This is a genomic window from Kitasatospora sp. NPDC087861 (genome assembly GCF_044742585.1).
Lineage (GTDB): Bacteria > Actinomycetota > Actinomycetes > Streptomycetales > Streptomycetaceae > Kitasatospora.
Genome location: NZ_JBIUUS010000044.1, coordinates 1 through 50,507 on the forward strand (window position 1 = coordinate 1; position 50,507 = coordinate 50,507).

The window sequence follows — 50,507 nt, forward strand, 5'->3', positions numbered from 1 at the left end:
GTCGCCCTGATCACCGACGCCATGGGCGCCGCCGGCATGGGCGACGGCCTCTACCCCCTCGGCCCCCTCCAGGTCGAGGTCAAGGACGGCGTCGCGATGCTCCCCGACGGCAGCTCCATCGCGGGCTCCACCCTCACCCTCGACCGGGTCTTCCGACGCGCCGTGCGAATCAACGGCCTGACGCTCCATCAGGCCGTCGAATCGCTGTCCACCACCCCGGCCCGCCTGCTGGGCCTCGCCGACTCGATCGGCTCGCTGGAGACCGGCAAGCACGCCGACCTCGCTGTCCTCGACTCCGAGAGCCACGACCTGGTCGCCGTCATGCGCCGCGGCCGGTGGGTCCTCGGCGGCGAGCGGTTCGACGTGGTTCCGACGCCGTGAAGCCGACCTGAGCGGCGGGGCGGGTTCTCCGACCGGAACACCGGTGCCCTGCGCGTCATGACGCGCAGGGCACCGGGCCGCCGACGGCCGAACCGAGGATCCAACCTCACGGGACAGAACACCTATGCGGCGGTCAGGGTCCGCAGCAGCCGTGACACCTCCTGCGCCACGGCCTGGCGGCCGTCGCCCAGGTAGGCGCGGGTGTCGACCAGGGCGGTGTCGGCGGCCAGGCGGCGGCGGACCGCCTCGGTGAAGGCCTTGTTGAGGTGGGTGGCGATGTTGATCTTCGTCATGCCGTGGGCGACCGCCGCCGCCAGCGCGTCGTCCGCCGCCCCCGAGGAGCCGTGCAACACCAGCGGTACCGGTATGGCGGCCCGCAGGGCGGCGATCAGTTCGAGGTCCAGGACCGCCGTGCGGGTGAGCATGGCGTGCGAGGTGCCGACGGCCACCGCCAGCGCGTCGACGCCGGTGCGCTCGGTGAACTCGGCGCCCTCCCCCGGGTCGGTCCGGGCGCCGGGGGCGTGGACGCCGTCCTTCCCGCCGACCTCGCCGAGTTCGGCCTCCACCCAGACGCCCGCGGCGTGGCACAACTCGACCACCTCGGCCGTGGCCCGCACGTTCTGCTCGTACGGCAGCACCGACGCGTCGAACATCACCGAGCCGAAGCCCAGCCCGACCGCCTCCGCCACCAGCGACCGCTCGGTCGCGTGGTCGAGGTGGACGGCCACCGGCACGGCCGCGGCCCGGGCCACCGCCAGCGTCGCGGTGCCGATGGGCGCCAGGCCGCCGTGGTAGCGCACGGCGTTCTCGCTGATCTGGAGGATGACCGGGGCCCCGACGGCCTCGGCCCCGGCGACGATGGCCTCGGCGTGTTCCAGCTGGATGACGTTGAACGCTCCGACGCCGGATCCGCTCCGCCGCGCGGGCGCGATGATCTCTCCGGTTCCGGCCAGGGTCACGGTTCTCCTTGAGGGTGTGCCGGGCCGACTTCCTCGACCCGGACGAGGCTGAGCATGCGGTGGTAGGCGTCGGCGTCGTAGCGCCCGGCCAGCGGGGCCAGGACGGTGGCGGCGGACAGCGCCACGGCCTGCCGGAGCCGGTCGGGCCAGGGCGCGCCGGTGTGCAGGCCGAGCGCGAGGGCGGCGACGACCGAATCGCCCGCACCCGTCGGATTGCCGCGCAGCGCGTCCGGCGGGCGGGCCCGCCAGTTGCCCTCGGCCGTGCAGGCCAGCAGACCGTCCGGCCCCAGTGAGGCGACCACCGCGCCGGCGCCGGCCGCCCGGAGCAGTTCCGCGCCCCCGGCCGGGTCCGCGGTACCGGTGGCCTCGGCGAGTTCGTGGGCGTTGGGTTTGACCACGGCCGGGCCCGCGGGCAGCGCCCGCAGCAGCGCCGGACCGTCCGCGTCCAGGACGGCCGGGACGCCGTGGCAGCGGGCCCGCTCGATCAGGATCCGGTAGGCGTCCGCGGGCGGCCCGGGCGGCACGCTCCCGGAGAGCACGACGACCGACGCGCCGGGCAGCAGCCGCTCGTAGTGGGCCAGGAAGCGCCGCCACTCCTGCGGCGACACCTCGGGCCCGGGCTCCAGGAAGACGGTGGTGTCCTGGTCGTCCGCGACGGCCACGGTCCGGCGGGTCTCCCCCGCCACCTCGACCAGTTCGTCGGGCAGGGCGGCCTCGGCGAGATCGGCCCGGACCGCCTGACCGGCCGGCCCCCCGGCCAGGCCCGTGACGATCGCGGTGTGGCCGAGCGCGGCGAGCACGCGCGCGACGTTGACGCCCTTCCCGCCGGCCTGCTGACGGACGCTCGGCACCCGGTGGCTGGCGTGCAGCCGGACCTCGGGCAGCCGGTAGGTGATGTCCAGGGCCGCGTTGAGCGTGACGGTGAGGATCACGCCGCACCGCCGTCCAGGAGGTCCTGCGCGAGCAGCGCCGCCCCCAGGCTGCCCGCCCGGTGGCCCAGTTCGGCGGCCACCAGCAGCGGAGCCGGACGGAAGGTGAGACGCTCGGCGAGCGCGGTCCGCAGCGGCGGCAGGAACGCTTCACCGGCCTCCGCCAAACCGCCGCCGATGACCAGGCGCCCCGGATCGAGCAGCGCGGTCAGGGCGGCCAGGCCGTCGGCCAGTGCCTCGACCGCCTCGGTCCAGATCCGCCCGGCCGATCGCTCGCCCGCCTCGGCCCGGGCCCGGACGTCCTTGGCGCTCACGGCGGGACCGCCGGAGGCCAGCGCGTAGCGGCGGGCGATCGCCGAGGCGGAGGCGAGCGTCTCCAGGCAGCCCCGGTTGCCGCAGGCGCACCGGTCGCCGCCGGGGCGGACCACCAGGTGGCCGAGCTCCCCCGCGAACCCCCGGTCGCCGGCGAACGGCCGGCCGCCGAGCATCAGCGCGGCGGCGATGCCCGTCCCGACCGGGACGAAGGCGAAGTCGGCGCAGCCGCGCCCGGCCCCGAGGCGGGCCTCCGCGACGCCGCCGGCCCGGACGTCGTGCCCGAAGGCCACCGGGAGGTCCAGGTGCTCGGCGACCCGGCGCCGCACGGGCAGCTCGCGCCAGCCGAGGTTGGCGGCGAGGACGGCGGTGCCGCTCGCCTCGTCCACCAGCCCCGGCACCACGACCCCGGCGGCGGCCGGCTTCGCCCCGCGGCGAACGGCCCGGGTCACGAGCTCGTCCGCGCACCGCAGCACCGTGTCCAGGACGGCGTCCGGCCCGCGCTCGGCCCGGGTGTGCCACTGCTCGGTCTCGACGGGCTCGCCGTTCTCGACCGCCGCGCCCTTGATGTGCGTGCCGCCGACGTCCAGGGCGATGACGCTCACGGCGCCGGCTCCGCCCTGCCGCACGCGGTCCGCAGGCGGGTCATGCCTGGTCCAGCACGATGGAGCGGGTGAGGTTGCGCGGGTGGTCGGGGTCCAGGCCCTGCCGGACGGCGAGGCCGACCGCCAGGCGCTGCGCGCGGATCAGGTCGGCCAGCGGGTCGAGCGCCGACACACTGACCCGGGCACCGGTCGACTCGACCTGCCGGACCAGGCCGGTCGGCGGTTCGCCGAGGAACCACACCACGCTCCCGGGGCGGCTGACGCTGATCGGTCCGTGCCGGAACTCCATGGCCGGGTAGGACTCGGTCCACGAGGACGAGGCCTCCCGGACCTTGAGCGCGGCCTCGTGCGCCACGCCGCAGGTCCAGCCCGTCCCCAGGAAGGTGAACTGCCGGGCGTCGAGCGCCCCTTCGGGCAGCGGCGCGACCAGTGCCCGCCGGGCCTGCTCCGGCAGGTCCGCCGGCGCGGCGCCCAGGTGGGCGCGGAGCAGCACGAGGGCGGTGGTGGCGAACCTGGTCTGCACGACCGACTTCTCGTCCGCGAACTCCAGCGCCACCACGTGGCGCGCGGCCCCGCCGATCGGGGTCTCCGGGGCGGCGGTGACCGCCACCGTCTCGGTGTCCTTGGTCCGGGCCAGCGCGTCCAGCACCTCGGTGGTGGTGCCGGAGCGGGTCAGGGCGACGACCCGGTCGTACCGCCGGGCGGCCGGGAACTCGGACGCCGCGAACGCGTCGGTCTCCCCCAGCCCGAGCGACTCGCGCAGCACCGCGTAGGCCTGCGCGATGTACAGCGAGGTGCCGCACCCGATGACCGCCACCCGCTCACCGGGCTCGGGCAGGTGCCCCGGAGCCAGATCAAGGGCGCGCTGCCAGCACTCGGGCTGGCTGGCGATCTCTTCGTCGACGTGAGTCATGACGTCCTCCTGCGTAGGACTGCAAGATGGTGCGTGAAGATGCTTGATTTATAGTGCAAATCTTCATCTCTGCGCAATAACGAGCAGGAGTGTTCATCTTTGAACAGCCGTCCCCCACCGCCACCACAGACCACCCCCGACCGCCCCCGGACAGCACGAAGCCATCGCACAACTCTCCTCAACGAGCTTGGGTGCTCAGGGAGTTGTGCGATGGCTGTCACGCCCGTCCGGGGGCCGACCTCGGGACCGAACGTCGCAACGTCGACGTCGGCGACCCCCGCGACCGGTCAGGCGGCGGTGGCGGGCTCGCGGAAGTAGTGGCCCCGGTCGAGGTCGTCGAGGAGGCCGGGGCGGGTCGGGCGCCAGTCCAGCAGTTCGCGGGTCAGGGCGCTCGACGTCGGCAGGTCCAGGGCGAGGACGGCGCCCAGCCAGGCGAAGTGCTCGGCCGCGGCCTCGGGGGCCACGGAGACCACCGGTACGTCGAGGTGGCGGCCGACCACCTCGGCGATGTCGCGGATCGGGACCCCCTCCCCCGCGACGCCGTGCAGGACCGATCCGGCCGGAGCCTTGTCGACCGCCAAGGCGAACAGCCGTGCGGCGTCGAGGCGGTGGACGGCCGGCCAGCGGTTGGCGCCGTCACCGATGTAGCCGGAGACGCCCTGGGCCCGGGCGATGGCGACCAGGGTCGCCAGGAACCCGTTGTCCCCCTCGCCGTAGCAGGTCGGCGACAGCCGGACGACGGACGAGCGCACACCGCGCGCAGCGAGCGCGAGCGTCGCCTCCGCGGTGGCCGCCCGGATCGAGAACGGCGAGCCGTCGACCGCGGGCATGTCCCGCTCGGTCACCAGCTGCCCCGGCTTGAAGCCGATCAGCCCGGAGGCGAGGACGAACGGGCGGTCGCTACCGGCCAGCACGTCGCCGAAGGTGTCGACGGCGAGGCGATCGGCCTCGGCGGCGCCCCGGAAGTCGCCGGTGAAGGCGATGTCGTGCTTGAACGCGAGATGGATCACCCCGTCCGACGCCGCGGCCGCGTCCCGCAGGACGTCGAGGTCGTCGACGGTGCCACGGACGACCTCGGCCCCGCCCGCGGCGAGGGCGGCGGCGGAGGCTTCGGAGCGGGCGAGCCCGGTCACCCGGTGCCCCGCGTCGATGAGCTCGGGAACGACGGCGGATCCGATCCAGCCGGACGCGCCGGTCACGAAGATGCGCATGGGAAGAGCCCCTCACTGGTGATGTCAGTTGCTGTCATCGACGGTAGCACCCGACGTCAGTCACTGTCATCACGTAGGATCTGTCCATGGGTAGATGGGAGCCGAACGCGCGCGGACGCCTGGCGGAAGCGGCATTGGAGCTCTACAGCGAGCGGGGCTACGAGCAGACCACCGTGGCGGAGATCGCCAAACGGGCCGGCCTCACCGAGCGAACCTTCTTCCGGCACTACGCCGACAAGCGCGAGGTGCTGTTCGACGGCGCCAACGCGCTGCAGGAGCGGTTCGTGGACGCGGTCGCCGAGGCTCAGGAGTCGGCGGCGCCGATCGACGCGATGGCGGCGGGCCTGCAGGCGGTCACCGACGTCTTCGCCGGCCGCCGCGAGTACTCCCGGAGGCGGCAGGCCGTCATCCAGGCGAATGCGGAACTCCGGGAGCGGGAGCTGATCAAGCTCGCCTCGATGTCGACGGCGCTGGCCGGCGCCCTGCGCGGGCGCGGGGTCGCGGAACCGGTCGCGAGCCTGACCGCCGAGGCGGGCGTCGCCGTGTTCAAGGTCGGCTTCGAGCTCTGGATCGCGCCGGCCGAGCAGCGCGAGCTGTCGCAGGTGATGCGGGAATCGCTGGACGCGCTCAAGTCCGCGACCGCGGGCGGTCAGACCGTCTGAAGTGCGCTCCTTGCGTCCCCAGGGCCTGTCCGGCCGATCCTGCCGGGCAGGATCGGCCGGACAGGCCCTGGTTCCGTTCCGGTGCGGTGGTCAGCCGATTTCGGCGACCAGGTCGGCGATCGCGGCCGGCGCCCGGTGGCGGGCGAGTTCGGCGCACAGGGCCTCGGCGCGGCGGCGGTAGGAGGGGCGGCTGAGGGCTTCGTCCACCGCTGCCGCCAGGTCCTCCGTGGTGGGTCGGCCGGTGCGGAGGTCGATGCCCGTACCGCTCCACGCCACCCGGGCGGCGACCTCCGGCTTGTCCTCGCTCTCGGCGGCGATCACCAGCGGTACGCCGTGCCCGAGCGCGGTGTGCACGCCACCGTAGCCGCCGTTGCTGACCAGCAGGTCCGCGTGCGGCAGCAGTGCGTCGAACGGGACGTACCCGGCCGCTCGGGCGTTGGCCGGCAGCTGTGGGAGTTCGGCGGCCAGCAGCAGCTCGCCGTCGTGGCGGGCGGTGGCCGCGATCACCAGCAGGTCCTCCCGCCCGGCCAGGGCGCGCAGGGTCGGGACCACCAGCGCGGTCAGGTCCCCGTTGGCGACGGTCCCCTGGGTCACCACGACGACCTTGCGGCCCTGCGCCCTGGCCTGCTCCAACTCCGGCCACCAGGACGGGATTCGGTCGCCCTTCGAGGCGGGTATCGGCAGCGCGCCGATGAAGCGGACGTTGGCGGGTAGGTCGCTGCGCGGGTACTCGAAGCCGGGGACGGTGAGTTGCAGGAAGTGGTCGGCGGCCTCGGTGAGGACCCTGGGCCGCTCTCCGGCGGGCAGCTCCACCCCGGCGGCGGCGAAGCACTGGCGCACGTACTCGGTCACCAGGCGGCCCCGCTCCGCGAACTGCCCGGCGAGTGCGGCGTACTGGGCGCGCTCGGTCTCGTCCACCGGGGGCGGCAGGCCCGGGCCGAACGGGGCGGTGTCCCGGCTCCCGACCATCACCGGGAAGGTGCCGATCGCCACCACCGCGGGCCGGTCGCCCGCCTTCCGGCCCAGTGCCAGGGCGGCCCCGCCCAGGAACAGACTGTCATGGATCGCCACGGTCGCCGGGAAGGACGCCAACAGCTCGTGGAGGGCGGCGAGTTGGGCCGGAACCGGGTCGCCGAAGATGTGCCTGGCGTCCCAGCTGAGCCGGGCCGGACCGGCCGGTACCAGCTCCCGCTCGGGGAAGCTCGCCGCGACGTCGCGGTCGTCGAAGTCGGCCGCTGCCGGCAGCGCCTGGAAGCGGCAGCCCTCCGCCGCGACCTGGGCGGCGAACCGTGCCCCGCCGAGGAACACCACCTCGTGTCCCAGGCCGGACAGGTGGCCGGCGATCCGCAGCAGCGGGCCGGTGTGACCGGCCACGGGCGTGGCGGCAACGATGATCTTGGACATGGGGAGAATTCCTCTTCCGGGGTGGTGGTCTTCGGTGGGGTTCCTCGCCGGCGGCGGAGGCCGGAGAGACTGCTACCGCTCGCGCAGCAGGTCGTGCAGGGCGCCCGCGAGCGCCAGGTACTCGTCGGCGTCGCGCGCGGCGACGTGGAGGTCGATCAGCGGCTCGGCACCCAGCGCGTCGACCGCCGTGGCCAGGTAGTCGGCGATCTGATGGACCGTCCCGCGGCGTGGGACGAGGTCCTCGGGGGCCGGCTCGGCGGTGATCGCGGGGTTCACCCGGAGCACCAGGCGCAGCGCGTCCGGGTCACGCCCGGCGTCGGTGGCGTGCTGCCGGACGGCGCGCCACATCTGCGCCAGGGCCGGTACGGGCAGGCCCACGGCCAGCCAGCCGTCGGCGCGCCGACCGACCCGGGCGAGGGTGGCCTGGTCGAAGCCACCCAGCAGCAGCGGAGGACGGGGGCGCTGCACGGGCCTGGACCGGATGACCGCGGGCGGGACGGTCCACCGGGCCCCGGTGTGGCGGATCACGTCGTCCGCCGCCCACACCCGCTCCAGGACGTCCAGGCTCTCCTCCAGCCGGTCGCCCAGGCCCTGCCAGGCGACGCCGACGGCCTGGTACTCGTCCTTGGACCAGCCCGGCCCCAGCCCGACGTCCAGGCGTCCGGCGCTGACCAGGTCGAGGGAGGTCAGGGTGCGGGCGAGCAGTACGGGCGGGTACCAGAGGGCGTTCAGGGTGCTGGTGCCCAGCCGCGCGCGGCGGGTCGCACCGGCCGCCACCGTCAGCACGATCAGCGGGTCCAGGAAGGCCTCGCACTCGGGCGGGGGGACCGTCCCGTCACCGCCCGGGTAGCGGCTCTGCGGGGCGGTCGCGACCAGGAGCCGGTCACCGACCCAGAGGCCGGCGTAGCCGATTTCCTCGGCGGCGGTCGCGACCCGGGCGGACAGCGCGGGGTCGGCGAAGCGGCCGTACTGAGGAAGGGAGAGTCCGATGCGCATGGTGGGTGTGGGCCTTGCCTGGTGGGCGACGAGAGGGACGACGACGGCGAGCAGAGGTAGGGGCGCGGGTCGGCCCGTCACACGCTGCCGCAGGCGGTGGCGCCGAGGCCGACGGTGCGGGCCGGCGCGCTGAAGGTGATGCGGTGCTTCATGGTCTCCGCTTGCAGAGGTCGGGGTCGGTGGCGTCACGGGGCGAGGCTTCCGCGCTGCCGCCGCACCCCCCGGCAGTACTGTCACCGATCGAGATTGACATTCGATCAACGCCCGATCGCAGCCGTTCGAACCGCGTCCGCCCAGCTCACGGCCGTACCGCCGACCGGCACCGGACCGCCCGGACTCACCACGCCGCGATCGCTCCCCGACTCATCACTCGGGACCGGGCCTCAGGCCCCGATGGCCCGGACGATCCGGGCGGCCCAGTCGGCGGGGCTCTCCCGGCCGAGGAGGGCGGAGAGGCGGCGCAGGCGGGCGCGGCGCTCGGCGGGGGTGAGGGCCAGGGCGCGGGCCAGGGTCGCGGTGAGGTCGTCGGCGGAGTGCGGGTCGGTGAGCAGGGCCGCGCTGCCGAGTTCGGTGGCGGCGCCGGCGTGGTGGGAGAGGACGAGCACACCGGCGCGGGGCACCGCCGCCCCGGGGACGGCTGACCCGGCGGCTGCCTGGGCGGCTGCCTGGGCTGCGATGAACTCCTTCGCCGTGAGGTTCATCCCGTCCTGGAGGGACGTCACCCAGAGCACGTCGGCGGCCAGGTACTGGTCGATCACCTCGGCGGGCGGCAGGCTGCGCGGCAGGTACTCGATCGGCCGCCGACTCCCCTCGCACCACACGTCATTGATCTCGTCGATGCGCTGTTCGAGGAGTCGGCGGGTGGTGTCGTGGGCGGTGATGCCGGGCTCGGGCGGCGGGCAGACCAGGCGGAAGCGCAACCGCCCGCGCAGGTCGGGGCGTTCGGCGAGCAGCCGGGCGATCGCCTCGACCTTCTGGACGGGCGCCTTGGCGTAGTCGAGGCGTTCGACCGAGAGCACCAACCGGCCCTCGTCCGAGGGGCGGTAGGGCGCGCGGCGGCGGGCGAGCGCCTCGATGGCGGGGCGGTCGATGCCGAGCGGGTGGATGCCCAGGCGCGGCAGCCGGGACCGGTCGGCCAGGGTTCGCCGGAAGTGCTCGGCGAAGGTGGCGGTGTGGAACCCGGCCCAGTCCAGGCAGGCCAGCGAGGAACGGAGTTCGCACGCGGTGGGCAGCGCGGCGAAGACCTCCGGCGGCGGGAACGGGGTGTGGTGGAACAGCCCGATGCGCAGGTCCGGGCGGCGGGCGCGGAGCAGGCCCGGCACCAGCCACAGGTTGTAGTCGTGCAGCCAGACGGTGGCCCCGGGCGCGGCCTGCGCGCCGATGTGCTCGGCGAAGCGCGCGTTCACCGTCCGGTAGTCGGCCCAGTCGGCGGGGTCGAAGCCCAGCCGCTCCGGTTCCGACATCAGCACTGGCCAGAGCGTCTGCTTGCAGGCCCGGTGGAAGTAGCCCGCCCACTCGGCGCCGTCGAGCGGCAGCAGCGAGAGGGGTGGCCCCGGGCGGGGCTCGGGGGCGGGGCCGCCGACGGCGGCGGCGACCCAGACGCCCGGCAGCCCGCTGCCGAAGAGGCTGTTCAGGGTGGGCAGGATGCCGTTGGGGCTGGACGGTGGCTGCCAGCCCTCGGGGGTCCAGGTCCCCGGTGGACGGTGGTAGCCGACCACCAGCGGGTGGCCGCGCTCCGCGCGGTCGAAGTCCGGTGCCACCCAGCCGAGTTCCTGGAGTGCCGCGAGGATCCCGGCCGCGCCGGGGCGTCCGGGCCGGCACACCGACGGGCTCTCGGGAACCGCCGCCAGCAGGGCGGGCTCGGCCTCCCCGACGATGACGCCGTGCGCGCCGAGCCGGTAGAGCGACAGGTCGTTGAGCGAGTCTCCGGCGACCAGGACCGAGTCCATCGACCAGCCCAGCTTCTCGGCCAGGGCCCGCAGCGCACCACCCTTGTCGGCCCTCGACGGCAGGACGTCGAAGTAGCGGTCGGCCGAGTAGAGCCAGTCGCAGCCGAGGGAGCGGACGGCCTCGGCGAGCTCCTCTGTGAGCCCGTCCGGCGCCAGGTGGTACGAGCAACGGCCGTCCTGGGCAACGCCGTTCTGGTAGACGAGTGCCGGGAAGCCGCCCAGCGCCGCGCGGACCCGCTCCGGACCGGGCCAGCCGGCGCGCAACTGCTCCTGCAGCGGGGCCACCGGCGCGAAGTCCTCGCCGTCCACGACGGTGGCGCCGACATCGGCGATGATCCAGCGGGGTCTGGGCACGAGCGGATCCCGCAGGACCTCGCGGACCGACGGCACGCCCCGACCGGTGGCGAAGACCACGGTCACCTCGGGATGGCGGACCAGCGCGGTGTACAGCCGGCGCCGGTCGGCCACCTCGCCGCCCAGGAGCGTCCCGTCCAGATCGGTGACCAGAATCCTCGACATCTGCCGGACGTTAACACGGCCCGACAACGGAGTGAAGTGCCCCTGTCGCGCCGGGCGATGCCATCACCGCGGATCCGACGGTCCGTCACCTGCCGTCACCAGCTGGCGTTTTGATCGAGCGCGACCGGTCGGCGCCCGCTCGACCCCGTCGTCAGCAGCGGCCGGGCGGCGCCTGGCTCGCTCTGGACGGTCCGACGTGCGACTCGGCAGCAGCGGAGGCCATCGCGGCGGCGGAGGCGGCGGAAGCCGACAGGGCGTGCAGGGCCGCACGGGCCGCCGACTCGCCCTCCCCGTACTGGTGGGCCCGGGCGGTCCGGACGGCGGCGCCGAGGTGGAGCGCGGCTTCCTCCGGGCGGCCGATCGCGGCGAGGGCGCGGCCGTAGAGGGTCTCCAGGACCACCTGGCGGGCGACGGGGAACGGGGGCTGCGCGAGGGCCAGACCGCAGGCCGCGTGGTGGGCGGCCTCCTCGGGGTCGCCGGCCGCCAGGCAGTCGTCGGCCAGGTGCTGGCGGGCGAGGGCGGCGAGTTCGGCGCGGTCCGCCTGCGTGGCCAGCGCGAGGGCCGTGGTCAGCAGGTCGCGCACCCGCGCGCTCCGGCCGTACCGGGCGAGCGCGACGGCCAGGTTGACCAGCGCGACGGCCTGCGCGGTGCCGTCCCCGGCCAGGGCGGCCAGGCCCGGGGCCTGCTCCAGGTGGGCGAGGGCCTCCTCGTGCCGCCCCTCCTCCAGCAGGACCCACCCCAGGAGCGCCCGTGCGCGGGACTGCGCGCCGGGGTCCAGGTCGGCCTCGGCGGCGGCCAGGCCGTGTTCGAGCAGCGGCACCCATCCGTCCCGGGCCTGCCACACGATCAGGGGCCACTGGAGGAGGACCAGGCGCCAGGCCCGGTCGTGGAGCCCGGCCGCGACCGCCGCCGCGACCGCGCCGCGCAGGGTGTCCCGTTCGACGGCGTACCAGGCGAGCGCGCTCGCGCGGTCCGGGAAGGGCCGCACCTCGGCGGGGCGCCGGGTGCCGGGCGGGAGGGCGCAGCACGGCTCGCTGCCCGGCTCGGCGGCGGCGCTCGCGGCGAGGAGGGTGTTCAGCAGGTGGTCGAGGAGCCGTGGCAGCACGTCGGCGTCGTCGTCGCCCGGCATGCTCCGGGCGTAGAGCCGGACCAGGTCGTGCAGGGTGTAGGCGTCCTGGCCGATCTCGACGAGCAGGTGGGCGGTGGCCAGTTGGTCCAGGGCCCCGGCGGCCTGGTCGAGCCGGCAATCGGCGAGTGCGGCGGCCGTACGGCTGTCGAGGGTGGCGCCGGTGTGCGCGCCGAGCCGGTGGAACATCCGGCGGGCCGGCTCGGACAGGTGCTGCACGGTGAGGGCGAGGGCGGCGGCGAGGCTGGTGTCCTCCACCTCCAGGAGGCCCAGCCTGCGCTGTTCGTCCGCCAGTTCGTCGGCGAGGGCGGCCAGGCTGCGGGCCGGGCAGGTGGCGATCCGGGCCGCCGCGAGGCGCAGCGCGAGCGGCAGGCCGTCGCACAGGCCCACCAGGCGGGCGGCGGCCTCGGGTTCGGCCGACACCAGGTCCGTGCCCAGGGTGGCGGCGAGCAGGGTGACGGACTGCGGGGGCGACAGCTCGCTGAGCGAGACGGGGCGGGCGGCGTCCGAGGCGACCAGGCCGCCGAGCCGGTCGCGGCTGGTCACCACCGTGACGCAGCCCTCCCCGTCGGGCAGGAGTGGGCGGACCTGCTCGGAGCGGCGCGCGTTGTCCAGGACGATCAGCATCCTGCGGTCCGTGGTCAGTTCCCGGTAGCGGGCCGCCATGGCCTCGGCGGAACCGGGCATCTGCTCGGCCGGCAGGCCGAGGGCGAGCAGCAGTTCGCGCAGCACGGCGGCGGTGGAGCGCTCGGGCAGGGGGCTGTGGCCGCAGAGGTCGACGAACAGTCGGCCGTCGGGGAAGTCCGTCTGCCGGTGGTGGGCCCAGTACACGGCGAGGGTGGTCTTCCCGACCCCGGCGCCGCCGGTGACGACGGCGATCGCGCCGGGGGTGCCGGTGGCCCGGTCGAGCGCGGCCAGTTCGTCCTGCCGGCCGGAGAAGCCCCGGGGGCGCCGGGGGAAGGTCCAGGCGGCGGAGCGGGGCGGCGTCGGCCCGGGTGCGGGGGCGGGTGCGGGTGCGGGGGCTGGCGGGGGCGGACCGTCGACGGGCAGGTCCGGTGCCGGCGGGGCCCCGGTGTACGGGCCGGGGGCCGGCCGGTCGGCCGGGGCGGTGGCGCGCAGGAGCGCGTCGTAGGCGTCGACGAGTTCGACTCCCGGGTCGATTCCCAGCTGGTCGGCCAGGGCCCGGCGGGTGCGGTGGAACCAGCCCAGCGCCTCCGACCGCCTTCCCGCCCGGCCGAGCGCCAGCATCAGCGCCGCGACCAGCGACTCCCGGAGCGGGTTCATCGCGACCTCGGTGCGCAGCACGCCCGCCGCCGCGCCGTGGTCGCCGAGCCGGCCGTGGGCGCGCGCCAGTTCCTCCACGGCGACGAGCCGCAGCTCCTCCAGGCCCTGCGCGGCGCACTGCAGCGGCAGGCTGGCGGTCGTGCCGGCGAGCGCTGGGCCCCGCCACAGGGCGAGCGCCTCCTGAAGCGCGGCCACCGAGTCGCCGGCGGCGCGCAGTGACCGGGCGGACTGGAGGAGGTGCTCGAACCGGCCGGTGTCCACCGCCAGTTCGGGCACCCGCAGGAGGTAGGCGCCGCCGTCGGTGACGAGTTCGACGCCGACGGCGGGCGCACCGTGCGCGGCGAGCAGCGCGCGCAGTCCCGACACGTGGTTCTGGATGACGGTCCGCGCGTGCCGGGGCGGCTCCTCGTCCCACACGGCCTCGGTGAGCCGGTCGACGGTGACGGGTGCGCCGGGGTTCAGCAGCAGCATGGCCAGCAGGCTCCGGCGCTTGACCGACCCGACGGGGAGCTCCCGGCCGTCCGCGGCCACTGCGGCCACCGAGCCCAGCAGTCGGAAGTCCACGCGCACCCCCCACCGTGCACCACATCAGAGTGACAAGCATTTGACTTCCTCCCCCGGCTGGAGCCGGGGGATTCCCCTCAGCCTCGCGGCTGAGCCGCTGCGCGTGAGCGCTGCGGTCGGGATGTTTCCTGCTTCACCGACGACTGCCCGCCCGGAGTGCTCCGTTGAGGTCTGACACCGTCTCCACAGGCTGCAACCGCCAGTCCGGCGGCCAGGATGTTGCGTGCCGCGTTCACGTCCCGGTCATGCCGCGCGCCGCAGGCGCATTCCCACGCACGGACGTTCAGGGGCATCTTCGCGGCGATCACGCCGCAGGCCGAGCACAGTTTCGAGCTGGGGAACCACCGGTCGATGGCCACCAGGTCCCGGCCGTACCACTGGGCCTTGTACTCCAGCATGGACCGCATCTCGGTCCAGCTCGCGTCACCGATGGCGCGGGCGAGCGTCCGGCTCCCCAGCATGTTCCGGACCGTCAGATCCTCGATCACGACCGTTTGGTTCTCACGGACGAGTCGAGTGGTGAGCTTGTGCAGGAAGTCCCGGCGGCGGTCGGCGATCCGCGCGTGCACGCGGGCGACCTTGAGCCGGGCCTTGTCCCGGTTGGCGCTGCCCTCGGTCTTGCGGGACAGCTCCCGCTGGGCCCTGGCCAGGCGTTCCCGGTCCTTGCGCCCGTACCGGGGGTTGGTGATCTTCTCCCCGGTGGACAGCGTCACCAGACTGGTGATCCCCGCGTCGATCCCGACCGCCGTGTTCACGGGTGCGGGCATCGACGGGCGGTCCTCGCACAGCAGCGAGACGAACCAGCGCCCCGCGCTGTCCTGCGACACGGTCACCGTGGACGGCGCCGCGCCCCGCGGCAGCGGCCTGGACCACACAATGTCCAGCGGCCGATCCATCTTCGCCAGCGTCAGCCGGCCGTCCCGGAACCGGAACGCGGAGGACGTGTACTCGGCGGACCTGCGGGACTTCTTCCGGGACTTGAACGTCGGGTACTTCGCCCGCTTCTGCCAGAAGTTGGCGAACGCCCCCTGCAAGTGCCGCAGCGCCTGCTGCAACGGAACCGACGACACCTCGGACAGGTAGGACAGTTCCCCGGTCCTCTTCCACCCCGTCAGCATCGCCGACGTGGCGTTGTAGTTGACCCGCTCCCGACGCAGCGTCCACGCCTCCGAACGGGCCTGCAACGCCATGTTGTAGACCTTCCGCACACACCCGAAGGTGCGCGACAACTCAGCCGCCTGCGCATCCGTCGGATAGAAGCGGTACTTGAACGCCCGCTTCACGTGAGTCATGGCCATGACTCACAACCTAACGGGGAATCCGTGAGGATCCAATCCCGCCTGTCACAGCACCGCGGCCCGCCCAGGGGGCGAAACGCAGCCACCCGACCCGCCACGCGGGCAGTCCATTTCCTCCCCCGACCAAAGCCGGGGGCATCCATGGAGGTCCATGATGACGGCGGGCGACCTCCCAGTATCAGAGCGTCGGCCCCGACGGGGCCGCCGGTCGGCCCGTCTCCGGACGGGCGGTCAGCGGGCCTGCCAGCCGTGTTCGAGGAGGTCGAAGGCGGCGTCGACGGCCCGCCCCGGATCGTCGGCGTGGTCGACGAGGGCCGAGACTTCGAGCGCGAAGCGTGCGAGCGCGGCGCACCGCAGGTCATCGGCGCCGCTGTCCTCGGCGATGGCGCGTGCGAGAGCGCCCTGGTGGCGGATCCACATGCGGCGGGAGTACTCGCTCAGTGCGGGCGTGTTCCGCACGAGTTCAACCAAGGGCGCGAACCGGGGATCGGGGTTCCGCTCACCGATGCGCGTCCGCTTGACGTGCGCGCACAGGGCCTGCGGGACGGACTGCCCGGGTGCGCGGTCGCGTACGGCGGCGACGAGGCGGGCCTCCTGGTCGGCCTCCTCGTCGAAGACCAGGGCCTCCTTGCCGGGGAAGTGCTTGAGCAGGGTCGTGGTCGACACGTCGGCCGCTTCGGCGACGTCCCGGAGCGTCACCCGGTCGTAGCCGTGCGCCAGGAACAGGTTCAGGGCCGCGTCCGCCAGGGACTGGCGGGTGGCGGCCTTCTTCCGCTCACGGCGGCCGATGGGTGCAGTCATGCTTGGATCATACCTTGAATTGCACGGTCAAATAAGTTGTGTCGTTGCACTTTTTTACCGAGTGTGCTTTCGTCATCGTGGCGGCCGGTCCGGCGATGCCCCCGGTCGGCACCCGCCCCTGCCGCCGCCCACCCCGCCCCACCTCCGATCACCGGACCACCGAGACCACCGGAGCACCTCGTGAGCACCGACACCCCCCGCATCGCGATCATCGGCGCCGGACCCGGCGGCCTGACCTGCGCCCGCATCCTCCAGCGCCGCGGCATCGAGGTCACCGTCTACGACCTGGACGCCTCCCGCACCGCCCGCGACCAGGGCGGCACCCTCGACATGCACCCCGAATCGGGCCAACACGCCCTGCGCGAGGCCGACTTGTGGGAGGAATTCGAGCGGCTGGCCCGGCCCGAGGGCCAGCAGCTGCGCCTGGTCGGCCGCGACGGCCGCGTCGTCTTCGACGCCGTCCCGCCACCGGCCGCCGGCGCGGACGGCAATCCCGAGATCGACCGCGGCCACCTGCGCGGCATCCTGCTGGACTCCCTCGCCCCCGACACCGTCCGGTGGGGCCACAAGCTGGAGAAGGCCGAGCCGCTCGGCGGCGGCACCCACCGCCTGCACTTCACGAACGGCACCACCGGCACCACCATCGAGACCGACCTGGTGGTCGGCGCCGACGGCGCCTGGTCCCGCGTACGGCCCCTGCTGTCCGACGCCGTGCCCCGCTACACCGGCGTCACGTTCGTCGAGACCGGCCTCGACGAGGCGGACACCCGCCACCCCCGACTCGCCGCCCTCACCGGCAACGGCACCATGATGGCCCTCGACGACAACCGGGGCTTCATCGCCCAGCGCAACAGCAACGGCCACATCCGCAGCTACCTGGGCCTGCGCACCGACGAGCACTGGCACCGGCAGGCCGGCCTCGACCTCACCGACACCGCCGCCGTACGGGAGGCCCTGCTCCACGCGTTCACCGGCTGGAGCGACAGCCTGACCGGCTTCATCACCGACACCGACACCGGCTACACCAACCGCCCGCTCTACGCCCTGCCCCTCTCCCACACCTGGCCGCACACCCCCGGCGTCACCCTCCTCGGCGACGCCGCCCACCTCATGTCCCCCTTCTCCGGCATGGGCGCCAACCTCGCCATGCTCGACGGCGCCGACCTCGCCCGCTCCCTCTCCGGCCGGCCCACCGTCGACGACGCCATCACCGCCTACGAGAACGTCCTGCTGCCCCGCTCCGCCGAGGCCGCCGAAGGGGCCGCCGAAGGACTCGCCAGCGCCTTCGCCCCCGACTCCGCCGCACAGGCCCTCGCCCACATGACCGGACACCACTGACACCGGTACTCGGAACCGGGCCCGCCGAACCGATGGCCGCCCCCCGGCTCGGGCGACGCCGAGCGCAGCACGCACTCCCGAGCCGCGGCGATCATCTCGCCCCCTCGCGGCACCGGCGATCGTAGGCGAAGGGATGTGCGCTGTTTCCCCGGTGTCCGTCACGGCGCGATGGCAAGATGAAGTGGCCATGACCAGGGCCGAGTTGGGGTCGCCGCCGGCGGGGGACGAGCGGCGCGTCAGGACGGCGGCGTCATCGGCGCGACGGCTTCAGGGCACCGACATGAAGGAGTACCTTTCTTGACCACTCACCTCAGGCATCGCACCGGCCCGCGGAAGGTGCTGGCGCTGCTGGCGGCACTGTGCGGGATCGTCGGCCTCACCGCGCTCGGTACGACCCCGGCGGCGGCAGCCGACCAGCGCCACGCGGTCTACGCCATCGCGCACCGGGTGGACACCCTGGACGGCGTGGACGCCGCGCTCGGCCACGGCGCCAACGGCATCGAGATCGACGTCTGTGCCTGGTGGAACCCGAACGAATGGCGCGCCTACCACGACTGTTCCTCGGCCGGTGAGAACCGGCTGGGCCCCAGCTTCGACAGCATCCTCTCCAACGCCAACGCCGGACGCCGGCTGTCGCTGGTCTGGCTGGACATCAAGGACCCGAACTACTGCGGGGAGCAGCCGAACCGCACGTGCAGTGTCGCCGGGCTGCGGGACAAGGCGCAGCGGCTCACGGCAGCCGGGATCCAGGTGCTCTACGGTTTCTTCGAGTACCACGGCGGGAGCACCCCGGACGTCGGCGGCCGGGGTTGGCAGAGCCTGGAGGGCAAGCTCGGCCCGCTGGAGGGCATCACGTCGACCGGGACCCGCGATCAGGTCCAGGGCGCTTTCAACCGGTCCGGTTCCGGGTTCCCGGCCGGTCACCGGGCGATGGACTACGGCGACTCCGACATCACCAAGGGGTTCGGCAACTGCACGGAGGCCACCTACAACACGTGCGCGGAGCTGAAGAAGGGGGCCGGGGACCGTGCCGCCGGACGGCTCGCGGCCACGCTGTCCTGGACGACCACCTACAACGACCCGTGGTACGTCGACAAGCTGCTGGGCGATGCGGGTGTGGACGGCATCATCGCGGGCTACGGCGCCTTCACCGGAGTGCGCGAGTACGACAACAGCTGGCAGTGCGCCAACGCGATCAACCTCGTCCGTGACTGGGTGAACCGCCACAGCGGCACCCACCGCATGGCCACCGGCGGCGACCGCCTGTTCCGGTAGCGGGCAGCCCCGGGCCGTCGGCCGGAATCCCGGCCGACGGCCCTTCCGCAGCAGGCGCCGGCCCGGACGGGCCCGCACGCACGAGGCGAGCGCGCGGTCAGAACCAGTGCAGGCAGTGTGGGGCGCGCTCGGCGCGGAAGAGGGCGTCGGCGAGGGCGGCCGCGCCCGGACGGTGGGCCCGGACATGTCCGGCGCGCACGAGCGTGCTCGGGGCGGTGCCGCCGAGGTAGACCGAGCCCAGGTCGCTCACGTCCAGGGACAGGTCCGGCTCCCGGTCCGTCAGGACGCAGTCGGCCTTGCCGTCCCGGACGGTCAGCAGGTAGCGGCCGTGCTCGCCGAGGAACGGGTCGTCGACGTCGAGGACGAGCTCGCCGTCCGTGAACCAGCCACGCGCGGTCAGCGCACGCGGGACGTCCAGCAGCCGCACCCAGAGCCAGTCGGTGTGGTTGCTCAGCTGGCCGGCGTTGAAGTCCGCGAGCTGCCAGCGCAGCGGGTGGTCGGGCGGGAAGTGCTCGGACACGACCTGGGAGACCAGGTCGTGTCCGAGCACGAACCGGGCCAGGGCCGTGGAGACGGCGTCGTCGGTGGCGATGGTCTCGTCGACCGTCAGGGTGTCGGACTCGCCGAGCGAGTAGCTGGCGTACCCGTCCGGGACGCCGTCGGCGTCGCGGTGGACGGCGACGTAGCGCGGCGCCCGGGAGACCGGGGGCCGGCCCGCGCCCAGGGCCCACCAGCGGTGCGGCCGGGAGAGCGCGCCGGGCTGGGCGCGGCGGTACCGGTCGTAGACCTCTTCCAGGATCCCGCCGCACTCGGCACGCCGCAGCAGCTCGACCGAGCCGGCCGCCGCGGCGTCGGCCGTTGCGCCCGCCCGGGGGCGGGCGAGGGCGGCGCGGTGGCGCGGCACCGTCAGCCGCTGCGTGTAGGTCGCCGGTCCGTAGCCGAACCTGCGATAGATCACGGCCTCGGAGGCCAGCAGCACGGAGAGGAACTCCCCGCGGGCCCGCACCTCGGTGAGCTGATGACGCATCATCGCCGTGAGCACACCCTGGCGTCGGTGCGTGGGCAGGACACCGACGTTGGTCACCCCGGGGGCCGGGACGAGGACCCCACCGGGCAGGGTGAGCTCGAAGGAGTACGCGGCGGCGGTGCCGACGGGCCGCCCGTCCGCCGTCACGGCGAGCAGGCCGCGGTCCAGTTCGAGCGCCGACCAGAAGACACCGGCGCCCTCGGCCGGGGTTTCCGGGAAGCGCCCGAAGGCGGCGTGGAGCGTGTCGACGAAGACGTCGAGGTCCTTGTCGGTTGTGGAACGGATCTCCATCGCTGCCGCTGCCCCCTTGGGAATACCGGCACCACGACTCGTGGTGTCCCGCCACAGTGCAGCGTCGCCCCGTGGCCAGGTCAAGCGAATTACGGCCGGGCCGGGCGCTCTGCCGGCGCGCCTGGCCGTGGGGCCGGCCGCCGGGCACGGCCTTCCCGGCCTCCCGGCCCACCGGCCCCGCAGCCCCGGCAGCACCGACCGTCAGCTGACCCGCGACTCCGCCTCACCCACGGTGCCGGGCAGCTCTGAACGTCAAAGGGGTGAGCGGGAGTCAGGTAATCACACTAATGGACCCACCCCCCATCAACTTGCCTCTACAGCAAGCACTTTGACGGGACGCTCAGCCAGCCTCAGGGGCGACACGCGGACCGGCGTACCCCGTTCGCCGACATTTCGATATGCCCGAAATGACAGCTATGGGGGCATTCAGTACGTTCAATCTCGGGTCGGCTGCCCAGCCGACATCGTCTGAGAGCGAAAGAAGCTTCCATGAAGACCAACCGCTTTGCCGCCACCACCGCCGCCCTCGGAGTCGCGGCCCTGGCCGTCACCGGTGTCACGTACGCGTCGGCCGCCTCCGAGCCGATGGCTCCGCAGGCTTCGGCGCGGCAGGTGGCTGCTCCGGCCGAGCTGCCCGCCGACGGCGGCGCCGCTGGCGGGAAGGGCAACGAGGGGCGCAACGAGGGGCACAACGAGGGGCACAACGAGAAGCGCCACGAGGAGGGCCGCATCCACATCAACGAGCGGACCTACTCCGCGCACTCGGGCGGCTGCATCACCGTGATCAGCGGCCTGGGCGCCCGGACCCTGAACATCCGCAACGACAGCCACAAGACCGTCGAGGTGTTCCGCGGGGCGGTCTGCGACAACGGCGCCCCCATCGCCACCGTCGGGCCGCGCAGCACCAGCGACGGCGTGAAGATCCACCGCACCGAGGGCATCCGGGTCGAGGACGGCGTCGTGGGCAGCTTCCGCGTGGTCGAGCACTACCGCTGAGTCGACCGGATAGCTGCGACCGCATGACACGGAGCCCCGAGGAGTCAGCTCGGGGCTCCGGTCCGGCCCCCGCCCCGGGGTGCACCGCACCCCGAGGCGGGACGCCCTCCCGACCAGTATCCGATAGACCCACACGATGCGCAGACCCCGCCAGGGCTCCGATCACGGGGCCCTGGCAGGTCGTTTCCCGGCAGGCCCGCAGCTCGCACCGCCAGAGCGACTGCGGGCCCGATGCGTACGATCCGCCGCAGGGCCGGTGTACCACCGGGCATCCGCCCGCCACAGGCCGCTCCCCCCTCGCCGCCGGACGCCCACCGGAACAGGCGTGCGACCGGCGTCCCGAGCCGGCGACGGAATTGGGCCAAGCAGGTGAAAGGGGCGCGGCTGCGGTGTGAGGCGGCGGCCACGCCGCCCACCCGGCACACCCTCGCGCTGCCGCCGACACCCCCCGCCCGGACCGAGCATTTGTTCTACCGCGCCGGAGATCCCGGCATGGGCTCTCCGGCAAGACTTCGGACGAGCCCCCCGCATCGACGGCCACCACACGCCCCGCCCGCACCAGACCGCCCCCGCTGCCCCCCCCTCGCGCGTCTCCCCGGCAGGGGCCAGCACAGGCCCCAACCGCCACCGGCATCGGAACGCCCGCGCACCCAGGCACCGACCCCGACCCCGACCCCGACAGCGGACGGACGGTCAGCACCTGGTGATACGTCAGAATTGCTTCGCGCCACGTGGCGTACCGGCCCGATCCGAAGGAACGGCTTGATGACCCGCTACAGCGTCGACCCCGTCCGGCACGAGCTGATCGCCGCCTGGGGCACCGGCGAAGGCGACCTCTCCACCAGCATCGCCACCCTCCCCGCCGGGACCGGCACCACCGCGCTCCTGCGCCTGGCCGCCACGCTGACCCAGCTGTCCGAAGCGGCCTGGCACACCTACACCCATCCGGCCGGCGCCGCCGGCTCCCTGGAACCCGACACCGAGGGATGGCGGCGCGAACGGGAACGCGGGGCCTTCGCCGAGGTCGCCGCCGCCATCGCCCGACCGAACCTCCCCCAGGGCGGGATGCTGGCCGTCTCCTACAGCCCCGTCGTCGAGTCCGCGAACCGGGTCGGCCGCGCCCTGGCCGCCCTGGACGACGAGGGGCTGACCGAGACCGTCCTCGCCGAGGCCGCCACCGAACTCGCCGCCGTCGAGAACGCCGAACTCGGCGACCTGACCGCCCGCGCCCAGCAGGCCGTCCTCCTCAGCCGCGAGGACGCCTCCCCTGCCCAGGTCGCCTCCGCCGACCTGCTGTTCGAGCAGGACCCGTTCGGCCCCGCCCAGCTGTTCTCCGATATCGACCCCACCGCCGCCGCCGTCGCCGCGGCCCACTGGCTCACCGCCGCGGCCGAGGTCGCCTCCCAGGCCTCCGGCCACGACCGGGCCACCGTCGTCCTCGAAGCCGACACCATCGAGGCCCTCGCCCACGAGACCCCCACCCTCGTCCTCGAACTCATCGACGCCGGCGCCTCCCCGTACGACGCCGTCACCGCCCTCGTCCGACACGCCCTGCACGTCGCCGACGGCCTGCTGCCCGACCCGACGGCCCTCCGCGACCAGATCGACGACTTCGAGGAAGCCCTCGCCGAATACCCGGACGAGGACGAGGACGGGGAGCTCGACGCGGAGGACACCGGCCTGCGGCTGACCCCCCTCGACCCGAAACGGCCCGCCCGCGACCTCCTCGAAGACCTCCTCGCCGGCATCCACGGCTGCTGGCTCCTCCACGACGAGTACGCCGACACCGACCACGACGGGGACGAGACACCGCAGACCCCCACCGACGCGGGCGACGAGGAAGCCGCCGAGGAACTGCACCAACAACGCAGCCGCGGACGGTTCGCCACCCGCGTCCGCGCCATCGCCACGCGTGACCGCGACCGGCTGATCTGACCGGCTGATCCGACCGGCTCCCGAACCGGGCGGGCACGGCGGAGGCGGTCGGCATCCGCAGGGGTGGCGGCGTGGCCGCCGGGGTCGGGGAGGATCACCTCGGTGACGTCGTCCCGTTCGCCGGCGGGGAAGACCCGGTAGCCGTCGGCGTGCGGACGGCGGAGGGTGGGCGTGCGCCGGACTTCGGCGCTCCTCGCGGTCCCGGGTTCAGCCCGGCAGCCGCAGGCGGAACAGCGCGCCGCCGCCGGGGGCGGCCTCGGCGGTGAGCGTGGCGCCGTGCGCCTGGGCGATCTGGCGCGCCATCGCGAGCCCGAGGCCTGAGCCGGGCAGCGCCCGTGCGGCCGAGGCCCGGTAGAAGCGGTCGAAGACGTACGGCAGGTCCTCGGGCGCGATGCCGGGGCCGTGGTCGCGGACGGTCAGTTCCAGCCCGGCGGTGAGCCGGACCTCGACGGTGGCGCCCGGCGGGCTGAACTTGGCCGCGTTGTCCAGCAGGTTGGTGACCAGCCGGGACAGGCGGGCCGGCACGCCGGGGACGGTGCGCTCCGCGGCGTCGTTCTCCAGGGTGAAGGCGACCGTCGGCCAGTGGTCGCGCGCGGTGTCGACGCAGTGCCCGACGAGCCGGCCGACCCCGACCTGTTCGAGCAGCGGCTGCGGCTCCTCGTCGCGGGCCAGCTCGATGAGGTCGTTCACCAGGCCGGTGACCTCGCGCAGCTGGCGGCGCAGCGCGGCCGCCGCCCGCTCGCGCTGACTGTCCGTCAATCGATCGGCACGCGAAAGCAGTTCGGCGTTGGTGCGGAGCGCGGTCAACGGGGTGCGCAGTTCGTGCGAGGCGTCGGCGACGAGCCTGCGCCGGGCGGTCACGGACTGTTCCAGCTCACCCAGCATGGTGTTGAAGCTGCCCGCCAGCCTGGTCAGCTCGTCCTCCCGGCGCCCGGGCGGCAGCTCGATCCGCAGGCTCGCGTCCCGGGTGTCGGCGATCCGCTCGGCGGTGCGGGTCAGCCGGGTGACCGGGGCGAGGCCGGTACGGGCCACCGTGCGCCCGAGCGCGGCGGCCAGCAGCACGCCCGCCGCCGCGACGGCCGCCATCAGCGCGCCGGCCTGCCGCACCCCCTCCCGGACGCTGTCGGCGCGCAGCGCGACCTGGACGGCCTGCCGGGCACCGGGCGGCGCCGCGATCATCGGGGTGGTGAGCATCCGGGCCGGGTGGCCGCCGATGGTGAGGTCGGTGAAGTAGCCGGCCCGCTGCCGGTCCGCGACCTGGCGGGTGGCCGGGGTGACGGGCAGCAGGTACGGCTCGTTCGGCGCCTTGCCGGGGTCGGCGGAGACGATCTGCGCGCAGGCCGGGGCGGCCAGGTAGTTGCACTCGCCGTAGACGACCTGCGGCCCCTCGGCGCGGTGCTGCTGCTGGACCAGGGTGGCCTGCTGGGTGAGGTGCTGGTCCAGCTGGTGGTTGAGCTCGTAGCGGACGATGCTGAACGCGGCCGCGCTGATCCCGAGCGCGACCACGGCGACCGCGGCCGTGCAGGCGAGCGCCAGTCTGGTGCGCAGCGGGCGCCGGCGCCGCCAGCGGGCGTGCGCCCTCACCCCCGGTCCAGGCGGTAGCCGACCCCGTGCACGGTGTGCACCAGCCGCGGTTCGCCATCGGCCTCCAGCTTGCGGCGCAGGTAACCGACGTACACCGCGAGCGAGTTGGAGTCGGGGCCGAAGTCGGCGCCCCACACCCGCTCCATGATCACCTCGCGCGGGAGCACCTGGCCCGGGTGGCGCAGCAGCACCTCCAGCAGCGCGAACTCGGTGCGCGAGAACTCCACCGGCCGCCCGGCCCGGGTGCCGGTCCGGGTGGCCGGGTCGACCTCCAGGTCGGCGAAGCGGTAGCCGGTCTCCTCGGCCGCCGGGGCGCTGCGCCGCAGCAGGGCACGCAGCCGGGCGGTCAGCTCGTCCAGTGCGAACGGCTTCACCAGGTAGTCGTCGGCGCCCGCGTCGAGGCCGTCGACGCGGTCGGTCACCGAGTCGCGGGCGGTCAGCACCAGGATCGGGACCCGGTCGCCCAGGGCCCGCAGCCGGCGGCAGACCGCCAGTCCGTCCAGGACGGGCATGAGCAGGTCGAGCACCATCGCGTCGGGCTGCCAGCCGGCCACCTCGCTCAGTGCCGCCAGCCCGTCGGCCGCGCCGCGCACCTGGTACCCCTCGACGGCCAGACCGTCCTCGACGGCGGCACGCACCTCCGGATCGTCGTCGACGACCAGCACCCTCTGCCCGTTGCTCATACCGACAACCCTCTCAAAACGACTCTGAGAAGTCTCTTAGACGGCCTCGGCAGGCTCGACGGCATGCGGACAGAACACGGCAACCACGGCAACCACGATCCCGACCGTCCCCTGTCGGTGGTGATCGGCGCCGGCGGCACCGGCGGACACATCTACCCGGGCCTCGCGCTGGCCGAGGCACTGCGCCGAGCCGACCCCCGGGCCGTGATCTCCTTCGTGGGCACCGAACGCGGCCTGGAGACCACCCTGATCCCGGAGGCCGGCTACCGGCTGCACACCGTCGACATGATCCCCTTCGACGCCTCCCTCGGCCCGCGCCGCTACCTGCTGCCCGCGGCGCTGCTGCGCTCCGGCGGGCAGTGCCGGGAGATCCTGCGGGCCCAGGGCGCGCAGGTGGCGGTCGGTATGGGCGGCTATCCGAGCGCACCGGCGATCGTCGGCGCCCGGCTGGCCGGGCTGCCGAGCGTGGTGCACGAGTCGAACGCGGTGCCCGGGCGGGCCAACCGCTTCGCCGCCCGGCTCACCCCGCACATCGCGCTCGCCTTCGACCGCACCCGCGAGCACCTGCCCGCCGGCCGGTCGGCGCAGACCGTCGGGATGCCGCTGGTCGGCGCCGTCGCCCGGCTCGACCGGGCCGCGCTGCGCGCCGAGGCCCGCCGGCAGCTCGAAGTCCCGGACGGCGCCCGGCTACTGGTCTTCAACGGCGGCAGCCTCGGCGCCGCCCGGCTCACCGCAGCCGCCGTCGCACTGGCCGCACGCTGGCGGCACCGCACCGACCGGCAGCTGCTGATCAAGACCGGCCCGGCCGCACTGGAGGAGGTCCGCGCCGCACTGGCCGGCAACCCGATGGCGCGCGCCGTCTCCTACCTGGACCGGATGGACCTGGTCTACGCGGCGGCCGACCTGATGGTGTGCCGGGCCGGCGCGGCCACCGTCGCCGAACTCTCCAGCGTACGGATGCCCGCCGTGCTGGTGCCCTACCCGCACGCGCCGCACGACCACCAGACCCACAACGCGCGCGTCCTCTCCGACACCGGCGCCGGTCTGCTGCTGCCGGACGGCGAGTGCACCGGCGAGCGGCTGGCCGCACTGGTGGAACCCCTGCTCGCCGACCCGGCCCGGCTGGCCGCGATGGCCCGGGCGGCCGAGCCGGGCGACCACGCACGCGCCGCCGACCTGCTGGCCGCCAAGGTGCTCCGCGTCATCGGCCGGACCCCGGCGCCCGAGCCGCCCGCCGTCACCTCCCCCGCCCTCGCCCCCGCCCCCTTCGACCGCTGACCACCGACTCCCCCACGGAGGACCTCATGACCGACCCGAACACCCTCTCCGCCCCGACCACCCCCGCCCCGAACCGGGACTGGACCGGCCGAACCGTCCTGGTCACCGGCGCCGAGGGCTTCATCGGCAGCACCCTGGTCGACCTGCTGGTGGCCCGCGGCGCCCGCGTCCGGGCCCTGGTGCACTACAAGCCGTACGCCGAGCGCGGCTACCTGGCCCACTACCTCACCGACCCCGACGGCCCGGTGGAGATGCTCGCCGGCGACGTCCGGGACGCCGGCCGGGTCCTGGACGCCGTCGCCGGCTGCGACACCGTCTTCCACCTCGCCGCGCTGATCGGCATCCCCTACAGCTACCAGGCCCCCGAGGCCTACGTGCAGACCAACGTCGCGGGCACCCAGAACGTCGCCGCCGCCTGCCTGCGCCACGGCGCCCGCCTGGTGCACACCTCCACCAGCGAGGTGTACGGGACGGCGATCACCGCGCCGATCGACGAACGGCACCCGCTCCAGCCGCAGTCCCCGTACTCCGCCTCGAAGATCGGCGCGGACATGCTGGCGCTCTCCTACTGGCACGCCTTCGAGCTGCCGGTCTCGGTGGTCCGCCCGTTCAACACCTACGGCCCGCGCCAGTCGGCCCGCGCCGTGATCCCCACCGTGCTCGCCCAACTCCACTCCGGGGCCTCGGAGATCAGGCTCGGATCGACGACCCCCACCCGGGACTTCACCTACGCGACCGACACCGCGGAAGGCTTCCTGGCCATCGCCCGCGCCGACCGCACGCTCGGCGAGGTCGTCAACCTCGGCACCGGCACCGAGGTGTCGATCGGCGACCTGGCCAAGGCCCTGATCGTCGCCTCCGGCCGGGAGGCCGAGATCGTGGTCGACCCGACCCGGCTGCGCCCCGGCGGCAGCGAGGTCGAGCGCCTCCTCTCCGACAACCGCAAGGCCCGCGACCTGGCCGGCTGGCAGCCGCAGGTGGGCCTGGACGAGGGCCTGCGCCGCACCTCCGACTGGATCGCCGCCCACCTGCACCTCTTCGCCCCGGACCGCTACCAGGTCTGACGCCCCCGCTGCGGCACGCCGGGCCGCACCGCGGGTGCGGGGCTTCACGTCCAGAGCTGTTCGCCGAGCGTCCCGCCCGGTGCGGCGCCGGGGAGCACGTAGGCCACGGCTGACGCCTGGTGCTCGATGAACGGGGCCAGCGCGTCGCGTTCGGTCAGGCGGTTCTGGACGCGGGTGAACAGGGCGGGGTCGCGCATGAAGGCGCAGAACAGCAGGCCGCGGTCGTTCAGGCCGTCGTCGTAGCTGTAGCTGCGGCGGAGCATGCGGGCGCCGCCGTCGAGGCGGGGGCTGCTGAGCCGGACGTGGGAGGTCGCGGGGATGATGTAGGAGCCGTCCGGGTGTTTGGCGTAGATGTCCGGGTCGTCGTGCTCGGCGGTGCCGGTGAGCGGGACGCCGTCGCCGGCCCGGCGGCCGATCACCAGGTTCTGCCGGTCCTCGGGGAGCGCCGCGAAGCCGCCGGTGTCCATGCGGATTCTGCGGTAGACCAGGATGGTCCCGTTCTCGTGCGGCCCCGGCGGGCCCCAGACCCACTGCTGGGCGGCCGCGTCGTCGGGGTTGGCGGTGCCGTCCTTGAACCCGAACAGGTTTCGCGGCGTGACGCCCGGGAGTGCGTGGGGCAGGAAGCCGGACTGGGTCCAGCGGGGGACGATGCCGGCGGTCTTCGCGGCGGTGGTGGCCAGTTCGGCGACGACGGTCAGCGTCCAGCGGTCGGCGGCGCACAGGTGGACCAGCAGATCGCCGTGGCTGCGGGTCGGGTCGAGGCGATCGCCGGGGTACGGCGGCAGGTCGGCCAGTTCGGCGGGCACGTTCAGGCCGAGCCGGGAGGCGAGTTGGGGGCCCACACCGACCAGGGAGGCGAGCCGGGTCGGGGCGCCGGTCCGCAGGCGCGAGTCGGGCAGCGTGCCGGCGGCCGCGGTGGAGAGCGTTCGGGTCAGCGCGTCGAGGACGGCGCGCAGGGCCTCCCGGTCCGCGGCGGCGGTGGTCGGCGGGAGGTCGAAGGACAGCAGCTGCGCGGAGGGCAGTTGAGGTTCCGTCACACCGGCCTGCCGGGGCCCGTGGAAGGGGATCGCCGACGCGGGCGGCGGCGGTGCACCGGCAGGCGAACCGCCGTCCGGTGAGAGGATGTTGCTCGTCACCGCCTCCGCCGCCGCGCCGATCCCGGCGGCCAGGACCGCTCCGGCCGCGAGCACGGCCCTGCGTCCCAAACCGGTCGCGGCAGGTCGGGCCGGCTCCTGCGGTTTTCCCGGTTCGGTGTGCATGGCCGATATTGGAGACGATAGAACACCTGTCATGCAAATCCCCTCTCCTCATGGCCTGTCACCTCATCGGGCCGCCCGGTCCGGAGCGTTCCGGGCGACGGTGCCGCGATACCTGTCGGTGCTGGTCGCCCTGGTCGCGGTGGCGGCCACGGGTTGCTCGTCGACGGATTCGAAGCCGTCCGGCACACGGCATCCGGCCGGGAGCGTCCTTCGTGTACCGGAGGACTTCCACACGGTGCAGGAGGCGGTGGACATCGCCCGCGAGGGTGACACGGTGCTGATCCAACCCGGTGTGTACCGCGAGAGCGTGCGGGTCACCGTGCCACGGGTGGTGGTGCGCGGCACGGACCGGAACGCGGTGGTCCTCGACGGCGGTGTGCGGCTCGTCAACGGCATCACCGTCACCGGCGCCGGCTCGGTGGTGGAGAACCTCACCGTCCGCGGCTACCTCGCCAACGGCGTCCTGTTCACCGGCGTCACCGACGAGCAGCTGCAGCGGCGCGGCGCCGGCGGCTCGGCCTACGACCCGCTGGACACCGTCCGCTTCCCACCGGTGCAGGGCTTCCGGGCCTCCCGGGTGACGGCGTACAACAACGGGCTCTACGGCATCTACGCCTTCGACGCGCGCGGCGGCGTCATCGAGGAGTCCTACGCTTCCGGCGGGGCCGATTCCGGCATCTACGTCGGCCAGTGCAAGCCCTGCGACACGCTGGTGCACGGCAACACGGTGGAGCGCAACGCGGTCGGCATCGAGATCACCAACGCCTCGGACAACTTGACGGTGCTCGGCAACCGCGTCGTCGGCAATCGCGTCGGCGTGACGGTGAACTCCAACGACCTGGAGGCCCTCGCCCCGCAGCACGGCGCGGTGATCGCCGGCAACGTGATCGCCGGCAACAACGCCGCGGACTCGCCCGAGCAGGCCGACGGCGGCTTCGGCATCGGCGTCGGGATCGGCGGCGGCACCGCGAACCAGGTGCTGCGCAACCTCGTCCGGGACAACCGCGCGGCCGGGGTCATCGTCACGGACCCGCCCGGGCACCCGGCGAGCGGCAACCACGTCGAGGGCAACCAGGTCACCGCCAACGGCGCCGACCTCGTGCTGGCCTCGGCCGACCCCACCAACTGCTTCACCGGCAACTCGCCCACGACGCAGAGCCCGAACGGCCTGGAGGAGCTCGCCGGGTGCGGCGCCGCCTCGCGCCAGGCCGTCCCGGCCGGCCGGCCGGCCCCCGTCCAGCCGCCACCCGGCACACCGTTCAGCTCCGTCCCCGTGCCGCCCGCCCAACCGTCGATGCCCGACCCGGCGGCACCCGGCCGCCCGGCGACGGACCTGCCCGGACCGGTCGATCCGAACCGCTACCCCCTGCCGACCGACATCGCCGCCATGCCGCAGCCGAGCTGAGCCCGGTCGGCGCGGAGCACGCGGGTCGCCGCCGACGAGGCCTCCCGGCGGTCGGGTTGAAGCATCGGAAGAACTGCTCGACCGGGCGCCGGGGAGCCTCGCCGACGCCGCTTTCGGCACCCGCCACCGGCCGCAGTCGGGTCAGCCGGCGACCCAGGGAGCTTCGGGCAGTTTCGCGCCGTCGTCCCGCCCGGTGATCTCGACGGTCGTCGGCGTGCCCAGGCCGGGCATCCGCATCGTCACCCGCCGCAGACCGCCGTCGCCGTCGATCCAGTAGGTCAGCGGCGACAACTCGCCGTCGGCCCCCGCCCCGTGCGCCGCGTCGCCGGAGCGCGGACCGGAGAACCTGTCGTAGCTCCGACCGTCGATCCGGTCGCGGCCCAGCCATCGCGGCCCGGACTGGGCGAGCAGCAGCGGGTTGTCGGGCCGGTCCGCGCCGAGTTGGATCAGCAGCCGGAGTCCGGAGTCCAGCGGGTCCGCGGTGTAGGCGCGCGGTGACCAGCCCGAGCGGGGAACGTGCTCGGCCTGCTGCCACGGCGGGCCGCCGGCGCCGTCCGCCTTCGGCGCCAGTCCCAGGCCGTCGCCGTCCCAGACGATCAGGCCGTGGTCGAGGTCACCGGCGGCCCCGGTGACCCGGTAGCTGCCCACCGCGCGGTGAGTGCGGTAGTCCACGATCCCCTCCACCCGCACCACCACGCCACCGCCCTCGGCGGCGGTGAGGGTCACCCTCGCCGGGCTCGCCTGATACAGGTTCAGGCGCGAGATCGCGATGCGGGACGCTTCGTCAACCGTCACCGCCCGGCTCGTGGTGCCGTCGGAGACGGTCTGGTAGACGGCCAGGCCACCCGCCGCGGTCCCGCACACCGCGACCGCCAGCAGTGTCCTGAACCAGAAGGTCCGATGCGGCGTACGGCCGCCGGTCTTCTTCCGGGCCATGAAGATGCCTTCTCTCACGTCGGTCAAACACTCGGGCGGGTTCGCGGACCCGATGGTCCGCGAACCCGCCCGATCCGCCCTACCGGCAGTCGGCGCGTCGAGCGCCGGCCGCCGTGGCCCGGATGCTACCGGTGTCGGGCCCTACGCCTGCGCACCAGGACGAGCGCCCCACCGAGCGCCGTGAGCGCCACGGCGGCAAGGGCCATCGGTGCGAGCGGGCCCGTACCGGTGTTCGGCAGGTGCGAGCCGGGCGGGGCCTGCGGCGGAGCCGGTACGGTCGGCGCCGCAGGCGTGTCCGGCGGGCTCTGCGGCGTCGGCGTCACGGCCGGCGTCGTCGGTGTGGGGGTGGGGGTGGGAGTGGGTGTCGGGGTCGGGGTCGGCGACGGGGTGGGCAGGAGTCGGTTGACCGCCGTCACCGAGACGCCGTCCGTGAGGTTGTCCGGGGTCAGAACCAGCGGGCCGAACACCGTGGTGTCCGGGGCCGCGTAACCCGTGGGCGGGCTGACTTCCTGCCAGTAGTACGTCCCCGGCAGACCCGCACCCTGACACAGGCCGTCGGCCCCGGTCGTGCACGGACTCCCCACCGCCGTATCGGGCTTGTCACCGGTGGGCTGCAGCCCGTCGGTGCCGTTCGTCTCGTGCCACAGCTGGAACGTCGCCCCCGCCAGCGGCTTGCCGTCCTGGTCGTGTTTGACCAGGCGCAGTGCGCCTTCCTGTTGGCGGAATCCGAAGTCGTAGGTGTGGTCGTTCTCGCCCGGTCCGCCGGTGGTCAGTGCCCGTTCGGGGTACTGCCCGCCGGTGGGGACGGTGCCCTTGGAGTCGATGAAGTGGTTGTCGCCGATGTCGTGTTCGGTGGGCACCCACTGGTACAGCGGCCCGCCCTTGGCGTAGTCGGCCGGGTTGTCGAGCCTGATCGTGTACTTGGTGTGGGGTTTGAGGCCGCCGGTGACGTCGGAGTCGTCGAAGTAGTACTCGCCGCGCGCCGTCGTCTTCGTGGTGCCCACCAGTTTGCCCGACTCGTCGTACAGGTTCACGGTCGCGCCGGGGACGGGTTTCTGGCCCGGATTCTGGATGCCCTTGCGTTCGGGGTCGTACCAGACCCGGTTGCCGATCTGCAGCGGCGCCTGGTCACACAGCACCTCCAGATCACCCATCGAGGCACCCTTGCCGAACGGGGCGATCGTCCCCGCCGGGTTGAGTCGCAGACCGAACTTCGGGTCCTGCGTGCCGTCACGCCGCTGGAGGAAGGACGTGCCGTAGCCGAGAGCGGTGTGGTTGGGGTCGAAAGCGGACGTCGCGACGGTGTTCTCCACCTTGGACAACGCCATCCCCGCGAACGCCGTGTTGCGGTGACCGCCCCAGGTGGTGTCGAAGAACCGCGTCCCCCGCGGGGACAGCCCGCAACCGTTGTTGGTGTCCAGCACGAAGACGCCGTTCACCGGGCACGCCTTGTTCAGATCACCACCGGACATCACGACCGCCACCGAGTTCGGCGCGGGCGAGGCCGGCGCGCGGTCGCCGAAGCGGTCGCGGAAGGACACCAGCATCGAGCCGTCGGTCTCGAAGCCGATCTCGCCGAGCTCCGGTTCGGGCTGGGCGATGGTCGCGTTGCCGCACGGGCGGCCGTTCTGCGCGTCCGGATACGTGCTCGTCCACGGGAACCAGCCCGCCCCGTCGCACGGGCCCGAGCCGACGGTGGACTGACGCGGGTAGTCCAGCGGCTGGTCCAGCACCGCCTTGCCGAACACGCCCGTGGCCAGGTCGAACGGCAGGACCACGGCGCGCAGGTCCGTGAGCTTGCCGGTGGACTGGCCGGAGCACACCCCGCCGAGGTAGCCGGTGGCGTCCTGCAGGCCCAGGCCGAACGGGCGCCAGTCCCCCGCCGTCGGACACCCCGGATCCGGGATCGGGTAGGAGGCCTTCGGCGCCGCCGCGGTGGGCACGGTGGCGTCGTAGCGGTAGAGCTTGCGGTCGTTGAGGTTGACGACGAACAGGTCCCTGCCGTCATCGGTGACCTTGATGCCGCCCAGACTCTCCCGCCCCGGCACATCGAGGAACGCGTCGTCCGTGCCGCCGCCGTGGACCGTCGCCCCCGCGTCCGGCACCGTGGCGAACAACGTCGTCTTCTTCTGCGCGGGATCCGTCACATAGATCCCGCCCGCACCACCCGGACCGTAATCGGTGGTCCGCTTCGCCATCGCCGAGGAGAACACCCGCCGATCCGCCTTGTTCCACGCGATACCGAACAACGTGCCCGTCTCGGCATCCGAGGCGATACTCGTCGCGTTCACGTCCACGCCGTCCTGCCCGCGCGCACTGTACGGGAACGACACCAGCGTGCGCTGACCCCCGCCCTCACGCGTGGCCGGCTGGCAGGTCGTCACCAGCGTCGCGTTCTTCTGACAGTAGTCACCCGGGCTCCACAACCCCGTGGTGTACGCCACGTTCTTGCCACCGGACAGGTCGACGAACTCCTCGTTACTGCTCAGCTGGTTCGGCGCACCGTCCAGCCCCTGCCGCGAGGCGAACGCCGGGAACAACACACCCGGCTTCGGATTCACCACCTGCACCCGGTACCTACCACCGGAGGGCTTCGCCACGGCCGGCGCCAACGTCACCGTCCCATCCGCAGCCGTCACCCCCTCGATCCCGACACCGGCGTCATCCGAGAGCGTCACCCGCACACCCGCGATACCCGGCTCCAGCGCAGGCGTCCACACCCCACTCGCATCCACCGCCCGCACCACCCGGACCGTCACCGACCCGTCACCCGCCTGCGGAAACGCCGCCGGAGCCGCCGCGAGCGAGCAACTGCCGATCCCCAGCGCGAGCACCGTGACGCGCCCCACGACACGGCGGCCGGGCAAACCCGACCGCCGCCGACCCGGCCCGCGCGCGGAGCCGCCCATTTGATCACTTGTAGGTGTCATTACCCACTCTCATCGTCGAGAAGGCCTGTGCCCGGACTCGCGAGAAGTCCCCGGAGTGACGGAGAACCGCCTTTTAACCGAAGCTTAAAGGCGCCTTGCGCAAGTCGCAGGCATAATGGAGATTTTGGCGTCACGTCAGATACAGGCGGGCGGCTACGAACACGGATTCGCATGGTTTCCTCGACATAGCCGACTGCCCTTCCGTCGGAAAGTCGACGAATAGCCATGGCGAGGCGCCCGGAAGCGGCGGCGTCACTCGCACCCGGGGCGCCCGGGAGATCGGCGCACCCACCGGACAGCGGCCGACTATGTCACTACGGTGTCCCTGGCGGCCATGGGGGTCTCGACGATCGCCGCTCCGGGGAGGTGCAGTCATGGGAGACGGAGCCACCGGTCCCACCACGTCCGGCGGTTCGGACGACGGGGACGGCGCCCTGATCGGCCGCGAGGCCGACCGGGAGCGGGTCGGTGCCTTCCTCGCCGGCATCCCGCGTGCCGGTGGATCGCTGGTGCTGCTGGGGGAGCCGGGAGTCGGGAAGACGGCACTGCTCGCCGCGGTCGCCCGGGAGACCGAGGCCGCAGGGGTGCGGGTCCTGCAGACCGTGGGTGTGCAGTACCGGGCGCAGGCCGGCTACGGCGCTCTCCGGCAGTTGCTGGCCTCGGCACCCGAGAGCCGATCGGAAGCGGCGGGCGTACCCGTCCTCGCCGCGGCCCTGGGCTTCGAGCGGGGCACGGCACCCGGGCACGACGCGGTCACCGAGGCCGTGGTGTCGCTGCTCGCGGACCTCTCCCGCGACCTGCCCACCCTGCTGGTGCTGGACGACGTGCAGTGGCTGGACCGGGCCAGTGCCGTCGTGCTGGGGCAGGTGGCCCGTCAGCTGCCGGGCACCGGCGCGGGGATGCTCTGTGCGGCCAGACCCGGGGACGAGAGCTTCTTCGACTACAGCGGACTTCCGCTGCACGAGCTGGGTCCGCTGAGCGAGGACGCCTCCGAGGCGTTGCTCCGCCGTCGCTTCCCGGCGCTCGCCCCCCGGGTCCGACGGCGCCTGATGGCGGATGCCGAAGGCAATCCGCTGGCGCTGCTGGAGCTCCCGGCCGCCCTGACCGATCCCCAGCGGGCCGCGTCCCAGGCCCTGCCCGCTCGCATACCGCTGACCCGACGGCTCCAGTCGACTTTCGCCTCCCGCATCACGACTCTGCCGGCGGCCACCCGGCACCTCCTGCTCGTGGCGGCGTTGGAGGGCAGCGGCAACCTGCGGATCGTCCGCCGGGCGGTGGCCGGGCGGTGCAGCCTGAAGCACCTGGCTCCCGCGGAGCGCGTTCAGCTCGTCCACGTCGACGACACGACCGGCCGGCTGGGATTCCGGCACTCGCTCATGCGCTCGGCGGTGGTGGACCTCTCGACCAGCGACCAGCGACGCAACGTCCACCGCGCACTCGCGCAGGCGTGGACCGGGGTCCCCGAGCAGCGGGCCTGGCACCTGGCGCAGGCCACCGTCGAACCCGACGAACAGATCGCGGCCCTCCTCGAGGAGGCCGCCGACGTCAGCGCCCGCCGCGGCGACGGGCCGAACGCGGTGGCGGCGCTGGTGCGGGCCGCCGAGCTGAGCCCGGCCAGGTCCGAGCAGGCCAGACGGCTGGCCAAGGCGGCGTACGTCGGCGCGAACCTCACCGGCGACCTGCGTGACGTGCCGCGCCTGCTGGACGACGCGCGACAGGCCGCCCCGCATGCCGACTCCCTGGCCGCCGCGGTGGCTGCCGCGTTGTACCTGCTCAACAGCTACGGAGACATCGACACCGCGCACCGCCTGCTCAGCGGTGCGATCGCCCTCCAGCCCGCACCCTACGACCCGACCGACGCCACCGTGCTCGAAGCGCTGTCCACCCTGCTGATGGTGTGCGTCTACGGCGGCAGGCCCGAGTTGTGGCCGGACTTCGACGAGGCGATCGCGAAGTGCACCTCGGTCCCGGACACCGTGCAGTTGTTGCGGGCCACCTTCGCCGACCCCGCCCGGGCCCGCCCGTCCGACTGGGCCCGGCTCGACGCCGCCATCGCGGCACTGCCCGGCACGTCGGATCCGATCCGGATCGTGCGGATCGGTACGGCCGGCGCCTACGCGGACCGCCTCGGTGCGTTGGAGGAGCCGCTGCGGCGTACGGCCCGGGGCGGACGCACCGGCGAGAACATCTTCCCCGCCATCCAGGCCTCCTTCCTGTGGAGCAGCCATGCCTGGTTCACCGGCGAGTGGTCGGAGCTTCGACGGGTGGCCCACCACGGGCTGAGCCTGTGTGCGGAGTTCGACTATCCGCTGCGTTCCTGGACCGGCACGTTCGTGCTGGCCTGCGTGTCCGCGGCCTGCGGCGACTTCGCGACCGCCCGCGCGTTCGCCGACCGGATGGACCAGTGGGCCGGGTCCCGCCGCGCCAACGCCGTCCGCTGCTACGCCGCCCATGCCAGGACGCTGATCGCCCTGTCGCAGGGCGATGTCGAAGCGGCCTACCGGCACGCCGACACCATCACGCCGGTCGGATCACTGTCGCCGTTCACCGGGCACGCGCTGTGGGTGGTCCTCGACACGGTCGAGGCCGCGGTGCGAACCGGCCGGCGCGAGAAGGCCGTCGACCACATCAGAGCGGCCCGGGAGGCCGGACTGGACGCCGTGTCACCGCGGTTGCGCATGGTCCTGCTCGCCTCCGCCGCCCTGGCCACCGAGGACGACGAGGAGGCCGTCCGCAGGTTCGGCGAGGCCCTGGCCGTCGAGGGGGCCGAGCGCTGGCCGTTCGACCACGCCCGCATCCAGCTGTACTTCGGCGAGCGGCTCCGCCGCGGCAGGGCCTCGGCCCGGGCCCGCCCCCACCTGGGCGCTGCCGCGGACGTGTTCCGGCGGCTCGGTGCCGATCCGTGGACCGACCGGGCCGACAAGGAGCTACGCGCCTGCGGCAGCCCGGTGCGCGCCCGGACCAGGACTACGGGCGTCTCGCTGACGCCGCAGCAGCGGGAGATCGCGGAGCTGGCGGCCGCAGGCCTGTCCAACAAGCAGATCGGCGAGCGGCTCTTCCTGTCTCCGCGGACCGTCTCCACCCATCTCTACCAGCTGTTCCCGAAGCTGGGTGTCACCTCCCGGGCCGCCCTGCGGGACGCACTCGACCAGGTCCAGGAGGGATAGGTCCGTCGATGGTTCCGGTCCTCCCCCTCCCGCTGCCCCTCCTCCCCCTTCCCCGAAGTACGTCACATGACGGAATCGACCGCCCCGCCCTCACTCCTACCGTTCTCCACGTGACCTCGTCCGTCCGATGCGTACAGATCAGTACAGGAGAAGTGATGAGCGAGAACGCACGACCCACGAACGTCGTCCTGGTCCACGGGGGCTTCGTCGACGGCTCCGGGTGGCAGGGGGTGTACGAGCAGCTGACCGGGGAGGGCTACCGCGTCAGCATCGTGCAGAACCCGACGCTGTCGCTGGAGGGCGACGTCGCCGCCACCCACCAGGTCCTCGACGCCCTCGACGGACCGGCCGTCCTGGTCGGCCACTCCTACGGCGGCGTCGTGATCACCGAGGCCGGCAACCACGAGAAGGTGGCCGCACTCGTCTACATCGCCGCGTTCGCCCCCGACAAGGGCGAGTCGGTGGGCAGCCTCATCGCCGACCCGCCGCCCGGCGCCCCGGTGCCGCCGATCCTGCCGCCCCGGGACGGCTTCCTGTTCCTGGACCGGAGCCGGTTCGCCGCCTCCTTCGCCGCGGACGTCCCCGCGGACCTGGCCGCGTTCATGGCCGACTCCCAGGTCCCCTGGGGCGTCGAGGCCCTCAACGGGGCCGCGTTCCAGCCCGCTTGGCGCATGAAGCCCGCCTGGTACCTGGTCGCGACCGACGACCGCATGATCCCGCCGCCGGCCCAGCGCGCCATGGCCGAGCGGGCCGGTGCCACAACGGTCGAGGTCCCCGGCAGCCACGCCGTCTACGTCTCCCAGCCCGCCGCGGTGGCCGACCTCATCCGGCAGGCCGCCGCCGGCCGCTGACCGGCCGGCCCCGCAGCACCCTTGTCGTACATCCGCCACAGCCGTCCGCCGTCGGGCCGGTAGACCTGGCCCTGGCGCCAGTCCGGGGCCTGGCAGGAGCTGCCCGTGGCGGGGGCCGGCGGCGTCACCGTCCGGACGTCGCGACGCTGGTCCCCGGTCGAGCCGTACTCCCGTCCGCCGATCCTGAACGTCACGTTGGACGGCCCGGTGATCGGGAGGTAGTACTTCAGGTCGATGTCCCGGGAGGCGCCCGGCGCCAGGTCCTCGCAGTAGCCGAGGGTGAGGGTGAGCCGGTGGAAGTCCCCTTTCAGGCCGCCCGTGTTGGGGCCGGTGTGGCCGGGTGCGAGGCCCTTCATCTCCTTGTAGTCGTTGTCCTTGACGATCGGCGGCATCGAGGTGGGTAGGTCGAGGGCGATCTCGGTGCCCTGGGCCAGCGTGACGCCGGAGTTGTTGGTGATCCGCAGCTTCGGCTGGACCGGGTAGAAGTCGTTCTCCCCGGTGGGGAATTCCACCAGTTCGGCCTTCACGTCGATCACCTCGGCCGGCTGCGGCCGGCCGCCGGCCTTCGTGCTGCCGGCGGCTCCGGCACCCTTGAAGGCGTTGTCCAGACGGGTGGTCAGGTCGTAGCCCATGCCCCATTCCCCGCCCGGCCGTTGGGCGTAGTCACCGGCGAGCTCCCAGATCGTCGCGCCGCCGATGCCCTTGTCGACGATGTAGCGGGCCTTGGCGTCGATCGACTTCTCGTTCTCGGTGGACAGGAACACCTTCTTGGTGTCGTTCCACAGCCAGGGCGCCTGGAGCGCGTCCGAGTACTTCGGCGCGTAGCTCCCGGTCAGCTGCCCGCTCGGCAGGCCGGTGTCGACGCCGTAGGACCTCAGGTAGCCGGGAGTGCGGCCGTCCTGGAGGTTCTTGGTGTGCCACAGCGGGTTCGACCCGGCGCCGACCGGCCGGCCGGTGCCGTGGAACCCCGCTCGGGGGGTGGTTGAAGCGTGGTGACGTGTGGTGCATTTCTTTCCCGCCGTTGACGACATGAAGCGGGCGCGACTTTACGAAGCGCGGATGGACATTTGATCAACGCTTGGCGTCGATGACCGGCGCACGCCGTCGAAGCACCGGTCCCGCCCTCCGCGAGGTACGCCTGCCCGGCACCCCTGACGACCGTCGATGCCCGTGTCCGGGCCGGGTCGTCCCGTCGCGTCCCGCCCCGCGCCGGGGTCAAAGGCACGTTGATGCGCTGTCTACCGGCTCCTGCGAACGTTCGGACGCCTTGTTACAGATGAGTAGGGAGTGTCTTCCGTGTTTCGAACGATCCTCGTCCGCACGGCTGTTGCCGGTGCGGCGGTTCTGGTGTCGGCCCTGGGTGCCATGGCCGTGAACGCGGGAGATCCCGTGCGGCAGAGCTCGCCGACCGCGCCGTCGGCGCAGGTCTGCGGCGGGTCTGCCAACGTGCACTGCCTGTCGGGGCACATCGTGTGGAACGGGACCGGCCTCGTCCTTCCTCCGGGGGTGTGAGGGGTTCAGTCGGCGGTGGCCAGGGCGGTCAGCATCGACGTCGTGCCGGTGGTCTCCGGAGTGCTCGGCCGACCGAGCAGTAGGCGCGCCTTCGTCTCCTGATCCTGCGCGGCGCGGTGGTCGCTGCGGGCGGTCATCGCGTGGGCCAGCACCAGGTGGGCGAGGGCGCGTTCGCGCTGTCGCCCACCTTTCTCCGCGAGCTCCACTGCCCGCTCCGCCTGGTGCACGGCCTCGTCGAGCCGTCCGAGCAGGCGCAGGACGTCGGCCAGACGGCTTCGGGCGGCCGACTCGCGGTCGTGATCGCCGATGGCGCTCGCGCAGCCGATGCAGGACCGCAGCTGCGCCGCGGCGTCGTCGAGTCGGCCCAGCTCCTGGTAGGCGAGGCCGAGGACGTAGTGCACGTATGCGGTCATCGCGGCGTCGACGGCTCCCCCAGGTCCGACGGCTTCCCCGGGTCCGGCGCCTTCCCCGGGTCCGGTGAGCATCCGCCGGCAGGTCTGCACCGCCCTGGCCGCGTGACCGGTGCGGATGCGGGACAGGGCCGCGTTCGCGGCGCTCGCCACCTCACCGGAACGGTGGCCGAGTCGCCGGGCGAGGGCCACCGCCTCGTCGAAGGCGGTGATCGCTTCCTCGTGCCGGCCCTCGGCCTGGGCGATGAGGCCGAGGTCGTTGAGGGCTTGCCTGAGAACGGCCGGATCGGCCGCCTCCCGGCAGGCCTGCGCGGCCTGCCGGGCTTGCGCTTCGGCCTCGCCGAGCCGGGCCCGGGCCAGCAGGACCGTGCCGAGCAGGAACCGCGATCGGCCCTCCGCAAAACGGTCGCCGCCCTCGACCGCGGCGGCCATCAGCATGCGGGTCGCGTCCTCCGCCCGGCCGCCGACGCCGCCGAGGCCGAGCGGGCTGAGGGCGATCAGCAGGTCGACGGCCGACCGTAGTTCTGGCGTCGCCGCCGACTTGTCGTCGGCGACGCCGTGCAGGGTGTCCGTCGCGATGGCGGCCGCGAGCGCCACGGCGCCGGGTGTCTCGGTCCGCGCCCACCGCCGGGCCTCCGCCAGATCCGCGAAGACCGCGAAGACCGTGGAATCCGCGAAGACCGTGGAATCCGGGGAGCCCGTGGCATCCGCGGAGACCGGGAAGCCCGGACGGCCGTCCTGCTGCTGAAGCGGCTCGCCGAAGACGTCGGCGAGCGGATCGCCGGGCACGGCGAGTGCGAAGGCCGCGCGGGCGCACGTGAGCAGCTGGGCCAGCAGCCGCTGCCGGGCGGTGGCCCGTTCGTGTTCGTCGGTCCGCAGCGACGTCCGGCGGGCGAAGGCGCGCACCAGGTCGTGGTAGCGGTAGCGCCCGGCGCCCGTCGACTCCAGCAGCGCCTGGTCCACCAGCGACTCCGCGAGCCGCTCCGTCTCGTCCTCCGCCAGGCCCAGGACTGCGGCCGCCTGCGCCAGACCGACGTCGGGTTCCGCCCAGGAGAGCATCCTGAACGCGGTGGCCGGTGACGCCGGGAGCAGCCGGTAGCTGAGCTCGAAGACCTGCTCGATCGCCAGGTCGCTGGTGCGGAGCGCGGCGATGCCCTCGCGGTCGTCGGCCAGGCACCGTACGAGATCGGCGATCGGCTGGTCCGGGGCGGCGGCGAGCCGGGCCCCGGCGATCCGTACGGCCAGGGGGAGTCGGCCGCAGGCGTCGACCAGCATCCTGGCCTGGGGGGTCTGTTCGGCCCGGCGTGCCGCGCCGATGACGGAGTCGAGCAGGCTGATCGCCTCGTGCTCGCTGAACACCTCCAACGCGACGTGCAGGACCGACGGCACACCGGTGAGCGCCGTGCGGCGAGTGACGATCACCGCGCAGTCGGACGAGCCGGGCAGCAATGGCTGGATCTGGGCGTCGTCGCCGGCGTTGTCCAGGAGGATGAGCAGCCGTCGTCCCGCGCAGACCGTCCGGAACAGCGCGGACCTGCCGTCGAGGTCCTTGGGCACGACGTCCGCCCGGATGCCGAGCGCCGTCAGGAAGTCCGCCAGGATGTCGGACGCGTTCGCGGGCACCAGGTCGGCGCCGCGCAGATCCGCGTACAGCCGGCCGTCCGGGAAGTCCGGGCGCAGGGTGTGGGCGGCTCGCACCGCGAGGGTCGTCTTCCCCACCCCGGCCATCCCGGTCACGGTCACCAGCCGCAGTCCGGAGCCGGTCCGCCCGGTCGGCGCCGGTCCGGTCAGCGCTTGTCCGATCCGGTCGACGTGCTCCTGCCGTCCGGTGAACTGCGGCAGGTCCGGCGGGAGTTGGTCCGGGACGTCGCACCCGTCGCCGCGGTCGGCCGGCGCGGGCGATGCCGGTGCGCCTGGTCGTGCGCTTGGCCGTGCGTCCGGCCGTAAGTCCGGGCCGGGCAGAGCGGCCCTCGATCGCTCGGTGGTTTCCACGTCGAGATCGTGACACAACTCCGTGAGCGCAGGCCCCGGTTCGATCCCCAGCTGCTCCACCAGCCGCGATCGAAGCGCGTCGTGGACCGCACGCGCCTCGGGCGTACGGCCCTGCCGGTGCAGCGCGCGGATGAGCAGTTCCTGCAGACGCTCGTTGAACGGGTGGTCACCGGCCAGCTCCTCCAGTTCCGGCAGGTAGTCGGCGGGGGCGCCGAGTGCCACGTCGAGGGCGAGGCGCTCCTCCAGGAGCGTGCGGCGCAGCTGCGACAACCGTTCCCGCTCGCGGCGCATGAGTGGCCCCGGCAGGCCGACGAGCGGCTCCCCGCGCCACTGGGCGAGTGCTCCCCCCAGCGCGTACCGGGCGGCCTCCGGCCGCTCGGCGGCGTGCTGTCCGGCCAGCTCCTGCAGGTGCTTGACCCGCCACAGGTCCACGCAGTCCGGTGCGATCGCCAGCCGGTAGCCGCCCGCCTGGGAGATCAGCACCGTGGGCTTCGCGCGCACGGGCTCCAGCAGGTTCCGCAGCCGCCACATGTAGGTGCGCAAGGTGGTGTCGGGCGCACCGGGCGGCTCGTCTCCCCACAGGTCGTCGATCAGCTCGTCGCCCGTCACGACCGCGTTCGGGCGCAGCAGCAGGGCGACCAGCACCGACCGCTGCTGCGGGCTGCCGAGGTCTACGTCCGTGTCGGCGCGCCGCACACGCGGTTCGCCGAGCAACGCGAAACTCAGCGGGTCCTGATCACGACTCGTCCGCACGTGTTCCCCTTCTCCGGCCAGGCTCCGAACTCTCCGTCCAACGCTACGAGTTGTTCCGGATTCCGGCGTCACCTCGGCGCCGCCGTCCGGCCTCAGGCGGCGCTGTTCGCCCGCGGGGCATCCTCGTACCCGGAGCCGACTCCGCTCCTGCGGGGGCGGGTGGCCGTGACGGCGCGCCGGATCCACCACACGACGACGTACAGGGTCAGGCTGCCGATCAGGCCGGCGCCCGCGCCTTTCGCGGCGTCGGACAGCACCCCTTCGATCACGGTGCCCAGCGGCAGCCCGGTGGCCACCGCCTCCGGGCCGGCCAGCCACCACCAGGCGTGGGCGACGGCTCCGACGACCGCGACCAGGGCCATGGCGAGGAGGACAGGGCGCCGTGTTGCGCTGTCGGGCCTCGCGCGACCTTGCCCCTCACGGCGGGCCCGCCTGCGCCACGCGTACACCGCGATGGCGGCCAGGCCGCCGATCGTGCTCGCGTGCTGCAGCGCCCGAGCCCAGGTGAGGCCACCCACCAGGCTGGAGTTGAGCCAGGGCGCCCGGGTGACCACGAAGCCGTCGTGGTGGGTGAAGGCATCCCAGACCAGGTGCGTGGCGATGCCGATCAGGGCGGACAGCACGATCCACCCGGCCCGCCGTACCAGCGTGCCGGCGGTCCGGGGCCGCGACGGGGCGACGGGCACCGGCAGCAGGGACGCCAGCGGGCGACGGCCGGCCCGGACCAGTCCGCACAGGCTGAGGGCGTACGGCAGGGTGACGGTGACGGCCCCCGACGCTCCGTGCGTGGTCGTGGCGTTGACGAAGGGTTCGTACCAGGACTGCGCACTGACGGGCAGGCCCGTGGCGACGACGACGTAGGGCAGGTCCGGTGCGACGGCTCCGGCCACCAGTGCGGTCCGGCTGAAGGGCGGCCGCAGCAACGGCAGTACGGCCGCGGGGTGGGACAGGGTGAACGGCATGAGTCTCCTCTCGCACAGGACCCAATAGTCCGTCGAGCGGAATGCTACGTCAAACGGACTAATGGGCCGGCGATGGACGCCACTCGTCGCACCCGTGTGGGTGCTCGACCTCGACAGGCCGGTCAGAGGTCAGAGGTCAGAGGAGGGGGCGTCCGGCCCGCTTCAGGCGGCCGGCAAGACGGGCGATCGCCGCAGTGACCGGCCATGCGGCCACCACACCCGCGACAACAGCCGCCTCGCCCCACGCCACGGTGTACGCGTGGGCGAGCAGGGGCGGGGACGCCAGGGCCATGGCCGCCAGCTCGCGACCGCCTCGTGATCCGCTGAGCCAGGTCAGCGCGACGCCGGTCGCGGCGAGGACGAGCAGCGGCCAGCACCCGTAGTCGGTACTGACCCACGGCACGCCGTGCGCGTCGACGGCCGCCCGTGGCACGACCACAAGCGCGATCACGGCACCGGCCAGGCCCGCCCGCCCCGCCGCGACGCTCTCCACCCGCCGGTCCGGCGGGCAGGCGAGCACCACGGCCGCCGCCAGGACCATCGCGGCCGGAGTGACGACCGGGTCACCGAACGCCGGCCCGCTGACCACCGCGGCCACCGCGAAGGAGAGCAGCCCGGCCACCGTGCAGGGCACCCCCACCCTCCAGCGGCCGGCCAACGCCGCCGCCGCTCCCGCGAACACGACCAGCGACGAGACGAGCAGCGCACCCCACGCCCCCTCCAGATCGACCCCGAGCTGCGTCCTCCACGGGGTGGGCGAGGAGACGAAGGCGGCGTACCAGCGCAGCAGGTGCAGGCCGCAGGCGGCGGCCGAGGCGGCCAGGGCGAAGGGGTACGCCAGACCGAGAACCTTCGCGACGGAAGCCGCCGACCCCAGCCCCATCCGCATCCTCACCGCGTGCGCCGCCAGACCGGCACCCTCCCGCAGCCGCGAACCCAGCGGCTCGCCCGCGGTCATCTCGCGAAAGGTCGCGACGATCTCCCCACCATGGGCCCGTCGGTAGGCAGCGGGATAGAGCCGCAGCACGTGCTCGATCATGTGGCCGCCGGCGGCTGCGCGACGGACAGGCGGCGAGTGGCCTCCTTCGCCGCCGCCGCCAGCCGCTCGGCCTCCACCGCCAGCCGCTCCCGCCCCGACGAGGACAGGGTGAAGATCCGCCGGGCCCGGCCGTCGACGATCTCCTCGCGCTCGATGTCGATCAGGCCGTCGGCCAGCAGGCGGTCCAGGGCCCCGTACAGGGCGCCCGTACGCAACGAGACACGGCCGCCCGTCATCGCTTTGACCTCCTGCGCAATGGCGTACCCATGCCGGGGTGCATCCGCGAGGGCGGTCAACACCATCAAGGTGGGCTCTTGCATCACACGCTCACTCACCCCACGACGATAGTCACCCCGCCGGACCGTCTCAACGCGACCGGCCCCACCACGAACGCCCGCACCTGCGCCCGCGCCGCCCGACGCCCATGCCCGCGCCCGCGCCCGCCGCCAGGAGCCCTTCCACGCCGTCCGGCTCCCCGGCATCAGCCCGCCGACCTGCGTCAACGGCATCCAGGTGCCGAGGGCAACCCCCTGACCAGGGGTGATGCGGTCGGTATCATTCGCCGGGGGGTTCGTTTGCGGGTGGATGGGGACAGCTGGTGGGTGAGTTGCGGTTCGCGGTGCTGGGACCGGTGCGGGGGTGGCGGGACGGCGGCGAGCTCGCGCTCGGGTCACCGCAACAGCGGAGCCTGCTCCTCTCGCTGCTGCTGAGGGCCAACCACACCGTGTCGCTCGGTCAACTCGTCGACGACCTGTGGGGCGAGGATCCGCCAGCCAAGCCCACGGCCGTGATCCGGACGTACGTCCACCGCCTGCGCCGCATCCTCGGGCCCACCGCGCTGACCTCGCTCGGCGGGGGCTACCTGCTCACCGTGGACCCCGGGGGACTGGACATCGACCGCTGCGAGGAGCTCGTCGGCGAGGCGAAGGAACTCCGCGGCGCCGGGGAGCACGCCCACGCCGCCGCCACGCTCCGCTCGGTGCTGGCCCTCTGGCAGGGCGAGCCGATGTCCGGGCTCCCCGGCCCCTATGCCGAGCGGCAGCGCGGCGAGTGGGCCGAACGCCGGGTGACCGTCCTGGAGTCGTGCCTGGAGGCCGAGGTCGAGGCCGGACCGTCCGGCGAGGCCGTCGCCGAACTGACCGCGGTCGCGGCCGAACACCCGCTCAGGGAACGGTTCTCCGAGCTGCTGATGCTCGCCCTCTACCGGGCCGGCCGGCAGGCCGAGGCGCTGAGCGTGTACCGCGCGACGGACCGGCGGCTGCAGGCACAGCTCGGCGTCGCCGCCGGGCCCGGTCTGCGCGAGTTGCAGCGCCGGATCCTGGTGGCCGACGCCACTCTCGTGACGCCCGCTCTCCTGGCCCCCGCAGCACCCCGTACCGGCACCGCCGCGGCCCGCCCGCCGTACCAGCCGCCGGGACCGCCGACCCAGGTCCCGGCCGACCTCGCCGACTTCACCGGCCGCGAGGCGCAGACCGAGGCGCTGCGGACCGTCCTGCTCGCCCCCCGCACCGTGCCCGTGGCGACCGTGTCGGGCTTGGGCGGCGTGGGCAAGACGGCCCTGGCCGTCCATGTCGCGCACGGGCTGGCCGCCGACTTCCCCGACGGCCAGCTCTACGTCGACCTGCACGGGGCCGACGGCCACCCGACCCCGCCCGAGGAGGTGTTGGGCGCCTTCCTCCGCGCCCTCGGCGTGCCGGCGGACACGCTGCCCGTCGAGCCGGCCGAACGATCCGCCCAGTTCCGCTCACTGCTCTCCGGCCGACGTGTGCTGGTGGTTCTCGACAACGCCCGGGACGCCGAACAGATCAGGCCGCTGCTGCCCGGCCGGCCCGGCTGCGCTGTGCTCGTCACCAGCCGGGCCAGGCTCGGTTCACTTCCCAACGCGCACGTCGTCGAGCTGCCGGCCTTCGCCCCGGAGGAGGCCCTCGGCCTGCTCGGCCAGGTGGTCGGCGAGCAGAGGCTGCGGGCCGAGCCGGACACGGCCGGGGAACTCGTCCGGCTCTGCGGCCATCTCCCGTTGGCCGTGCGCATCCTCGCCGCCCGCCTCGCCTGCCGGCCGGACTGGAGCATGGCCCGGCTGCTCGACAAGCTGTCCGAGAATCGTCTCCGACTGGATGTGCTGCGCACCGGGGACCTCGCCGTCGAGTCGGCGTTCCGCTTCGGCTACGACCAGCTGACATCCGATCAGGCGCGCGCCTTCCGGCTGTTGGCGGTGCCGGACGTGCCCGATCTGTCGCCGGGCGCGGTGGCGGCGGTGCTCGGCCTGCCCGAGCACGCGGCCGAGGAGCTGGCCGAGTCACTGGTCGACTGCTCGATGCTGGAGACCGTGCCACCGGACCGTTACCGGTTCCACGACCTGCTGCGCGCCTTCGCCCAGCGGCTCACCCCGGATACGACGGCGAGCTCGGACGCGCAGGCGGAGGCGGACCGCCCGGCCGCCGTCCTCACCCGCCTGGCGATCCGCCACCACGCCGAGACCATCGCGGCCCTCGGCCCGTCCGCCACCCGCGCGGCCCTGCCCGGCGCCGGTGCGCTGCACGCTCCCGACTCCCGTGCGGTGGCCCGCGGTCGCGGCGAGTACCACGGCATCGGCGCCCTGGTCGGCCAGTACGCCGGGCTCCACGAGCCGACCCGGCTCGATCTGGTGGCCGAACTGCTGCTCGGGTGCAGCCTGTTGTGCGAGACCGGCCAGGCCACCCGGCCGCTGGGACACGCGGCCAAGGTCCTGCTTCAGGCCGCCGTCCGGCAGGGCGACCGAACGGCCGAGGTCAGGGCCCGGCTGGTGCTCGGACGGCTGCTGACCGAGGTCGGCTCCGAACCCGCGGCCCTCGGCGAGTTGCTCAGGTCCCGCGACCTGTGCACCGCCCACGACCTGCCGGGTCCGCTGCTCGCCCTGGCCCACGCCTCCCTGGCCGCCCTGTTCGTCCAGGTCGGTCGGCCGGGCGACGCGGTCGACGGCTTCACGGCGGCGATCTCGGTCTGGGAGCGGCTCGGCGACCGGCGCTCGGTGGCGGGCGAACTGCTCAACCTGGCCGGCGCGTTCACCGAACTCGGCCGGTTCGAGGCGGCGGTCCGCGTCGTCGACCAGTCCCTGCTGATCTGCCACCACCTCGCCGACCACGAGCTCCAGGCGCTCGCCCTCGACTCGCTGGGGACGATCGCCCACGACCGCGGCGAGTTCGAGCAGGCCCTGCGCCACCACCGCGGCGCCCTCGCCCTGCTGCGGCCGGACGACCGGCGCCGGACGGGCCGTACGCTCCTGCGGCTCACCGAGTCGCTGCGCGCCGTCGGCCGCAGCGACGAGGCGGTGGAGGCGGCCGACCGGGCGGTCGAGGTGCTGACGCTCGACGGCGACCGCCGAGGGCGGGGGCTGGCCCTGGCGGCGCTCGGTGACGCGCTCGCCGACCGCGATGCCACCGAGGACGCGGCCCGGGCGTGCCGGTCGGAGGCCTACGACATCCTGGCCGCCATCGGCTCCCCCGAAGCCGACCGGCTGCACGCCCTGATCGGCCTCGGCCGGCCTGCCGACCGGCCCCGCCGGCAGTGGCCGTCCTGGCTGCCGGCGTGACCCCCGGTCCGGAGGTTGCGTTCGGCTCCCGGTGTGCTCCCCCGGAGGGCGCGCTTCGTCCAGTTGCCGGTCCGTCGGCTCAGGAGAGCGTCCACACCTGGTTCGCCGCGTTCGAGCAGGCCGCCACTCTGGCCATGTGGGCGATCCCGTCGGACGTCAGGCAGCCCTTGTTCCAGAAGTTGACGATCTGGTAGCCGCCCTGAACCGGCACGAAGGACCAGGCCTGGTTGTCGGCGCCCGGCGGATTCGTCCAGATCTGCACCCGCCCGGTCTTCCAGTCCAGATCCAGCACCTTGGCGAAGTTGCTGGAGCCGTTGCGCAGGAGGTACGTCCCCTCGGCCACCTTCTCCAACCGCCACGTCTGCGCCAGCGTGCCGTTGACGACGTAGGTGTCGACCTCGTTGCCGTCCTGGTCCCTGGATTGGGAATTGTCCAGCGCGCCGTCGGTGCCGCTGATCTGCACCATGGTGGGCAGCTGCGGCTTCGGCTGCTGGGTGGGCTGCGTCGCCGTCGCCGACGCCGTGGGCGTGGCCGGTTCGCGGGAGGCGGGCTGGGACGGGACGGCGGAGGTCGGCGCGGGCGTGGCGGGGTTCTGGCCGCCGGCGGGCGCAGTGGAGGCGGAGTCGGGCGCACCGGGCCGGACGGGCGGCGCGGCGGAGGTCGGCGCGGGCGCGGTGGGGTTCTGGCCGCCGGCGGGCACAGTGGACGCGGGGTCGGGCACACCGGGCCGGACGGGCGGCGCGACGGGGGTCCGCCCGGCGACCGGTTCGGGCTCGGCGCCGGGCGTGGGACTCTCACCCGCTCCCGGTCCGGCCGACGGCACCGGAACCGCCGTCTGGGCGGGCTGCTGTTCGGCGAGCGGGCGGGCGACCTCCACCGGCGCGGGATCGCCCGACCCCGCGAGGCCGGCCTTCGGCCCGGCGACGACGGTGCTGTCCGGCGCGCCGTCCTGGTCGGGCGGGATCACCGTCGCTCCGGCGGCCCCGGCCATGCAGAGCAGCGACAGCGCCGTCACCCCGATCAGCCTGCGCAGGCGGAGCCCGACCCGCGGTGCGCGTCCGGCGACCTGCCGGGGCCGGTCCGGGGTCGGCGGCGCCTTCTCCCCGACCGGTGTAAGGGCGTCCCGTACCGCTGCGGCCATCGTCGCCGCGTCGGGCCAACGCTCGCCGGGTTCCTTGGCCATCGCCCGCTCGACCAGCGCCCGAACCGGCGCGGGCACGTCCTCGGGAAGCGGTGGCGGAGGCTCCGTCAGGTGCTTGAGGATCACCTCAAGGGCGGTCTCCCCGTCGAAGGGCAGCCTCCCGGCGAGGCATTCGTAAAGGACGACGCCGAGTGCGTAGAGGTCCGCCGAGGCGGTGACCGTCCCGATGGAGGCCTGTTCCGGCGCCTGGTAGGCGGCGGTGCCGAGCACCATCCCCGGTACGGTCAGCCGGGCGTCGCAGCCGGGCCGGGCGATGCCGAAGTCCGCGATCACCGTCCGGTCGGCACGGACCATCAGGTTGGCCGGCTTGATGTCCCGGTGGACCACTCCCGACTCGTGCGCGGCCTCCAACGCCTCCAGGACCTGGAGCGCCGTCCGGAGGGTCTCCGCCACCGGCAGGGCGCCGCGGCGCTCCAGCACGGCGCTGAGCGGCTCCCCCTCGATCAGTTCCATGACCAGGTAGCCGATCGAGCGCTGCCCGTCCGCGACGCTGTGCCCGTAGTCGTACACGCCGACGATGCCCGGGTGCCGCAGCTGCGCCATGACGCGGGCCTCGTCGTGGAAGCGCTCGGCGAAGCCGGACTCGTCCAGCAGGGCCGGCTTCACCACCTTGACCGCCACCCGGCGGCCCAGGACCTCGTCCTCGGCGAGCCACACGTCGCCCATCGACCCACCGCCCAGCCAGTCCACCAGCCGGTAGCGGTCGGCGAGCACGGTGCCATGCATGGTTCTCCCTGAATCAAGCCCGAGGACCGGAGTGAATCCAGGGACCGGCCCGGATCCACGGGCGCGCCCTGGTCCTGGGCGCCCTCCGCAGATCATGACACCGACAAATAACTACTGACTTGCCATCTTATGAATCACGCTCGACTCAAGCCATTCCCACCCCACAGCCCCCACGCGTCGACGAGCCGTCAACACCCTGTGCACGCCCGCGCGGTGCGACCTCCCCGGACCGGCTCCGCTCCAGCCGCGCCTGGACCAGCCTCTCCCCCGGAGTCATCGCCGCACCCCGGCTCCGATTCCGGCCCGGAAATGCAGAGAACCCCCATCCGGTTTCCCGGATGGGGGTTCTTCTGAATGATTGTTCGGCGGCGTCCTACTCTCCCACAGGGTCCCCCCTGCAGTACCATCGGCG

General features: G+C 73.7%; 36 protein-coding genes. 13 read left to right on the plus strand and 23 right to left on the minus strand.

The window, feature by feature from the left end; all coding sequences use genetic code 11:
- Positions 1-381: amidohydrolase family protein (locus tag ACIOJE_RS36065; protein WP_400782297.1), on the plus strand; the 381-nt coding region annotated here is incomplete at its 5' end.
- 122 nt (positions 382-503) lie between these two features.
- Here ACIOJE_RS36065 and ACIOJE_RS36070 read toward each other — a convergent pair.
- From ACIOJE_RS36070 to ACIOJE_RS36090, 5 genes are all read right to left on the minus strand, one after another.
- Positions 504-1,340: a class II fructose-bisphosphate aldolase gene (locus ACIOJE_RS36070; protein WP_280685893.1), complete on the minus strand. Its 837-nt coding sequence runs from the start codon at positions 1,338-1,340 to the stop codon at positions 504-506.
- On the minus strand, positions 1,337-2,272 hold the full coding sequence (locus ACIOJE_RS36075) for a 1-phosphofructokinase family hexose kinase (RefSeq protein ID WP_400782300.1): 936 nt from the start codon (positions 2,270-2,272) through the stop codon (positions 1,337-1,339). Before ACIOJE_RS36075 ends, ACIOJE_RS36070 begins: the two co-directional genes overlap by 4 nt.
- A complete protein-coding gene (locus ACIOJE_RS36080; RefSeq protein ID WP_400782302.1) occupies positions 2,269-3,186 on the minus strand; it encodes an ROK family protein in 918 nt (305 codons plus the stop codon). The genes ACIOJE_RS36075 and ACIOJE_RS36080 overlap by 4 nt, the downstream gene beginning before the upstream one ends.
- Positions 3,187-3,226: 40 nt before the next feature.
- Positions 3,227-4,099 carry an SIS domain-containing protein gene (locus tag ACIOJE_RS36085; protein WP_400782305.1) on the minus strand — a complete coding sequence of 291 codons (873 nt, stop codon included), beginning with the start codon at positions 4,097-4,099 and terminating at the stop codon, positions 3,227-3,229.
- A 287-nt stretch (positions 4,100-4,386) separates the two neighbouring features.
- Entirely contained in the window at positions 4,387-5,310 is a 924-nt protein-coding gene (locus ACIOJE_RS36090; RefSeq protein WP_280685889.1) for an SDR family oxidoreductase, read from the minus strand.
- Positions 5,311-5,396: 86 nt separating this feature from the next.
- Between ACIOJE_RS36090 and ACIOJE_RS36095 the strand changes: the two genes are divergently transcribed.
- Complete coding sequence (locus ACIOJE_RS36095) at positions 5,397-5,972, plus strand: TetR/AcrR family transcriptional regulator (protein WP_400782309.1); 576 nt, start codon at positions 5,397-5,399, stop codon at positions 5,970-5,972.
- A 90-nt stretch (positions 5,973-6,062) separates the two neighbouring features.
- On the opposite strand, the gene ACIOJE_RS36100 is transcribed toward ACIOJE_RS36095, so the two are convergent.
- The 6 genes from ACIOJE_RS36100 to ACIOJE_RS36125 form a co-directional block, all read right to left on the minus strand.
- Positions 6,063-7,376, minus strand: a complete 1,314-nt coding sequence (locus ACIOJE_RS36100) for a nucleotide disphospho-sugar-binding domain-containing protein (protein WP_400782312.1) — start codon at positions 7,374-7,376, stop codon at positions 6,063-6,065.
- Between the two features lie 72 nt (positions 7,377-7,448).
- Complete coding sequence (locus tag ACIOJE_RS36105) at positions 7,449-8,372, minus strand: TIGR03619 family F420-dependent LLM class oxidoreductase (RefSeq protein ID WP_400782314.1); 924 nt, start codon at positions 8,370-8,372, stop codon at positions 7,449-7,451.
- 383 nt (positions 8,373-8,755) lie between these two features.
- Entirely contained in the window at positions 8,756-10,840 is a 2,085-nt protein-coding gene (locus ACIOJE_RS36110) for a trehalose-6-phosphate synthase (RefSeq protein WP_400782316.1), read from the minus strand.
- Positions 10,841-10,991: 151 nt separating this feature from the next.
- Positions 10,992-13,814, minus strand: a complete 2,823-nt coding sequence (locus ACIOJE_RS36115) for a BTAD domain-containing putative transcriptional regulator (protein ID WP_400782318.1) — start codon at positions 13,812-13,814, stop codon at positions 10,992-10,994.
- 77 nt (positions 13,815-13,891) lie between these two features.
- The gene (locus tag ACIOJE_RS36120) at positions 13,892-15,112 is read right to left on the minus strand and encodes an RNA-guided endonuclease InsQ/TnpB family protein (protein ID WP_400782320.1); all 1,221 of its coding nucleotides are present in this window, start codon (positions 15,110-15,112) and stop codon (positions 13,892-13,894) included.
- A 231-nt stretch (positions 15,113-15,343) separates the two neighbouring features.
- Positions 15,344-15,913: a TetR/AcrR family transcriptional regulator gene (locus tag ACIOJE_RS36125; RefSeq protein WP_400782323.1), complete on the minus strand. Its 570-nt coding sequence runs from the start codon at positions 15,911-15,913 to the stop codon at positions 15,344-15,346.
- A 180-nt stretch (positions 15,914-16,093) separates the two neighbouring features.
- Here ACIOJE_RS36125 and ACIOJE_RS36130 point away from each other — a divergent pair, with 180 nt between their 5' ends.
- Together ACIOJE_RS36130 and ACIOJE_RS36135 are read left to right on the plus strand one after the other, a co-directional pair.
- Positions 16,094-17,251 carry an FAD-dependent oxidoreductase gene (locus ACIOJE_RS36130; RefSeq protein WP_400782325.1) on the plus strand — a complete coding sequence of 386 codons (1,158 nt, stop codon included), beginning with the start codon at positions 16,094-16,096 and terminating at the stop codon, positions 17,249-17,251.
- Between the two features lie 297 nt (positions 17,252-17,548).
- The gene (locus ACIOJE_RS36135; RefSeq protein ID WP_400782327.1) at positions 17,549-18,526 is read left to right on the plus strand and encodes a phospholipase; all 978 of its coding nucleotides are present in this window, start codon (positions 17,549-17,551) and stop codon (positions 18,524-18,526) included.
- A 97-nt stretch (positions 18,527-18,623) separates the two neighbouring features.
- On the opposite strand, the gene ACIOJE_RS36140 is transcribed toward ACIOJE_RS36135, so the two are convergent.
- A complete protein-coding gene (locus ACIOJE_RS36140) occupies positions 18,624-19,844 on the minus strand; it encodes a GNAT family N-acetyltransferase (protein WP_400782329.1) in 1,221 nt (406 codons plus the stop codon).
- A gap of 489 nt (positions 19,845-20,333) precedes the next feature.
- Here ACIOJE_RS36140 and ACIOJE_RS36145 point away from each other — a divergent pair, with 489 nt between their 5' ends.
- Together ACIOJE_RS36145 and ACIOJE_RS36150 are read left to right on the plus strand one after the other, a co-directional pair.
- The gene (locus ACIOJE_RS36145; protein WP_280685878.1) at positions 20,334-20,840 is read left to right on the plus strand and encodes a hypothetical protein; all 507 of its coding nucleotides are present in this window, start codon (positions 20,334-20,336) and stop codon (positions 20,838-20,840) included.
- 765 nt (positions 20,841-21,605) lie between these two features.
- Positions 21,606-22,775, plus strand: a complete 1,170-nt coding sequence (locus ACIOJE_RS36150) for a hypothetical protein (protein ID WP_280685877.1) — start codon at positions 21,606-21,608, stop codon at positions 22,773-22,775.
- A gap of 207 nt (positions 22,776-22,982) precedes the next feature.
- Here the strand turns inward: ACIOJE_RS36150 and ACIOJE_RS36155 are convergent, their stop codons facing one another.
- Both ACIOJE_RS36155 and ACIOJE_RS36160 read right to left on the minus strand, forming a co-directional pair.
- Positions 22,983-24,359, minus strand: a complete 1,377-nt coding sequence (locus tag ACIOJE_RS36155) for a HAMP domain-containing sensor histidine kinase (protein WP_280685876.1) — start codon at positions 24,357-24,359, stop codon at positions 22,983-22,985.
- The gene (locus ACIOJE_RS36160; RefSeq protein ID WP_400677359.1) at positions 24,356-25,042 is read right to left on the minus strand and encodes a response regulator transcription factor; all 687 of its coding nucleotides are present in this window, start codon (positions 25,040-25,042) and stop codon (positions 24,356-24,358) included. Before ACIOJE_RS36160 ends, ACIOJE_RS36155 begins: the two co-directional genes overlap by 4 nt.
- A gap of 63 nt (positions 25,043-25,105) precedes the next feature.
- Here ACIOJE_RS36160 and ACIOJE_RS36165 point away from each other — a divergent pair, with 63 nt between their 5' ends.
- On the plus strand, positions 25,106-26,320 hold the full coding sequence (locus tag ACIOJE_RS36165; protein WP_400782333.1) for a UDP-N-acetylglucosamine--N-acetylmuramyl-(pentapeptide) pyrophosphoryl-undecaprenol N-acetylglucosamine transferase: 1,215 nt from the start codon (positions 25,106-25,108) through the stop codon (positions 26,318-26,320).
- A 26-nt stretch (positions 26,321-26,346) separates the two neighbouring features.
- Positions 26,347-27,384 carry an SDR family NAD(P)-dependent oxidoreductase gene (locus ACIOJE_RS36170; RefSeq protein ID WP_400782336.1) on the plus strand — a complete coding sequence of 346 codons (1,038 nt, stop codon included), beginning with the start codon at positions 26,347-26,349 and terminating at the stop codon, positions 27,382-27,384.
- A 44-nt stretch (positions 27,385-27,428) separates the two neighbouring features.
- On the opposite strand, the gene ACIOJE_RS36175 is transcribed toward ACIOJE_RS36170, so the two are convergent.
- Positions 27,429-28,643 carry a Dyp-type peroxidase gene (locus tag ACIOJE_RS36175; protein WP_280685872.1) on the minus strand — a complete coding sequence of 405 codons (1,215 nt, stop codon included), beginning with the start codon at positions 28,641-28,643 and terminating at the stop codon, positions 27,429-27,431.
- A 100-nt stretch (positions 28,644-28,743) separates the two neighbouring features.
- On the opposite strand from ACIOJE_RS36175, the gene ACIOJE_RS36180 reads away from it, so the two are divergent.
- Positions 28,744-30,048: a right-handed parallel beta-helix repeat-containing protein gene (locus tag ACIOJE_RS36180; protein WP_400782339.1), complete on the plus strand. Its 1,305-nt coding sequence runs from the start codon at positions 28,744-28,746 to the stop codon at positions 30,046-30,048.
- Positions 30,049-30,189: 141 nt separating this feature from the next.
- Here ACIOJE_RS36180 and ACIOJE_RS36185 read toward each other — a convergent pair whose 3' ends face one another.
- Both ACIOJE_RS36185 and ACIOJE_RS36190 read right to left on the minus strand, forming a co-directional pair.
- The gene (locus tag ACIOJE_RS36185) at positions 30,190-30,984 is read right to left on the minus strand and encodes a hypothetical protein (RefSeq protein WP_280685870.1); all 795 of its coding nucleotides are present in this window, start codon (positions 30,982-30,984) and stop codon (positions 30,190-30,192) included.
- A gap of 125 nt (positions 30,985-31,109) precedes the next feature.
- On the minus strand, positions 31,110-33,893 hold the full coding sequence (locus ACIOJE_RS36190; protein WP_400782342.1) for an SdrD B-like domain-containing protein: 2,784 nt from the start codon (positions 33,891-33,893) through the stop codon (positions 31,110-31,112).
- Between the two features lie 395 nt (positions 33,894-34,288).
- On the opposite strand from ACIOJE_RS36190, the gene ACIOJE_RS36195 reads away from it, so the two are divergent.
- Entirely contained in the window at positions 34,289-37,081 is a 2,793-nt protein-coding gene (locus ACIOJE_RS36195) for an ATP-binding protein (protein ID WP_400782345.1), read from the plus strand.
- A gap of 155 nt (positions 37,082-37,236) precedes the next feature.
- A complete protein-coding gene (locus ACIOJE_RS36200; RefSeq protein ID WP_280685867.1) occupies positions 37,237-37,932 on the plus strand; it encodes an alpha/beta hydrolase in 696 nt (231 codons plus the stop codon).
- Here ACIOJE_RS36200 and ACIOJE_RS36205 read toward each other — a convergent pair.
- The gene (locus tag ACIOJE_RS36205; RefSeq protein ID WP_400782347.1) at positions 37,872-38,963 is read right to left on the minus strand and encodes a chitinase C-terminal domain-containing protein; all 1,092 of its coding nucleotides are present in this window, start codon (positions 38,961-38,963) and stop codon (positions 37,872-37,874) included. The two genes, ACIOJE_RS36200 and ACIOJE_RS36205, sit on opposite strands and share 61 nt — an antisense overlap.
- A 265-nt stretch (positions 38,964-39,228) precedes the next feature.
- Here ACIOJE_RS36205 and ACIOJE_RS36210 point away from each other — a divergent pair, with 265 nt between their 5' ends.
- Positions 39,229-39,444 carry a hypothetical protein gene (locus ACIOJE_RS36210; protein ID WP_280685865.1) on the plus strand — a complete coding sequence of 72 codons (216 nt, stop codon included), beginning with the start codon at positions 39,229-39,231 and terminating at the stop codon, positions 39,442-39,444.
- A gap of 5 nt (positions 39,445-39,449) precedes the next feature.
- Here ACIOJE_RS36210 and ACIOJE_RS36215 read toward each other — a convergent pair whose 3' ends face one another.
- From ACIOJE_RS36215 to ACIOJE_RS36230, 4 genes are all read right to left on the minus strand, one after another.
- Positions 39,450-42,599: an AfsR/SARP family transcriptional regulator gene (locus ACIOJE_RS36215; RefSeq protein WP_400782351.1), complete on the minus strand. Its 3,150-nt coding sequence runs from the start codon at positions 42,597-42,599 to the stop codon at positions 39,450-39,452.
- A 92-nt stretch (positions 42,600-42,691) separates the two neighbouring features.
- Positions 42,692-43,561 carry a DUF4184 family protein gene (locus tag ACIOJE_RS36220; protein ID WP_400782353.1) on the minus strand — a complete coding sequence of 290 codons (870 nt, stop codon included), beginning with the start codon at positions 43,559-43,561 and terminating at the stop codon, positions 42,692-42,694.
- 136 nt (positions 43,562-43,697) lie between these two features.
- Complete coding sequence (locus ACIOJE_RS36225) at positions 43,698-44,600, minus strand: hypothetical protein (RefSeq protein ID WP_400782356.1); 903 nt, start codon at positions 44,598-44,600, stop codon at positions 43,698-43,700.
- Entirely contained in the window at positions 44,597-44,920 is a 324-nt protein-coding gene (locus tag ACIOJE_RS36230; protein WP_280685895.1) for a PadR family transcriptional regulator, read from the minus strand. The genes ACIOJE_RS36225 and ACIOJE_RS36230 overlap by 4 nt, the downstream gene beginning before the upstream one ends.
- A 278-nt stretch (positions 44,921-45,198) precedes the next feature.
- Between ACIOJE_RS36230 and ACIOJE_RS36235 the strand changes: the two genes are divergently transcribed.
- A complete protein-coding gene (locus ACIOJE_RS36235; RefSeq protein ID WP_400782358.1) occupies positions 45,199-48,168 on the plus strand; it encodes an AfsR/SARP family transcriptional regulator in 2,970 nt (989 codons plus the stop codon).
- A gap of 79 nt (positions 48,169-48,247) precedes the next feature.
- On the opposite strand, the gene ACIOJE_RS36240 is transcribed toward ACIOJE_RS36235, so the two are convergent.
- Positions 48,248-50,095 carry a protein kinase gene (locus tag ACIOJE_RS36240; RefSeq protein ID WP_400782361.1) on the minus strand — a complete coding sequence of 616 codons (1,848 nt, stop codon included), beginning with the start codon at positions 50,093-50,095 and terminating at the stop codon, positions 48,248-48,250.
- Between the last annotated feature and the right edge of the window lie 412 nt (positions 50,096-50,507).

What these genes read in the sequence shown, in the direction of transcription:
- ACIOJE_RS36085 (WP_400782305.1), bottom strand. Translation starts at nt 4,099, where the DNA reads ATGACTCACGTCGACGAAGAGATCGCCAGCCAGCCCGAGTGCTGGCAG.
- ACIOJE_RS36090 (WP_280685889.1), bottom strand. Translation starts at nt 5,310, where the DNA reads ATGCGCATCTTCGTGACCGGCGCGTCCGGCTGGATCGGATCCGCCGTC.
- ACIOJE_RS36095 (WP_400782309.1), top strand. Translation starts at nt 5,397, where the DNA reads ATGGGTAGATGGGAGCCGAACGCGCGCGGACGCCTGGCGGAAGCGGCA.
- ACIOJE_RS36100 (WP_400782312.1), bottom strand. Translation starts at nt 7,376, where the DNA reads ATGTCCAAGATCATCGTTGCCGCCACGCCCGTGGCCGGTCACACCGGC.
- ACIOJE_RS36105 (WP_400782314.1), bottom strand. Translation starts at nt 8,372, where the DNA reads ATGCGCATCGGACTCTCCCTTCCTCAGTACGGCCGCTTCGCCGACCCC.
- ACIOJE_RS36110 (WP_400782316.1), bottom strand. Translation starts at nt 10,840, where the DNA reads ATGTCGAGGATTCTGGTCACCGATCTGGACGGGACGCTCCTGGGCGGC.
- ACIOJE_RS36120 (WP_400782320.1), bottom strand. Translation starts at nt 15,112, where the DNA reads ATGGCCATGACTCACGTGAAGCGGGCGTTCAAGTACCGCTTCTATCCG.
- ACIOJE_RS36125 (WP_400782323.1), bottom strand. Translation starts at nt 15,913, where the DNA reads ATGACTGCACCCATCGGCCGCCGTGAGCGGAAGAAGGCCGCCACCCGC.
- ACIOJE_RS36140 (WP_400782329.1), bottom strand. Translation starts at nt 19,844, where the DNA reads ATGGAGATCCGTTCCACAACCGACAAGGACCTCGACGTCTTCGTCGAC.
- ACIOJE_RS36145 (WP_280685878.1), top strand. Translation starts at nt 20,334, where the DNA reads ATGAAGACCAACCGCTTTGCCGCCACCACCGCCGCCCTCGGAGTCGCG.
- ACIOJE_RS36150 (WP_280685877.1), top strand. Translation starts at nt 21,606, where the DNA reads ATGACCCGCTACAGCGTCGACCCCGTCCGGCACGAGCTGATCGCCGCC.
- ACIOJE_RS36160 (WP_400677359.1), bottom strand. Translation starts at nt 25,042, where the DNA reads ATGAGCAACGGGCAGAGGGTGCTGGTCGTCGACGACGATCCGGAGGTG.
- ACIOJE_RS36165 (WP_400782333.1), top strand. Translation starts at nt 25,106, where the DNA reads ATGCGGACAGAACACGGCAACCACGGCAACCACGATCCCGACCGTCCC.
- ACIOJE_RS36170 (WP_400782336.1), top strand. Translation starts at nt 26,347, where the DNA reads ATGACCGACCCGAACACCCTCTCCGCCCCGACCACCCCCGCCCCGAAC.
- ACIOJE_RS36175 (WP_280685872.1), bottom strand. Translation starts at nt 28,643, where the DNA reads ATGCACACCGAACCGGGAAAACCGCAGGAGCCGGCCCGACCTGCCGCG.
- ACIOJE_RS36185 (WP_280685870.1), bottom strand. Translation starts at nt 30,984, where the DNA reads ATGGCCCGGAAGAAGACCGGCGGCCGTACGCCGCATCGGACCTTCTGG.
- ACIOJE_RS36190 (WP_400782342.1), bottom strand. Translation starts at nt 33,893, where the DNA reads ATGGGCGGCTCCGCGCGCGGGCCGGGTCGGCGGCGGTCGGGTTTGCCC.
- ACIOJE_RS36195 (WP_400782345.1), top strand. Translation starts at nt 34,289, where the DNA reads ATGGGAGACGGAGCCACCGGTCCCACCACGTCCGGCGGTTCGGACGAC.
- ACIOJE_RS36200 (WP_280685867.1), top strand. Translation starts at nt 37,237, where the DNA reads ATGAGCGAGAACGCACGACCCACGAACGTCGTCCTGGTCCACGGGGGC.
- ACIOJE_RS36205 (WP_400782347.1), bottom strand. Translation starts at nt 38,963, where the DNA reads ATGTCGTCAACGGCGGGAAAGAAATGCACCACACGTCACCACGCTTCA.
- ACIOJE_RS36220 (WP_400782353.1), bottom strand. Translation starts at nt 43,561, where the DNA reads ATGCCGTTCACCCTGTCCCACCCCGCGGCCGTACTGCCGTTGCTGCGG.
- ACIOJE_RS36225 (WP_400782356.1), bottom strand. Translation starts at nt 44,600, where the DNA reads ATGATCGAGCACGTGCTGCGGCTCTATCCCGCTGCCTACCGACGGGCC.
- ACIOJE_RS36230 (WP_280685895.1), bottom strand. Translation starts at nt 44,920, where the DNA reads ATGCAAGAGCCCACCTTGATGGTGTTGACCGCCCTCGCGGATGCACCC.
- ACIOJE_RS36240 (WP_400782361.1), bottom strand. Translation starts at nt 50,095, where the DNA reads ATGCATGGCACCGTGCTCGCCGACCGCTACCGGCTGGTGGACTGGCTG.